Below are 48,848 nucleotides of genomic sequence, written 5' to 3' on the forward strand. Positions count from 1 at the left end.
CCCGCCGCGACGCCGAGGATCATGGCGCTGAAGCCGGAGATCCACCCCGCGCCCGGGGTGATCGCCACCAGGCCGGCGATCATGCCGTTGATCATGCCGGTGGTCGACGGCTTGCCGGTGCGGACGATGTCGAGGATCATCCAGGTCAGCAGCGCCATGGCGGTGCAGACGTGGGTGTTGAGGATCGCCGCGGCGGCGTCGGCGTTGGCGAAGTAGGGATCGCCACCGTTGAAGCCCGACCAGCCCAGCCAGAGAAGGCCACCGCCGGCGACGGCCATCATCAGGTTGTTCGGCGTGCAGTTCTGCCGGTCCTTCATCAGCCGAGGCCCGACCACCGCGGCCGCGGTGAAGCCCGAGACCGCCGCGGCGACGTGGATGACGTAGCCGCCCGAATAGTCGAGGGCGCCGAGCTGGGCGAGCCAGCCACCGCCCCAGATCATGAAGGCGCCGACGCTGTAGACGCAGGTGATCCAGAGGGGGACGAAGATCATCCACGCCTTGAAGCTCATCCGGCCGAGCACCGCGCCGGCGAGGATGATCACGGTGATCGCCGCGAAGACGAACTGGAAGTAGACCAGCGTCGAGCCGGGGAAGTGCAGGTCGGGGATCAGCCCCGACAGCAGCGGGATCGCCGCCTGGTGCAGCTGGTCACCCGCGCCCAGCACGGGATGGGGCACGCCGACCAGGTTGCGGAAGAAGTTCGGGCCGCCTCCGCCCACGGGGGCGCCGAAGCTCATGTTGTAGGCGAAGAGGGTCCAGACCACGAGCGTCATCGCGAACGCGTAGACGACCATCAGCGCAGAGTTGACCGCCCACTTCCGCTTGACGATGCCTCCATAGAGGATCGCCAGGCCTGGGATGCTCATGATCCCGACGAGCGTCGCCGAGATCAGCTGCCAGGCGTTGTCGCCGGGCACCAGCCAGTTTGGACTCGGTGTCATGCCTTCCCCCTCTTACTGTGCCGGCCCACCCGGCCTGTACACAGATACGGCCGAAGCCCGGGTCAAATCACTGTGCGGGTCACCTCAAATTGGGACAGGGGGGCTCATGCGGATCGCACAAGCCATACGGTGCGCGCTGCCCAAACGCCCGGATGAAGGCGGCATCCAGGGAGGGCGCGGCGCCCCATCAGCCGGTGTTCTGAACCCCGGCGGCGATCCCGTTGATGGTCCCGTGCACCAGCCGGAGCAGGGCGTCGCTGCCCTCGCGGCGCCATCCCTCGAGGAGCAGGACCTGCAGCTCGTGGAGCGGACGCAGCGCCCGGCCGCGGGCGGCGAGGCGGCCGCGCAGGTCGGGCTGGTGGTCGAGCAGGCCCTGGCCGCCGCGCACCGCGAGCAGCGCCTCGGCGCAGCGGTCGTACTCCTCCCGCAGCCGCGGCAGCCAGCGGTCGGCGCCGGCGCCGCGGGCCAGGCCGGCGTACAGGGCGCCGACCTCCCAGTCGGTCTTGAACACGACCATCTCGAGGTTGTCGACGGTGGAGCGGAACCAGGTCGACTCGCGGTAGAGCGCCCGTGCCGCCTCCAGCCGGCGGGGGTCGTCGGTGAGCATGCCCAGGCCGCTTCCCGCCCCGAACCACACCGACGCGACCACCCTCGCCTGCGCCCACGAGAAGTGCCAGGGGATCGCCCGCAGCGCTCGGGGCAGGGGGTCGGTGGTGCGCCGGGCGGGGCGCGAGCCGATCGCCAGCCGCTCGATGGCGTCGATGGGGGTGAAGGCGCGGTGGAAGATCGCCATCCCGGGGTCGCCGTACCACTCCTCGTAGACGGCGCGGCTGCGTGCGTTGACCTCCTTGAGCCAGTCGGGCATCCACGCCGGGTCACCGCCGCCGGTGGCGCTGCTGGCGAGGGCGAGCAGGGTCTCGGCGAGGTGGCCGGCGCCCACCACCGGGTCGTCGAAGCGCAGGGAGATCGACTCGCCCTGCTCGGTCCAGCGCAGCCGCCCGTCGAGGGTCCGCGACGGCTGGGCGAGCACCGCCTCGCCGGTGGGCCCGCCGCCGCGGGCGACGGTGCTGCCGCGGCCGTGGAAGATGAAGGGGCGAGCGCCGTGCGCCTCGCACGCCGCCGCCACCTCGCGATGGGCGCGCCGCAGTGCCAGGGCGCCGCTGAGGTAGCCGCTGGCCTTGGTGGTGTCCGAGTAGCCGAGGAGGACCTCCTGCTGCCCGTCGTGGCAGCCGAGACTCGCCACGTACTCGGGGAGCGCGAACATCGTCCGCAGGGTCTGGCCGCAGGCGTGGAGCGCCTCCTCGTCCTCGAAGAGCGGCGAGATGCGGATCCGTTCGTCGAGCGGCGCGTGGCTGCGCAGCAGCCAGAGCGCGACCACCATCTCGGACGGGCCGCTGCAGCCGCTCAGCACCAGCGAGCCGCCGAGATCGGGGTTGCGGCGGAGGAAGTCGGCCCAGACCACGAGGCTGTCGAGCAGCTGGTCCTCGGAACCGCTGTCGGCGGTGGGCGGTCCGGAGGCGCTCAGCTCGGCGAGGAGCGCGGCGGGGTCGCCCCACAGCCGTTTCGCCCGTGGGGTCGCCGAGCCGGCGAGGGCGCGGAGCACCGAGCAGTGGGTGCGCACGTCGAGGTCGAGGAGGTGGAGGCCGGCCAGCCGGCACCAGGCCCGCCAGCGGCCGAGCACCGGCTCGACCAGGTGACCGGCGCCGTTCCGTTCCATCTCCCCGGCGATCCGCTCGATGTCGGTGGCGAGGTCGGCCCGGCTGCGATAGGTGGTGGGCGACCCGGTGCCGACCCGCTCGGCCACCACCTCGGCGAGCAGCCGGAGCGCCTCGCCGACGAACCGCCGCCCGGCGCGGTCGCCGGCGTGGATGCGCAGCCAGCGCCGGGTGCGGGGCTCGAGGTCGTCGAGGCTCAGCGGCAGGGTGAGCTCGTCCACCGCCCGCAGGGCGAAGTCGCGATGGCGGGCACGGGCCATCTCGCCGGCGCCGCGCAGCGCCGCCTGGAGGTCGGCGGCGGTGCAGAAGGGATTGCCGTCCTGGTCTCCCCCGATCCAGCTGCCCAGGCGCAGCCGGGCGGGCATGGCGGCGGTCGCCCGCGGCTGGGCCAGGTGCTCCACGGTGATCGCCGCCTCGGCGAGCGGCCCGCGCAGGAAGGTCTCGACGAACCTGACCTCGTCGGCGACGGTGACCGTGGAGTGGCGCACGCTGTCGGTGCGCCAGAGCATCTCGACGGCGACCTCGAGGTCGGCCTCGGCCGCGGCCGGAGGGCTGTCCCCGAGCAGCCGCTCGAGGGCGGCGCGCACCTGCTCGAGCCGCCGGCGCAGCGCCAGCCGCCTCGCCTCGGTGGGGTGGGCGGTGAGCACCGGCTGGGCCACCACGCCGGCGAAGATGGCCGGGTCGCTGGCGCGGAGCGCCTCGAGCGCGCCGCCCGAGCGGACGAGCTCGCGGCTCTGCTCCACCAGCTCGCCGAGGTTGGTGAGGTGGAGGGCGGTGCTGGCGGTGCGCACATCCAGGGCCACCGGCTCGGTCGAGCCGTCGACGCTGACGCGGTCGACGACCCGCCTGAGGGTCTGCAGCAGGATGCCGACGGGACTCGACACGCCGCCACTCTACCCGGTGCCGTTTCTCGACAATGAGCGGCCAGGAGGTCTCGAGGTGCAACGCAGCTTCCGTCTCACCGCCGAGGGCGCCTGGGAGACCACCGACCGCGGCGCGGAGGTGCTCCAGACCCCCGCCCTCAACAAGGGGGTCGCCTTCACCGAGGAGGAGCGGCACGCGCTCGGCCTGGTGGGGCTGCTGCCCCCCGGGGTGCTCACCCTCGAGGAGCAGGCGAGGCGGGCCTACCGCCAGTACCGCGCCCAGCCGACCGCGCTGGGCGGCTACGTCTATCTCAAGCTCCTCCACGACCGCAACGAGACCCTCTACTACCGGCTGCTCACCGACCACCTCCACGAGATGCTGCCGGTGATCTACACGCCCACGGTCGGCGAGGCCATCCGGCACTACAGCGACGAGTTCCGCCGGCCGCGCGGCGTCTACCTCTCCATCGACAATCCCGACGAGATCCAGACCGCGTTCGCCAACTTCCGGGTGGCCGGCGGTGACGTCGACCTGGTGGTCGCCACCGACGGCGAGGCCATCCTCGGCATCGGCGACTGGGGCGTCGGCGGCATCGACATCGCCGTCGGCAAGCTCGCCGTCTACACCGCGGCGGCGGGCATCGACCCCTCCCGCGTGATCCCGGTGATGCTCGACGCGGGCACCGACAACCAGGCGCTGCTCGACGACCCCTTCTACGTGGGCAATCGCCATCCGCGGGTGCGCGGCCGGCGCTACGACGACTTCATCGACGCCTACGTTGCTGCCGTCACCGGCCGTTTCCCGGGGGTGCTGCTGCACTGGGAGGACCTCGGCCCGGGCAATGCGCGCCGCATCCTCGAACGCCACCGGGAGCGCATCTGCACCTTCAACGACGACATGCAGGGCACCGGCGCGACGGTGCTCGCGGCGGTGCTCTCCGGCACCCGCGCGGGCGGCCTGCCCCTGGCCGGCAACCGCATCGTGGTGTTCGGCGCGGGCACCGCGGGGTGCGGCATCGCCGACCAGCTCCGCGACGCGATGGTGGCCGGGGGGATGTCGCGCGAGCAGGCGACCCGGCGCTTCTGGTGCATCGACCGTCCCGGCCTGCTCACCGACGACCTCGGCGGCCTGCGCGACTTCCAGCAGCCCTACGCGCGGCCGGCCGGCGAGGTCGATGGCTGGGCGCGCGACGGCGCCCTCGGCGGCATCGCCCTCGAGGAGGTGGTCCGCCGGGTGCGGCCCACCGTGCTCATCGGCACCTCGGCGGTGGCCGGGGCCTTCACCGAGGAGGCGGTGCGCGAGATGGCCCGCCACACCCCGCGGCCGATCATCCTGCCTCTCTCGAACCCGACCGAGCTCGCCGAGGCGGCGCCCGGCGACCTGCTCGCCTGGAGTGACGGTCGCGCCCTGGTGGCCACCGGCGGCCCCGCCGAGCCGGTCACCCACGACCGGGTCACCCACATCGTCGCCCAGGCGAACAACGCGCTGCTCTTCCCCGGCCTCGGCCTCGGCGCGATCGTGTCCCGAGCCGGGCGGGTCACCGACGGGATGCTCGCCGCCGCCGCCGCCGCGGTCGCCGCCGAGGTCGACGCCTCCGGGCCGGGGGCGGCGCTGCTCCCCCTGCTCGACGCGGTGCGCGAGGTCTCGGTGGCGGTGGCCTGCGCGGTGGCGCGGGCGGCGGAGGCGGAGGGGGTCGCCGGCGCCCCGCGCGGCGACGCCGTCGAGGCGGGGGTGCGCGCGGCGATGTGGCGCCCCGCCTACCGCCCGGTGCGGCCCTGGCCGGCGGCCCGCTGAGCGGGCGTCAGGCGGCCGCGGCGGGCAGGCTGAAGGCGAAGCTGGCCCCGCTCCCCGGCGCGCCGTCCTCGAGCCAGACCCGGCCGGCGTGGGCCTCGACCAGGCCGCGGACGATGGCGAGGCCGAGCCCCGCCCCTCCCCCGCCCGCCGCGGCCTCCCCGGCGCCGCGGGCGAAGCGGGTGAAGAGCCGCTCGCGCAGCTCCTCGGGCACCCCGGGGCCGCGGTCGACCACCCGGACCACGATCATCGAGCGCACGCCGCGCACCGCGCGGACCGTGATCGGGCTGCCCGGCGGCGCGGCCCGGTCGGCGTTGCGGAGGAGGTTGTCGAGAACCTGCCCCAGCCGGTCCCAGTCCGCGACCACCTGGAGCCCGGCCGCGGCCTCCCACTCCACCGGGCGCGACGGCGAGCCGACGTGGAGGCGGTCGACCGCGGCCTCCACGGCGTCGGCGAGCTCGAGCGGCTCGAGGCGCAGCTCCACCGCGCTGCCCTCGATCCGCGCCATGTCGAGCATGTCCCCGACCAGACGGTTCAGCCGCCGGGCCTCGGTGGAGATGCTCTCCACCTCGTCGCGCAGCCCGGCGTCGAGGCCGGGATGGGCGAGCAGGCCGGTGCTGTTGGTGAGGATGCTGCCGAGCGGGGTGCGCAGCTCGTGGGAGACGTTGGCGAGGAAGTCGCGGCGCACCCGGTCGCTCTCCTCGAGGACGCGCACCTGCTGCTCGGTCCGCGCCAGCCGGACCGCCACCGCCGCCGCCTCGGCCTGCTCGCGGTTCAGCCGGGCCAGCTCCTCATTGGCGCGACGGACCTGCTGGGTCAGTGCCTCCGCCGCCAGCTGGGAGCGCCGCCGCCGCGAGCCCACGCCCCCCACCAGCCCGGCGGCGCCGAAGAAGACCGCGAGGTAGACCAGGTCCTGCTCGCCGCCGATGGTCAGGGTGTGGAGCGGCGGGATGAAGAACCAGTCGACGAGCAGGAAGCTGGTGGCGGCGGCGAGGAGCGCCGGTCCCAGGCCGCGGCCGACCCCCAGGAGCGCGACCAGCCCCAGGTACAGGAAGACGTAGTCCCGGTGCGGCGCCGCCCCCACCGGCACCAGCACGGCGGTGAGCGCCAGCGGTCCGACCACGGCCGCGGCCGCCCCGGCGGCGCCGCCGAGGTGGCTGGAGGTGGCGGCCGAGCCCATGCCCGCATTGTCCCGAGAAGGGCGCGGCCCCCGCCCGGGAGGCCTCGAGGGGCGTTGCTAGCATGTCGGCACATGAAGGGCTCCCGGCTCGTCCGCGACCTCGGACTGCAGGTGGGCGCCCGCCAGGTCCTCGACCGGCCCGCCGACCTCGCCGCCTACGGATACGACGCCTTCGGCGCGTCCGGCGAGCGCCACCTCCCCGACGCCGTGGTCTTCCCCGGCTCGACGGCCGAGGTCTCCGCGGCCGTCCAGGTGTGCGCCGACCACGGGGTCGCGGTGGTCCCCCGCGGCGCCGGCACCGGCTACTCGGGCGGCGCCGTGCCCCGGTCCGGCGGGGTGGTGATCAGCCTCACCCGGATGAGCGCGGTGCTCGGCCTCGAGCCCGAGGCGATGCGGATGCACGCCGAGGCGGGGATGGTCACCGGCGCGATCCACCGCCGCGCCCTGGGCTGCGGCCTCTACTACCCGCCCGACCCCGGCTCATCCTCCACCTGCACCGTCGGCGGCAACGTCGCCTGCAACGCCGCCGGCCCCCACACCCTGCGCTACGGCACCACCGCCGACTACCTGGTCGGCGCCACCGTGGTCCTCGCCGACGGCCGGGTCGCCCACCTCGGCGAGGGCGGCGACGGCGGCGTCGACCTGCTCCGCATGGTCTGCGGCTCGGAGGGCACGCTGGGCATCGTCACCGAGGTGCTGCTCCGCCTCCTGCGCGCACCGGCGGCGCGGTCGACGGTGGCCGCCGGCTTCGCCGGCATGGAGGACGCCGCCACCGCGGTGGCCGCGCTCAGCGCCGCCGGCCTGGTCCCCGCCGCCGTCGAGTTCCTCGACTCGGCGGCCCTGCAGGCGGTGGCACGCACCGGCGTCGACGCCTACGCCCCCGACGCCGGCGCCCTCCTGCTGGTCGAGCTCGAGGGCGACCCCGGCAGCGTCGACGCCGAGCTGGACGCCGCCATGACCGCGATCGCCGCGGGCTCGCCGGCAGCGGTCGAGATGGCCGCCGACCCCGCCGGCCAGCGGCGGCTCTGGGCGGCGCGCAGGGCGATCAGCGCGGCGGTGGCCACGGTGATGATCGGCAAGGTGAACGAGGACGTGGTGGTGCCCCGCGACCGCATCGCCGAGCTGGTCGCCCGGGTGCGCCGCCTCGGCGCCGAGCACTCGGTGCCGGTGGTGAACTTCGGTCACCTCGGCGACGGCAACCTCCACGCCACCTTCCTCATCGACCCCCGCCTCCCCGGCGACCGCGCCCGTGGCGACGCCGCCGCCGCCGGCCTCTTCGACACCGTGCTCGACATGGGAGGAGCGATCACCGGCGAGCACGGCGTCGGCGCCTCGAAGCTCCCGTACGTGGAGCGACAGCTCGGGCCCGGAAGCGTGGCGCTGATGCGCCGGATCAAGGCCAGCCTCGACCCGGCCGGATTGATGAACCCCGGGATCAAGGTGCCGCCTCGCAATGGCGGCTCCGCGACTCAGGGCTCGAGGACCGCCGCGAGCGACGCCCCGTAGTCGGTGTGCGTGATCACGTTCGCCAGGTCGCGGCCGTCGGGCTCGGCGTCCATGGCGGCCTCGTAGACGAAGGAGTAGACGTTGGCGAGGGTCCAGTCGCCGAAGCCGACCTCGGCGAGGGCCCGAGGGAGGTCGGGGTCGACGTTGCCCCGCTCCAGGGTCTCGGTGGCGGCCTGGTAGAGGGCGACGAGGATGCGCAGCTCGACCTCGTACTCCTCGATCAGCGCCTCGCGGGCCTTCTCGGCCCTGAGCTTCGCCAGGGTGCGGCGGAGCTGGCGGATCTCGATCTGGTACTCGTCCACGGGATCAGCGCCGCACCCTGCTGAGCAGCTCGACGAGGCCGCCGTCGGGGTCGAGGACGTAGGCGGTGCGCTCGCCCCAGTAGCGGTCGGCGGGGGCCTGGAAGCTGGGGGCGCCGGCGGCGACCGCAGCGGCGTGGGCGCTGTCGACGTCCTCCACCTCGAAGGCGAGCTCGATGGCGCCCGGCGGGCGGCCCAGCGACTCGTCCTCGACGCCGAGCACCGCGGCCATGGCGCCGCGCTCATAGAGGCCGAGGCGCACCGAGCCGCAGTCGAACTGCGCCCAGTGCTCGGTGCGCTTGGTGAGCGTCAGTCCGAGGACGCCGCCGTAGAAGTCGACGGCGGGCCCGAGCGAGCCGACGAAGCGGACCACGTAACCGAGCCGGGCAGCCATGCCACCGGTGTCCCGGGTCCCGCGGCTAGAAGAAGACGTGGTGGAGCGCCACCGTCGGTGCCATCAGGATGGCGATGATGTTCATGACCTTGATCATGGGGTTGATGGCCGGTCCGGCGGTGTCCTTGCAGGGGTCTCCGACGGTGTCACCGGTGACCGCCGCGGCGTGGGCGTCGGTGCCCTTGCCCCCGTAGTGGCCGTCCTCGATGTACTTCTTGGCGTTGTCCCAGGCGCCTCCGCCGGTGGTCATCTGCAGGGCCACGAAGATGCCCACGACGATGGTGCCGAGCAGCATCGCCCCCAGCGCCTCCGGCCCCAGCAGGAAGCCGACGACGAGCGGCGCGACCACCGGCAGCAGGCCGGGGATGATCATCTCCCTCTGCGCCGCCGCGGTGACCAGGGCCACGCACTTCGCGTACTCCGGCCGGGCGGTGCCCTCCATGATCCCCGGGATCTCCTTGAACTGGCGGCGCACCTCGACCACCACGCCGCCGGCGGCGCGGCCCACGGCGAGCATGCACAGCGCCCCGAAGATGAACGGCATGATGCCGCCGAGGAAGAGGCCGACGATGACCGTCGGAGCGGTGAGGCTGAAGCTGAACACCCGGCCGTTGCCGTGGTTCGCGAGCACATCGGTGTAGCTGGCGAAGAGCACCAGGGCGGCGAGCCCGGCGGAGCCGATCGCGTAGCCCTTGGTGACCGCCTTGGTGGTGTTGCCGACGGCATCGAGCGGGTCGGTGACGTTGCGCACCGACTCCGGCATGTTCGCCATCTCGGCGATGCCGCCGGCGTTGTCGGTGATCGGCCCGTAGGAGTCGATGGCGACGATGATGCCGGTCATGCTCAGCATCGCCATCGCCGCGATGCCGATGCCGTAGAGGCCGGCCAGCGACGCCGAGGCGAGGATCGAGATGCCGATGATCAGCACCGGGATCGCGGTGCCCTCCATCCCGATCGCGAGGCCGGCGATGATGTTGGTGGCGTGGCCGGTCTGCGAGGCCGCGGCAATCGTCTTCACCGGCCAGAACTGCGACCCGGTGAAGAACTCGGTGACCGCCACCAGCAGCACCGTGGCCACCACCCCGATCACCGCGCACCAGAACAGGTTCATGGGGTCGTGGCCGAGGACGCTGCTGGCGAGGTCGCCGTTGTTCTTGAGCGTGTACGTGACCACGGCGAAGAGCGCCACCGCCACCAGCACCGAGACCGCGAGGCCCTTGTAGAGCGCCCCCATGATCCAGCCGTTGCGCGGCAGCTTGACGAACTGGGAGCCGACGATCGACGCGACGATGCTGATCCCGCCGAGGATCAGCGGGTAGAGGATGTAGGCGAGGATGGGCCCGCTCTGCGTCTTGAAGAGGAGGCCGCCGAGCAGCATGGTGGCGACCGCAGTCACCGCATAGGTCTCGAAGAGGTCGGCGGCCATGCCCGCGCAGTCGCCGACGTTGTCGCCGACGTTGTCGGCGATGACCGCGGGATTGCGGGGGTCGTCCTCGGGGATGCCCGCCTCCACCTTGCCCACCAGGTCGGCGCCGACGTCGGCGGCCTTGGTGTAGATGCCGCCGCCGAGGCGGGCGAAGACGGAGATCAGCGAGGCGCCGAAGGCGAAGCCGGTGAGGGCGTCGAAGTCCTTGAAGAGGCCATAGGCGACGACCACGCCGATGAGTCCGAAGCCGACCACGAAGAAGCCGGTGACCGCGCCGCCGCGATAGGCCATCCGCAGCGCCGGCTGGATGCCGCCACGGGCGGCCTCGGCGGTGCGCAGGTTGGAGCGCACCGAGATGTTCATGCCCACGTAGCCGGCGGCGCCGCTGAGCACCGCGCCGAGCACGAAGAGCACCGCCGTCTTGATCCCCAGGGTGATCCCCAGGAAGACGGCGATGACCGCGCCGATGCCCGCGATGATCGTGTACTGCCGGTTGAGGTATGCCTGCGCCCCCTCCTGGATGGCCAGGGCGATCTCGCGCATCCGCTCGTTGCCCTCGGGCTGCTTCAGCACCCAGAAGATGAGATAGATGGCATAGAGGAGGGCGAGCCCACCGGCCAGTGCGATGGGCACGAGAACGTTCAGGGTCATGGGCACCTCATCGGCATTGGCGACCACAGAGAGGCATGGCGGCCGCGAACCGGGGGATTGTAGCCGCTGGGCAACGCCGATCGCGCCGAGGCGTCCGGGCCCGCTGCTACCGTTCGGGGCGATGGCAGACAGCGCTGCGGGAACGGTCATCGTCGCCGTGGGCGACGAGATCCTCGGCGGCTTCACCCTCGACACCAACTCCCACTGGCTGACCGGACAGCTGCGCGAGGCGGGCTATCCCTGCAGCCGCATCGTGGTGGTGCCGGACCGCCTGCCGGCGATCGTCGAGGCGGTGCGCGCCGCCGTCGACGACCCCGCGGTGGCCCGGGTGCTGGTCTGCGGCGGGCTCGGCCCCACCCCCGACGACCGCACCCTCGAGGCCCTCGCCGCCGCCCTCGACCAGCCCCTGGAGGTGCATCCCGACGCCGAGGCGCACGTCCAGCGCGTGGTCGACCGGATCCACGCCGCCGGCTGGATCGAGAGCAACCGGATGACCGAGCCCAACCGGAGGATGACGGTGGTGCCCCGGGGCGCCACCGTGCTCGCCAATCGCAGCGGCATGGCGCCGGGGCTCGCCTACCCGCTCCCCGCCGGAGACGGCACGGAGCGCTGGCTGCTGGCGCTGCCGGGGGTGCCCCGGGAGCTGAAGCGGATCTTCTCCGAGGAGATGCTGCCGGTGTTCTTCGTGGGCGGCTCGGCGCCGATCGTCGTGGAGCTCCGCTACCGGCACGCCATCGAGGCGGAGTTCTTCGAGCCCATGCGCCGGCTGGAGAGCGAGTTCCCCGACGTCCTGGTGGGCTCGTATCCGCAGACCGAGACCCGGGAGCTGGTGATCCGGGTGCGCGGCGCCGACGCCGGGCGGGTGGAGGCGGCGCTGGGCCGGATGCGGGAGCTGCGGCCGCCCTCGCCGGATCCCTAGCGAGACGGCGCGGCGGGAGCCGGAGCCGGAGCCGGGGGTGTCCCGGCCCGGCTCCGCGCTGGCGCTCAGGCCGTCTCGGTCTGCTTCATGTTGCGGGCGCGCGGACCCTTGGGGCTGTTGACCACGTCGAACGTCACCGCCTGTCCCTCCTCGAGGGCGTCGAAGTCGACGGTGCTGAGCTCGGTCCGATGGAAGAAGACCTCGTTGCCGTCATCGGCGCGGACGAAGCCGAACCCGCGGTCGTGGATGATCTTCTTGATGCGGCCTTCGGGCACTGAGGCTGTCCTCCGGGACGTGCTGACCTCGGTCCGGTCCCCAGACGTGTTCCCGACCACGACGGGACGGCCTCGGTCAGCGGGAGACGCTGCGAGAACACACTGAGAGGTGGGCCGCTCGGCGCTCCCGGACCCTCCGGTCCGGGCCTGCGCAGTGCGGCGCCTCGACCGAGGATACCAGGGGAGGACCGATCCGGGGCTCGCTCACCTCGTCCCCCCGCCCTCCTCCAGCGCCCTCGCCGAGGCCCCCTCGCGCTCCCGCCGCCACTCCGAGAAGAGGTCGCGGGCGCTGTCCGGGAGGGCCCCGTAGTAGTCCTCCGGATCGAGCCGGCCGGGCCACGGATCGGCCGCCGCCACCGCCGGCTCGCGGCGCGCGGTGGCCGCCCAGACCTCGCCGACCTGCTTGGCCTCGCCGCCGGCGCGGCGCAGCCCGTGACGCGCCAGCCAGGGGCGGCGGTCGTAGGGCGGCGCCTCGACGACCCGGCCGGTGAGGTCACACCAGGAGGTGGCCACCAGGCCGGCCACCCCCACCTCGCCGAGCCGCGCGAGCAGGTCCGCGGCGTGGCGCGCGGCGACGTCCTCGGGCACGGTGACGGTGTCCTCGACCGCCGGCTTCGGCGGCGGCCCGGGCTCGGGCTCCTCCTCCGCGGGCGGTGGCTCCCGGGGCTCGCCGGAGGCCACCCCGGTGGTGACCACCAGCGGCGGCGGGGTGCCCGCGGGCGCCGCCAGCCGCAGCGCCAGCTGGGCGAGGAACACGGTGGGGGCGGGGTCGAGGGGGTCGTCGGCGAGGCGCAGGTGCTGGGGGAGCACCAGCAGGCCGAGCTGGTCGAGGTGGGGGGCGAGCAGGTGCGGGCGCACCCCCCGGGCGATCAGCAGGTCGCCGGCGCCGAGGGTGAGCATGGAGCGGTCGCCGCGGGCGCGCACCCGCTCGGCCATCAGCTCGGCCCAGGCGGCGAGGTGGGTGACGCGCCGGGGGCGGACGGTGGTGGCGGGGTCGTGGCCGAGGTCCCAGGCGAGCACCGCGGGGTGGTTGGAGAAGGCGTCGAGCAGGGCCTCGAGCCAGGCCACCCCCGCCTCCTGCATCAGCGGGTCGGCATAGGGGTCGCGGGGACCGCCGGGCTCGACGCTGCCCTCGCAGACCACCCGCACGCCGGTGCGCGGCCGCTTGCGGTCGACCATGTAGCGGGGCAGCATCACGCAGTCGCCGAACGTCTGGATGAAGAGCACCGGCACCACCCCGAGGGAGAGGCCGCGGGCGGTCTCCAGCAGGTCGCCGAGCTCGCCGATGCGGCGCCGGCTCACCCCGCGATGCGAGGGCATGAAGGCGTCCCAGGGGAGGTGGACGCGCACCGCGGGGAGGCCCTGCGCCCGGGCCGCGGCGAGGTCCGCGGCCACCCGCACCGCCGGGAACGCCTGCCAGAGGTAGGGACCGGTGGAGGCCGGCCAGTAGGTGACGCCGCAGAGCAGGGGGTCGCCGGCGGCCGTGCTACTCCCCCCGGAACTCGGCCGGCCGCTTGCCGAGGAACGCCTGGAGGCCCTCGGCGGCGTCGGCGGTCTGGAGGACCTCGAGGAAGCCGCGCATCTCGGCGCGCAGCCCCTCGTCGACGGGGCGGTCGAGGCCCTCGAGCACCGCGCGCTTGGCCAGCCCGAGCGCACGCGTCGCCATCCCGGCGAGGGAGCGCGCCTTCTCCATCACCGCCGCCTCGAAGCCCTCCGGGGGCAGGGCGGCATCGACCAGGCCGATCGCCAGCGCCTCGGGGGCGCGCAGCCGGCTGGCCTCCATGATCATGTGCAGCCCGCGGGCGCGTCCCACCAGGCGGGGCAGCCGCTGGGTCCCCCCGGCCCCGGGGATGATCCCCAGCGAGGTCTCGGTCAGCCCGATGGTGCTGCGTCCGTCATCGACCATGAGGCGGTAGTCGCAGCAGAGCGCCAGCTCGCAGCCGCCGCCGAGGGCGTGGCCGCCGATCGCCGCGATCACCGGCTTGGCGACCCGCTCGGGGATGCTGAAGCGCTCGAGGAAGGAGGGGCCGTCGCCGTCGATCCCCATGCCGCCGCCGGCCATCATCCCGATGTCCGCTCCCGCCATGAAGAAGCGCTCGATGGCGCTGGCGATCACGATGCATCGGACCGACGGGTCCTCGCCCAGCGCCTCGATCGCGCCGGCGATGGCGTCGATCAGTCCGGGCGAGATCGCGTTCGCCTTGGGCCGGTTCATGCGGACCACGGCGACGGCGCCGTCGCGCTCGACCGCGACCATCGGCGGGGCGTCCGGGGAGCCGCTCATCAGAAGGTGAAGAGGTCGATGCCGCCGGCGACGTGGAGCACCTGGCCGGTGACGTAGCGGGCCTCGGGCGAGCAGAGGAACACGATCGCGTGGGCGACGTCCTCGGGCTCGCCGGGCGCCCGCATCGCGGTGCGCAGCACCATCCGGTCGTTCATCTTGGGATTGCCCATCTTGAAGGCCTCGGTGGCGATGATCCCCGGCGCCACCACGTTGGCGGTGATGCCGTAGCGGGCGCCCTCGAGAGCGGTGGTGCGGGCCAGGCCGACCATCGCCGACTTGGTGGCGGCGTACGACGCCTGGCCGAAGCCACCGAGGCTGCCCGCCACCGAGGACATGTAGACGATCCGGCCGCCGCCCGCCTGGCGCATGTGGGTGAAGGCCGCCTTGGTGCAGTTGTAGGCGCCGGTGAGGTTGACGCTGACGTCGCGGTCCCAGAGCTCGTCGGACTGGGCCTCGATCTGGGCGACGTGGTCGAGGGTGGCGGCGTTGTTGACCAGGATGTCCAGCGAGCCGAACTCGGCGACCACCTGCTCGAAGACGGTGCGCACCTGCTCGCGGTCGGTGACGTCCATCTTGATCGCCGCCGAGCGCCGCCCCATGGCGCGGATCTCCTCGCTGGTGCGCTCCGCGTAGACGACGTTCTGCGAGGTGAACAGCTGGGCGAGCGCCGACTGCGCCCGCTCCGCCGACCGCTGGATGTCGGGGTCGCTCTCGATGAGGATGTCGGTGACGACGACGTCCGCGCCCGCCCTCGCCAGCGCCAGGCAGTCGGCACGGCCAAGCCCGCGCGAGCCGCCGGTGACCAACGCGACCTTGCCCGTGAGCTCGAACATGAGGCCCTCCCTCCGCCGGTGATGAACCGCCGCAATTATGGTCAGCTGGCCGCTGCCAGCCTCGACCTCCCCGCGGCACGGCGCTCGCCGAGGACGTAGCGGCTGATCACCAGGCGCTGGATCTCGGCGGTGCCCTCCCAGATCTGGTAGATCTTGGCGTCGCGCATGAACCGCTCGACCGGGTACTCCTTGATGTACCCGTAGCCGCCGAGGATCTGGACGGCGTCGACGGTGACCCGCATCGCCATGTCGCCGGCGAAGAGCTTGGCCATCGAGCCCTCGCCGCGGCCCATGGGGATCCCGTTCTCAGCCATCCAGCCGGCGCGCCAGGCGAGCAGCCGGGCGGCGTCGATCTCGGTGGCCATGTCGGCGAGCTTGAAGGCGATCGCCTCGTGCCTGGCGATCGGCTTGCCGAACTGCTCGCGCTCCAGCGAGTAGTCGCGGGCGAACTCGAAGGCGGCGCGGGCGATGCCGATGGCGCCGATGGCGACCGCCGGCCGGGTGGCCTCGAGCATCAGCATCGCGCCGATCGCCCCCGGCCCGGTGGCCTTGCCGTCCCTGTCGAAGCCCAGCCGGGCATCGTCGGGGACGAAGCAGTCCTCGAAGATGACCTGGGCGGTGTGGGAGGCGCGGACCCCGAGCTTGCGCTCCTTGCGGCCCTGGCGCATCCCGGGGTTGTCCTTCTCGATGACGAAGCCGGTGATACCCGCCGGGCCGGCGCTGCGGTCGGTGGTGGCGAATGCGACCTGGAGGTCGGCGATGCCGCCGTTGGTGCAGAACTGCTTGGTGCCGTTGAGCAGGTAGCCGCCGTCGACCCGGGTGGCGGTGGTGCGCAGCGCCAGCGAGTCCGAGCCCGAGTCCGGCTCGGTCAGGCCCATCGCCGCGATCCTCAGGGTCTTGGGGTCGCAGAGCTGGGAGATGTAGCGCTCCTTCTGCTCCTCGGTCCCCATGGCGATGATCCCGGCGCCGGCGAGGCCGCTGGCGAGGATCGAGATCGCCATCCCGGCGTCGCCGAAGGTGAGCTCCTCGGCGAGGATCAGCTCGGTGATCCGGTCGAGGCCTCCGCCGCCGTACTGGGTGGGGAACATCGCCGCCGGGCCGATGCCGATCTCGTGGGCCTTGCGCATGACCTCCCAGGGGGTCTCCTCGTGCTCGTCGTAGTGATCGGCGACGGGCCGCATCTCCTTGACGGCGAACTCGCGCACCAGGGCGCGGACCTCCTCCTGCTCGGAGGTGAGGCTGAAGTCGAGTGCCATGGTGTCTCAGGACCTCGGTGGACCGAGCCGGATCTCGGCCCGCCCGTTGGTGAGCACGCGCTCGCCGCGGTCGGAGACGGCCTCGAGCGAGAGCACGGCGGTGCCGGCCTCCTCGTCCACCTCGACCACGGCGCCGGTGCAGGTGATGGTGTCGCCGGGAAGAAGGGGCTTGCTGAACCGGCAGCCGATCGCGGCGACGCGATCGCTGCCACCCGCCCAGCGGGCGACGGCGTCGGTGAGGATGCCGAGGTCGAGCATGCCGTGGGCGATGGTGCCGGGCAGGCCCACCATCCGCGCGAACTCCTCGTTCACGTGGATGGGGTTGTGGTCGCCCGACGCCTCCGCGTACGCGTTGATCTGGTCCTGGGTCACCCGGCGGCTGAGCGGGGTCATCAGGTCGCCGACCTCCACGGTGAGCACGGGGCCTTCGCTCTCTGCGCTCACGACGGCGCCCCCCGCATGATCAGCAGGGCGCGGCCGCTGCAGACGGTGTGCCCGTCGCGGGCGGCCTCGAGCTCGACGTCGATGAAGGTCATGCCCCGCTTCTCCTGCACCGAGGCGATCCGCGCCTGGCTGTCGACCACGTCGCCCGGCCGCACCGGCTCGTGGAAGCTGAACCGCTGCTCGCCGTGGATCAGCCCGGCGAGGTCGAGGCCCAGCTCGGGGTCGCCGAAGACCTGTCCGAGGGTGGGGAACAGGCAGTAGACGGCGGCGAAGGTGGGCGGTACCGCGTCGGGCTCGACGACGGCGCCGTCGCCGGCGATGGCCTCGGCGAAGGCGCGGGCGCGCTCCGCCTCCACCACCTGGCCGGGTGCCCGGTACACGCGGCCGGCATGGCTGGGATCAGGCATCACACACCTCGCTGCCGGGAACTCTGGCGCCGGCACCCGCGAGGATGCCACGTCCGGTCGTCTCCCCCACCTCGTCTGCCACCTCGAAGATTGACACGGGTGTCAATCCTATCACCGGCCGATGTAACGCGGCGCGGCATTCGTGTCAACGGATGGCGCCGCCGCCCACCTCCTCGGGGCGGTTCCAGTTGGCGAAGCAGCGGCCCTCGGGGTCGACCGCGCGCCAGGCCGCCTCCTCGACGATCCCCAGACCGGGGCCGGCCAGCGCGGTCCGCAGCGCCCGCTCGCCCCGGGCCAGCGCCACCCCGAGCGGCAGCCCCGCCGCCTGCCTGAGCGCAAGCGGCAGCGGCTCCACCCCGTGACGCCCCGCACAGCAGGCGGCGAGCAACCGGGGGTCTCCGGCGAGCCGGTCGAGGAGCAGCTCGACCACGGCGGGGACCAGCGTGGGCATGTCGCAGGCCACCACCACCGCCAGCGGGGTGCGGACCGCCGCCAGCCCGGCGACCACCCCGCCGAGGGGCCCGGCACCGGAGACGGTGTCCGTCACCACCCGGCCGGTCAGCCCGGGCACCGGGTGGCCGGCCACCACCACCTCCTCGACGAGGTCGCGCAGCGCCTCCACCGGACGCATCCCCAGCGGCCGGCCGTCCACCACCATGCTCGCCTTGTCCCGGCCCATCCGCCGGCTGCCGCCGCCGGTGAGCAGCAGCAGCGTCACCGCCGGCGGCGCCGCGGCGCCGGGCGCGCTCACCCCAGGATGATGTGGTGGAAGGCCTCGGCCGCGGCCAGGCCATGGGGCGCGCCCACGTCGGCGGCGCGGCGCGGGACCAGCTCGCGGAGGCGGTCCTCGGTGATCTGGCTGCGGTGCTGGCGGAGCGCGTCGAGCTTCCGCTCGAGGGTGCCGGAGATGTCCACCAGGCAGGTGGGCTCGATCGGGCCGGAGAGGAAGACCTGGGTGACCTTGTGCGGCGCCAGCCCCTCCTCCACCAGCTCGGGGAACACCAGCGGGTCGCGCGCCGAGGGGTAGACGGCGTCGAGGGTGACCTCCCCGGCGGCGCGGTGGTCGGGGTGGTTGATGTACCCCGGGCCGAAGCGGCGGGTGGGGTCGGAGGTGAGCACCGCCTCCGGCCGCACCCTCCGGATCACCCGCACGATGTCGCGGCGCAACTCCAGGCTGACCTGGAGGACGCCGTCGGGATGGCCGAGGAAGACGACCTCCTCGACCCCCAGGACCGCCGCGGCGGCGCGCTGCTCGGCGATCCGCTCCTCGGCCACCGCGCGGGGGTCACGGCCGGGGTCGGAGGTGCCCTTGTCGCCGTCGGTGCAGACGCAGTAGGCCACCCGGGTGCCGGCGCTCGTCCAGCGTGCCACGGTGCCGCCGGCGGAGAACTCGGCGTCGTCGGGGTGCGCCATCACCACCAGCAGGGACGCGGGCGCCGGGGGATCGATGACCACGACCGAGGAGTGTAGATGCGCCCGGCTCCGCGACGGCCTCGCCGGCCGACGGCGCCCCGGTCAGATCGCCCGGGACAGCGTCTGGGTGCGGTGGAAGCGCACCCGGCACTGGTCGCAGCGGAAGACGAGCCGCAGCCCCAGACGCCCAATCACGAAGGGCTCGCGACTCTGACAGTTTGGACAGACGGCGTGCATCTGGGCGTATTCCCCGGGGACGTTGCGAAGGGGGAGCTCAACCGGCTTGTACTTCCTCATCTCTCTTCCCTGAGAAGCGCTGCGCCCGCCGTGTCGGGGGGCTTTTCCTGGTTGGCATTGTAGCAAGGCCATGATAGCGCCGGTGTCATGAATTGCCCTCGTCCGCGTTTCGCGGCGGAGCCGGCCACCCGGGCCCGGAGCCGGGCCACCGGAGGGTGGGAGACGAGGGCGAGCAGGGCGATGAGCGGGTGCAGCTGGACGAAGCGCGCCTGGATGGCACCTCGCCGGCCAGGGACCGCGCCTCGGTGACCACCGGCCCCGCCACCAGGTGGACGAGCAGGCAGGTTGCGCCGAGCGGGCGCGGTGCGGCGAGCCGAACTCAGGCGCGTGGACTCTAGCAACTTACATGAGTGTACGTATGTCATACAAGCCACGTTAACACCTGGCAAAGAACCGGGTCGGGACAGCGCACATCGCTTTGACACCCGATTCGGCGCTCTGCTAGCCTCCCGCCAACTTCTCCGGAGGCCCTCCTCTCGGGCCCCTTCCGGAAGCGGCCATCAACCTGAGCGTTGAAGGGAACCCTATTGCCGGTGCGTGATCGACTCCTGCGCCACGCCTGCGCAGCGGTGGCAGCGCTGGCGATTCCCCTCCTGGTTCCGAGGGCCGCAGCCCACCTCCCCTCCCTGTCGGTGAGGGCGGAGGTCGATGGCAGCGCCGCCCGGGTCGGAGCCACGGTGGTCCGTCCTCCGCTCCCCGTGATCGACAACGAGCGGCCGGCGCAGACCGTGAGGGTGTCCTCGGGCGACAACCTGCAGAGCCTGGCCGCATCCTTTCACGCCGACGCCGGCGCGATGCGGTGGGCCAACGGCCTGGTCGACCAGGCCCAGCCCCGGCCCGACACCCCGCTGCTGCTCCCTCCCGGGCCCGGCGCGCTGGTGCAGGCGCAGCCCGGCGAGCTGCCCAGCCACCTCGCCAGCCGGCTCCGCCTCGACCCGCGGGTGATCCTCGACTACAACAGCCTCCACAGCGACAGCCCGCTGCCGACCAACACCTGGATCCAGGTGCCGGCGGCCGCGGCGCCGGCGGGCGCGGTGCCCTCCAGCGCGGTGGTGCCGCTGCCCACCGGGGTGCCTGGGGTGCCGAGCTCGCAGGCGTCGCACGGCGTCAACCCGAAGTTCCCGTGGGGGCAGTGCACCTACTACGTGTCGACCAGGCGCAGCGTGCCCTGGAACGGCGACGCCTGGACCTGGTTCAGCAACGCCCGTGCCTATGGCAGGCCCGAGGGCAAGGTGCCGGTGCAGGGCGCGATCGCGGTGATGTGGGGCAGCTGGTACGGCCACGTCGCCTACGTCGAGCGGGTCAACCCGGACGGCAGCTTCGTCGTCTCGGAGATGAACGTGAAGGGCGTGGGGGTGCGCGACGAACGCACCATGACGGTGAACAGCATCCCCCTCATCGGCTTCATCTACTGAGCATCGACCCCTCCGTCTTCACCGGCTCGGGGCACAACCGAGCGCTCGGGCTGGTGCTGGACGAGATCAGCCCCACCCGGGTGACCGCGCGCCTCACCGTCGACGAGCACCACCTTCAGCCCTTCGGCATCGTGCACGGCGGCGTCTATGCGGCCATCGCCGAGGCGATCGCCAGCATCGGGGCCTCGGTCAACGCCTCCAGCCGCGTCCCCGGCACCGCGGTGGTCGGCCTCGACAACCACACCTCCTTCCTGCGGGCCACCCGGATGGGCACCGTGATCCACGCCGAGGCCCTCCCCCGCCAGGCCGGCCGCCGCACCCAGAGCTGGGACGTGACCATGCGCGACCCCGACGGTCGTGAGCTCGCCGTCTCCCGGGTCCGGCTCCTGGTGCAGCCGATGTCGGATCTGCCCCATGGACCGACGAAGCCGGCGTAGGCTCAGCCCGCGAAGCGGTAGCCGATGCCGGGGACGCTGTGGATGTAGGTGGGCTTGTCCGGCTCGGGCTCGATCTTGCGGCGTAGCCGGTAGACGTGGGCGTCGACGGTGCGGGTCTCGATCTCGACCTCGTAGCCCCAGACCCGGCGGAGCAGCTCACCACGGCTCATGACCTGGCCGGGGCGGGAGGCGAGCAGGGCGAGGAGGTTGAACTCCGTGAGGGTGAGGAGCACCTCCTCGCCGTCGCGGAACACCTGGCGGCGGCCGAGGTCGATGATCAGGCCGGTGAACTCGAACCGGTCGCGGGGCTGCTCCTGGGGGGTGATCTCCGCCCGGCGCAGGTGGGCGCCGATGCGGGCCATGAGCTCGCGGACCTCGAAGGGCTTGGTGACGTAGTCGTCGGCGCCCAGCTCCAGCCCGACCACGACGTCGATGGTGTCGGCCTTGGCGGTGAGCATGATGATCGGCACCCGGGAGCCGTCGGCGCGGAGCCGCCGGCAGACGTCGAGGCCGCTCATCCCGGGCAGGTTCACGTCGAGGATCACCAGGTCGGGGCTGCTCTCCCGCGCCATCTCCAGCCCCTCGGTGCCGTTGCCGGCCTCGATCAGGGTGTGGTTCTGGGCGGAGCAAGCGAGCCTGACCACCTCACGGCTGGGCTGATCGTCCTCGACGATGAGGATGGTCTTCCCCGCATTGCTGCTCATACGCGCCCCGCCTCCAGGAAGCTCGAGATCCGACGGACGAATTGTGCGACTTCGATGGGCTTGGTGATGTAGGCGGCGCAGCCCGCGGCCAGAGCCTCCTGCTCGTCGCCCTTCATGGCATGCGCGGACAGGGCGACCACGGGGATCCTGGCCGTCTTGGGGTCGGACTTGAGCATTCGGGTCAGGGTGATGCCATCCAGTCCCGGAAGCTTGACATCCATGAGCACCAGATCGTAGAGCTCCGTGCGGGCCTTCTCCAGGCCCTCGTTGCCGTCGATGGCCACATCGACGCGGAAACCATTGCCGTTGAGGACCATCCTGGTCAATTCTCGGTTGCTGGCATTGTCCTCGATCAGCAGGATGCGGTTGCGGGCGTGCCCGTTGTCACCGTCGACCCCGAGCAGTGGGATGCGGAAGGTGAAGACCGAGCCGTGGCCGCGCCCGCTCTCCAGGCTGATGGTGCCGCCGTGGAGCTGCACCAGGCGGCGGGTCAGGGAGAGCCCCAGGCCGGTGCCCTGGACCTGGTGGGTGGGCTCGCCGTCGACCTGGAAGAACTCGGTGAAGATCAGCTCCTGGTGCTCGGCGGCGATCCCCACCCCGGTGTCGCCCACCTCCACGATCAGCTCGGCACCGTTGGCGCGAGCGTGCACCCAGACCTTGCCCCCCGCCGGAGTGAACTTGATGGCGTTGCTCAGCAGGTTGTACATCACCTGCTTGAATTTGCTCTTGTCGGCACGAACTTCCAGGTCGGCGGGCTGGATGTCGTCGCTGAGGGTGAGGTCGCGGCGCTCGCTCAGCGAGCGGATGACGTTGCGCACCTCGCGGAACGCGGCGGACACCGCGAAGGTCTCATAGGCGAGCTCCATCCGCCCCGCCTCGACCTTGCTGAGGTCGAGCACGTCGTTCACCAGCTCGAGCAGGTGCCGGCCCGAGGTGTGGATGTTCTCGAGGCAGTCCTGCCGCTGCTGGGGGGTGAGGTTCCCGACCAGGTTGTCCTTGAGGATCTCGCTGAACCCCAGGATCGCGTTCAGCGGGGTGCGGAGCTCGTGGCTCATGTTGGCCAGGAACTCGCTCTTGTGGCGGCTGATCTCGCGGATCTGGGTGTTCGCCACCTCGACCTCGCGCTTCTGCAGCTCGATCTCGGCCAGCTGCTCCTTCTGCTGGGCGTAGAGGCGGGCGTTGTCGATGCTGATCGCCGCCTGGTTGGCGATGATCCCGACCATCGCCTGCTCCAGGCTGGTGAAGGGCTGGACCGTGCGCCGGGCCAGGCAGAGGGCGCCCACCAGGTGCCGGGGCGACTCCAGCGGCATCACCAGGGTGGAGCGGGGGGCGTAGGCGAGGTCGAGGGTCTTGAAGCGCTGGTCCCTGGTGGCGTCGTCGACGGCCACGGTGGTGCGATGCTTGACCGCCCAGCCCACGATGCCCTCGCCGACGTCGAAGCGGGCCACCCGGCCCACGCTCTCCACATAGGGAAAGGTGGCCATGGCCGCGAGCGTGCGCCCCTCGGGATCGGCGAGGAACACCGTGGCGGCGTCGCAGGCGACCAGTTGGGAGGTCGCCTTGAGCATGAAGTCGATCGTCTCCTTCAGCTCCAGCGACGAGGTGAAGAGCTTCCCCACCTGACCCAGCAGGTCGACTATTACCTTGTCATCCATCCGACCGGCGAGTATAAGCGACACTCTGCCGAATTCAGACATGGGGGGACAGACCGCCGGTCGGGTTCGTTTCCGGCGGCGCGAATCAGCCCGGGCGGGCCTTGAGCTCCTCGATGACCTGGCCGATGACCTTGAGGGCGTCGCCGACGATCCCCAGATCGGCGAGCTTGAAGATCGGGGCCTCGGCGTCCTTGTTGATCGCGACGATGTTCTTGGCCCCCTTCATCCCCACGGTGTGCTGCATCGCCCCGCTGATGCCGCAGGCGATGTAGACGGTGGGCTTCACGGTCTTGCCGGTCTGGCCGACCTGCATCGCGTAGGGCACCCAGCCCGCGTCGACCACGGCGCGGCTGGCGCCGACCGCCCCGCCCACCAGGGAGGCGAACTCCTCGAGCAGAGCGAAGTTCTTGGGGTCGCCGAGCCCGCGGCCGCCGCTGATGACGATCGGCGCCTCCTCGAGCTTGGGGCCGGTGGCCTTGTCGACCACCCGCTCGACCACCCTCGCCGACCGGTGCCGGTCGGCGATGGGCACCTCGACGGGGACGATCGTGGGGGCGCCGCCACCGGAGGGCTCGGCTGCGAACGACTTGGGCCGGATCAGCACGAGCGCGGGCCCCTTCCCCTCGAACCGGGTGCTGACGTTCTGGCTGGCACCGAAGATCGAGCTCTCGACGCTGATGCCGCCGTCGACGCTGACGTCCAGGCCGTTGGAGATCACCGGCACGTCGAGCTTGGCGGCGAGCCGGCCGGCCACGTCGCGGCTGGTGTACGTGGTCGGGAAGAGGATGAGGTCGGGCGAGTGCTCGCCCGCCAGCGCGGCCAGGGCGTCGGCGCCGGGCCCGCCGAGGAGCAGGTCGGTGTAGCCGGGATCGGTGCCCGCGTACACGGTGGTGGCGCCGTGGTCGCCCAGCGCGGCCGCGGCCGACCCGGCCTCGGGGCTGAGGCACACCGCCTCGACGGTGCCACCCAGGGCGCGGGCCCGGGTGAGCAGCTCGAGGGCGGGCGTGATCGGCTGTCCGTCGAGGACCTCGGCGAAGACCCAGACCCGGTTCAGTGCCATGGCTCAGATCACCTTCTTGGCGGCGAGGAACTCGACGACGCGGTGGGCGGCGGTGCCGTCGTCCTCCACGACCTCCCCCGCCTTGCGCTGCTCGGCGGCCTGGACGGAGACGATCGCCTGTCCCGGCGCCAGCCCGTCGAGGCCCAGGTCGGCGACGGTGAGGCGGTCGACCGGCTTCGACTTGGCGGCCATGATCCCCTTGAGCGAGGGGTAGCGGGGCTCGTTGACTCCGGCGGTGACGCTGACCACCGCGGGCAGGCTCGCCTCGACGTTGTCGTATCCGGCCTCGGTCTGGCGGCGCACCTTCAGGGAGGTGCCATCGCACTCCACCGTCTTGGCGAAGGTCACCGCGGGGACGCCGAGGTACTCGGCCAGCGCCTGCGGGACCACCCCGGTGTAGCCGTCGGTCGACTCCGTGGCCGTGATCACCAGGTCGAAGCCCTCGCGCGCGATCGCCGCGGCGAGCACCCTGGCGGTGGTCAGCGCGTCGGCCCCGGCGAGCGACGGGTCGCTGACCAGCACCCCCTTCGCGGCACCCATGGCGAGCGCCTTGCGGATCGCGTCGAGCCCCTTCTCGGGCGCCATCGACACCACCGTGACCTGGCCGCCATTGGCCTCGGCAAGCTGGAGCCCCGCCTCGATCCCGAACTCGTCGCCCGGATCGAGGACCACCTCGACACCGTCGCGCCTGAGGTTGTGGGTGGTGGGGTCGAGCTGGCCCACCGAGTTGGGATCGGGGACCTGCTTGACACAGACGACGACGTTCATGAGCGCTCCCGTGCTTTCCTCGCCCTGGCCCGGGACGCGGCCTGCTGCGCTCCCAAACCGGCGGCGCTACTCTACCGAATCGGTTCTGCGCAACGGCCTCGGGACTATTGAGCCGGCGGGCCCTTGGCCCCCTGGGGCAGCGGCGGAAGGTAGGGCGCGGGGTCGGTGGGGGTGCGGTCGACGCGCACCTCGAAGTGGGTGTGCGGCCCGGTGGAGTTGCCGGAGGAGCCGACCAGCCCGATCAGCTGCCCCTGCTTCACCTGGTCACCGGGGTGGACGCCGAAGGTCTGCAGGTGCCCGTACAGGGTGAAGGTGTGGGCGTCGTGGGCGATGATCACGTGGTCGCCGTAGCCCTCCGAGCTCCGCGACGCGGCCACCACCACGCCGTCCGCGGCGGCGTAGACCGGACGCCCGAAGGGGGTGGCCAGGTCGATGCCGGTGTGGAAGTGGGGGTATCCGAAGTACGGCGGCTCGAAGGGATAGCCGCACGGTCCCCAGTACTGGCTGATCTCCGAGCCCGGCACCGGCCAGATGAAGCGCGCCTGTCCGGGCGGCGGCGGGGGCGCCGTGCCCACGAAGAGGTGGTGCTTGTAGTAGTACTCGCCCTCGTCCCAGGCGGCCTGCTCGGCGGCGAGGATGGCACGGTCGATCTCCTGGATACGGAGCTCGGCGATCGACTGGGCGAGGGCGGCGTCCTGGGCGTCGGCGGCGGCGATCTCGGCGTTGGCGGCGTTGATGCCGCTCCCCAGGCTGGCGATCAGCGCCTGCTCCTTGGCCACCTGCGCGGTGAGCTGGCGCTGCTGGTCGGCCAGCCGGGCGGCGGCCTGCCGGGCGGCGTCGGCGTCGGCGGCCGCGGCCGCCGCCGCGGCCACGGCGGCGCCGAGGTCCTCGCGCACCTTGCGCACCAGCTCGGTGCCACGGTCGGTGAGGTGGCTGAGGATGGCGGCCCGGGAGAGCAGCTCGCCGAACGACCCGCTGTTCACCAGGTACTCGAGGAAGCTCTCGGAGTGCACGTACCGGCTGCGCACGAAGGCGGAGAGCAGCGCCCGGTCGGCAACGGCCTGCCGCTCGAACTCCGCCTGACGCACCCGTTCCCGGCCCTCGCGGACGGTGGCGTCGTGGTAGGCCTGCTCGGAGGCGCCGATCTGGGTGATCGTCTCGGCGATCGTCTTGCGGTTCGCCGTCACCAGCGAGGCCAGGCTCTGCTGCTGGTCCTGGGCGGCCTGCACCCCGGCGTTGAGCTTCTTCTTGGTGGCATCGATCGACGACCGGCGCCGCATCGCGTCCTGGAGCTGCTGCGCCAGCGGGTCGGACGGCGTCGGCGCCGCGGTGGGCGTGGCCCGGGGCCGGGGCGGCGCGGTGCGCGCCGACACCTCCGGCACCCCCAGCGCCATGAGCATCAGCGCGATCGGGATCGCCATCCGCCGCCGTCTCCCCCCCGGCGCGTGGACGTTCATTCGGAGCCCGCCTTCCCAATCCTTCCTGCGGGGCCGTCCCGGTACACTCGGCCGATGCAGAAGAAGCAGTACTCCGCGCCGGCCCAGGTGATCGACCCGTCGGTCAAGTATGAGGCAACGATAGCAACCGACAGGGGCGACATCGTGCTCTCCCTGGACGCTGCGCGCGCACCCAAATCCGTCAACAACTTCGTCTTCCTCGCCCGCGACGGCTTCTACGACGGGCTCAGCTTCCACCGGGTGGTCGATGATTTCGTCATCCAGGGCGGATGCCCCGAGGGAACCGGACGCGGCGGTCCCGGCTATCGCTTCGAGGATGAGCCGGTGCAGGGCGAGTACATCCCCGGTGCGCTGGCAATGGCCAACGCCGGCCCCAACACCAACGGCTCGCAGTTCTTCATCTGCACCGTGGACGACCGGCACAAGCTGGGCAAGTCCTACAACCTCTTCGGCCAGGTGGTGAAGGGGATGGAGGTGGTCGGCAGCATCCGCCAGGGCGACGTGATGCGCTCGGTGACGATCCGAGAGGCGTAGCGGGCGCGCTGATGGCTCCCGGCCTGCTCGCCGTCCACGCCCACGCCGATGACGAGACCATCACCATGGGCGGCACCCTCGCCCATTACGCCTCCCGCGGGGTGCGGACCGCCAACGTCTGCTGCACCGACGGACGGCTGGCGACGATCGTCGATCCCACGATGGTCGAGGAGGAGGTGCGGCCGCGCCTGGGCGAGGTGCGCCACGCCGAGCTGCAGGCGGCCCTCGACATCCTCGGCGTCGGCGAGCTGCACTGGCTCGGCTACCACGACTCCGGGATGGAGGGGGCGGACAGCAACCGGGACCCCGACACCTTCTGGATGACCCCGCTCGACACCGTCGTGCGGCGGCTGGTGGGGGTCATTCGCGAGTTCCGCCCCGACGTGGTGGTGACCTATGACGCGTTCGGCGCCTACGGCCATCCCGACCATGTCCAGGCCCACCGGGCCACCGTGCTGGCGGTCGAGGCCGCCGGGCACCCACGGGTCTATCCCGAGGTGGGCACGCCCTGGCAGGTCTCCAAGCTGTACTACACCGCCTTCGCCCGCTCCACGGTGGTGAGGATCATCGAGCTGGCCAGGCGGGCGGGCATGGAGAGCCCCTTCGGCGAGAATCCGGAGAACGTCGAGTTCGGCACCCCCGACGAGCTGATCACCGCCCGGATCGAGTGCGGCGAGTTCCAGGGGGTCAAGCGCCGGGCGCTGGTCGCCCACCGCAGCCAGATCAGCGCCGAGTTCCCACTGATGCGGATGCCCGAGGAGGTGCTGCGCGAGCACTTCCCCACCGAGCACTTCACCCTGGCGCTCTCCCGGGTGCCGGTGCACCCCCCCGAGGACGACCTCTTCGCCGGCATCGCCGGGTAGCCGGGTAGCCGGGAGCCCGGCCGCCCAGGGCAGGGGGACCTACGGGATGACCGGGCTGGCGAGGTCGGCGGAGACCGCGATCACCGGCACGGTGCCGCCGCCGCCGAGCTCGAAGACGTACACGGGGACGAGCCACGCCTCGGTCCCGCCGGCGCGGTAGCCCCAGCCGAGGCCGAGGTGCACGCCGGTCACGGTGACCACCACGGGCGGCGGCGCCGGGGAGGAGGTGGGGCCGGGCACCGGGGGGAGCGGGCCCGAGGAGGGTGCGGGCACCGGCGCCCCCGGCAGCGGCGTCGCCGGCTCCACCTGACCCTTCGTGGGCTGCGCGACCGCCACCGGCGGCAGCGCCTGCGAGACCCCGGTCGCGCCGTTGCCGACGCCCATCATCGGCACCGGGCCGGGGCCGCCGCGAAGCGTCCAGGCGCCCCCCTGGCGAAGCCGGTCGAGCCCGGCGGTCACCCCGACCAGCGGGTAGTCACCGGCGCCTGCCGGGCCCGCGAGCCATCCCGAGGCACCCAGCAGCGCGGCGTGGGGGCCGACCGTCACCGACCAGGGGGAGGAGATCACCGAGACCCCGCCGACCGCCGGGGAGACGCTCACGAACCACTCGGAGACGCCCCCGGAGCTGGCGACGGTGGCGCCGCCGAGGTCGAGGCCGGCGCCGGTGAGGGCGGTGCGCGCCCGCTGCTCGGCGTCCGCCCGCGAGGGCAGGCCGGGCACCGCGGTGGGGACCGGACAGGGGACGGGAGGGATGGCCGGCGGGGGGATGCTCAGCGGAGGGCGCGGAGCCGCCGGAGCGCTGCCGGGGGCGCTCCCCGGAGCGCTGACGCCGCCGGGCACGGCCACCGCGCATCCCGAGGAGCTGATGCCCGAGGAGCCGCTCTGGGCCAGCGTCCAGGGGAGGCCGGCGCTGCGCCGCACCGTGAGGACCGACCCGGAGCCGGTCACGCTCCATCCCGAGCTGTCGCCCGTGACCGCGCCGTCCAGCCCCAGCGCCCGGGCGAGGCGGCCCACCCGGTCGTCGGTGGTCGTCGCCGCCAGCCGGTAGGCGGTGGCGTGGGCGGCGAGCGCGGGCAGCGCGCCCTCGACCCGGTACTCGACCCGGCCGGGCAGGATGGCCGGCTGGGGCAGCCCCATCGCTCCCGAGGTGCCGGCCGCCGAGCCCGAGAGCGCGGGGATCCGGGAGGGCGGCGCGGTGGAGCTGCGCCCCCCGCATCCGGCGATCACGACGGCGGCGGCCAGGAGGCCGGCCAGCGGGGGGAGGCGGTGAGTGGTCATGGTCGTGAAGACGGCGGCGGGGCCGGTTCGGTTCCCGCGCGGCGCTAGCTCGCCGCCGCCTCCGGCGCCACCAGCCGGTGGAGGGCGAGCTGGGCCTCGCGGAGATGGTGCTCCATCGTGGCCGCCGCCCGGGCGCCGTCGCCGTCGGTGATGGCCTCGAGGACGGCGCGGTGCTCGGAGACCGAGTCCTGCTGCAGCTCCTGCTTCTCCACCGCCGCCATCGGGGTGAAGAGCCGGCTGCGGGCCCGCTCCACCGCCTCGTAGAGATAGGGGTTGCGCGACGCCGCGGCGATGGTCAGGTGGAAGATCGAGTCGGCGCGGTGGAACTCGCCGACCCCCTCCCGCCCCCGCAGCGCGGCGCGTTCGAGCCCGTCGATCGACAGCTGGAGGCGGCGCAGGTCGTCGTCGGTGCGGCGCTCGGCGGCGAGCCGCGCGGCGCCGGGCTCGATCACCATCCGCAGCTCGAGGATGCGGTCGAAGGCGCCGGTCTGCCGCTGCAGCTCGGCCCTCATCTCGACCGCGGATCGCCGCTGCCCGAGGATCACCGCGCCGCCACCGGCGCCCCGCCTGCGCTCGATCAGCCCCTCGCCCTGGAGGATGCCGAGGGCGTCGCGGAGGGTGACCCGCGAGACCCCGAGCTGCTCGGCGAGGACCCGCTCCGGGGGCAGCCGCTCGCCGGCGGGGAGCAGGCCCAGGCGGATCCGCTGGCGCAGCCGCAAAGCCACCTGCTCGTACGCGGAGGTGGTGGCGATGGGGGTGTCGCTCGCCGCCTCGGCCGCCCCCACCCCGCCGTCGGGGTCGTCACCGGGCGCGACCTTCAGCCAGTCCGGGATGGGCGGTTCGGACAGTCCCCGGGGCACGAGACACAGGTATAACCGAACCCACCAGCTGTGGTCAATTGGCTTGACCTCAATACCTTTCTAAAGTATGTTTTCAATACCTTAGAGGCCCTCACTCGGACGGTCGACACGGCAGAACGCGCCACTTCCACCCGGAGGGAATGGACGTGAACCTGGGAGCTCTCGTGATCCTGGTGCTGATCCTGCTGTTCGTGGCCAGCGTCGGCTCGCTGCACATCGGCGGCTGTCCCGGCAACCAGCCGGGGATCTGCATCAGCTGGCAGAACTGACCGGGGCCGCGGCCCCGGCAGGCTCCGAGGTCAGGCGCGCTCCACGATCATCGCGATTCCCTGGCCGCCGCCGATGCACATCGCCGCGAGGCCCAGCACAACGTCCCGCTTCTGCATCTCGTGGAGCAGGGTGGTGAGGATCCGGGTGCCGCTGGCACCGATCGGATGGCCGAGGGCGATCGCGCCGCCGTTCACGTTCAGCCGGTCCTCGGGCACCGCGAGCTCGCGGCCGACCGCGACCGACTGGGCGGCGAAGGCCTCGTTGAGCTCGAAGAGGTCGATGTCGCGCGCCTCGACCCCGGCCTTCGCCATCGCGCGGCGGGCCGAGGGCACCGGGCCCATGCCCATGATCCGCGGCTCCACGCCGGCCGAGGCGTAGCTGCGGATCCGCGCCAGTGGGGTGCGGCCCTCGGCCTTCGCCCGCGACGCGCTCATCACCACCACCGCGGCGGCGCCGTCGTTGATCCCGCTGGCGTTGCCCGCGGTCACGCTGCCCGCCTTGTCGAAGGCCGCCCGCAGCGCCGCCAGCGACTCCGCGGTGGTCTGGGGCCGGGGGTGCTCGTCGACCTCGACGGTGACCGTCTCCTTCCGCTTCTTCACCGGGACCGGGACGATCTCGTCCCTGAAGCGGCCGCTGGCCATCGCCTCGCCGGCCTTGCGCTGGGACTCCGCGGAGAAGGCGTCCTGGTCGGCGCGGCTGACCTCGAACTCCCTGGCCACGTTCTCGGCGGTGATGCCCATGTGGCAGTCGTCGAAGGCGCACCAGAGCCCGTCACGGATCATCACGTCGACCAGCTGGCCGTGGCCGAGCCGGTAGCCGTAGCGGCCGCTGTCCATCAGGTAGGGCGCGCGGGTCATGTTCTCCATGCCACCCGCGACCACCACCTCGGCGTCGCCGAGGCGCACCGCCTGGGCGGCGAGGGCGACGGTCTTGAGGCCCGAGCCGCAGACCTTGTTGACGGTCATCGAGGGGATGCCGGTGGACAGGCTGGCCCCGATCGCCGCCTGGCGCGCCGGGTTCTGGCCGAGGCCGGCCTGGAGGACATTGCCCATCAGCACCTCCTCCACCGTCTCCGGGTCGATGCCGGCACGGCGGATCGCCTCCTCGACGGCGATGCCCCCGAGCTGGACCGCGGGCACGTCCATGAAGACACCGCCCATGGTGCCGATGGGGGTGCGACAGGCGCTGACGATGACCGCGTCTTCCATGGTGATCTCCGGAGCTGGGTGACGGTCTCCACTCTAGCGCGGGGTCCCCGACCCACGGCGTGGGCCGCGTCTCAGGCGGGCAGGAGCTCGGCGAAGGCGGAGCGGTAGCGGTCCGCGAACGCCTCGGCGGAGAAGTGGTGCGCCTGGGGCCCGCGCACCTCGACGACATAGGCGGCGGCGAGCGCGCCCATCCGCCCGGCGCGGCCGAGGTCGTGCCCGCGGCGGAGACCGGCGAGCAGCCCGGCGAGATAGGCGTCGCCGGCGCCGGTGGGGTCGACCACCTCGTCCACCGCCGCCACCGGGACCTCGACCACCCCGTCGCCCGAGTGCAGCCGGCTGCCCCGCCCGCCCAGGGTCACCGCCACCACGGCGCCGCGCTCGCGCAGCTCGTCGACGCCGAGGCCGGTCCGGCTGCGGAGCATCTCGAGCTCGTAGTCGTTGCCGACCACCATCCAGGCGGCCTCCAGCCCGGTGCGCAGCGCCTCCTCGCTCAGCGACGGGATCTGCTGGGCGGGCGCGAAGACCAGGCGGTGGCCGAGCTCGGTCGCCTGGGCGATGTGCGCCGCCATCGCATCGGGGGCGTCGGGAGCGACCACCACGGTGTCCACCTCCGCGCCCGGGCGGCGCAGGTCGATGGCCCCGGCCCGCGCCATCGCCCCCGGGAAGAACGCGGTGATCTGGTTGTCGTCGAGGTCGGTGGTGATGAAGCAGGAGGCGGTGGCGACGTCGTCGCAGCGCAGCGCCGTCGAGGTGTCGACGCCGGCCTCCTCGAGGGCCGCGCCATAGGCGTCGAAGTCGTCGCCGACGGCCGCGCAGAGCAGCGGGCGCTCGCCGAGCAGGGCCAGCGTGTAGGCGATGTTCGCCGCGGTCCCGCCGCGACGCCGCTCCAGCCGGTCGACCAGGAAGGAGACGTTGAGGATGTGGGTCTTGTCGGGGAGGATGTGCTCGCCGAAGCGCCCCGGGAAGACCATGATGGTGTCGAAGGCGACCGAGCCGGTGACGGCGATCTGCATCTCGATCCTCTGAGCGCTGACGCGCTCACTGGTGGGGGCCTCCCCCCGGCCATCAGCTCCTTGTCGCTGACCGCCTGCCCCCTGTGGTCGGGCATGGTAGCGGCACAATGGGACGGTGGCGCTCCACCGAGTTCTCCGCCCCGCCGTCACCGCGGTGAGCCACCCGACGATCACCGGCGAGCCCGCCGAGGGGGTCGCGCCGGCCGCGCTCGCCGAGGCGGTCGAGCTCTACCACCGCACCTACACGACCCTGCTCCGCAGCAGCGGCGAGACCCGGCTGCGGGTGCTGGAGTCGTCCCACCGGGCGATGGGCTCCAGCCTCCACCCGCTCGCCGCCTCCTCCGAGCTCGATCTCGGCGCCTTCCTCTACGCCTGCCGGCGGCTGCCGCTGCAGATCCTCCAGACCTCGCTGGTGGTGCTCGGCCAGTCGAGCGAGGTCTTCGCCCGCCACGGCTACAGCTTCGACGCCTGGGCGGCGACCGGCGCACCCGGCCGGCGGCGCCGCTGGTATCACGACGGCGCCTCGACCCTGGCGGTGCTGGTGGCCAGCGCCTCCGACGTCGACGACCTCGTGCCCACCCTGGTGGCCTTCCAGATCGAGTGGAACAAGCTCCACCAGCGGCTGCGGGCGGGCGGAGTGCCCGGCGCCGCCGGGGCGTCCCCGTCGGCGGCCGAGTGCGCTGCCGCCCTCGGGGGCCGGGAGGAGGACTGGGCGCAGCTGATGGAGGTCTGGGCCGACGGCTTCCGCGACCACCTCGCCCAGGTGGCCGGGCGGCGGCTGTCGCTGCGGGTGCGAACGCTCGGCGGCACCCAGGTGGGGTCGGCGCGGGTGACCCGGCGCTGGTGGGCGCCGGTGCTGGCGCTGCTCCGCGAGCAGGGGGTCGCCGACCGCCCCGTCTACTTCGTGAGCAGCAACTCCCACTCGGTGGTCAACCTGGTCAGCGGCGCCGCCGCCCAGCGCCAGCAGCAGCTGGTGGACTTCATCGACCAGCAGGGCCCTGCGGAGATGCGCGACGAGCTGCGCCGCTTCCGCGCCGGCACCGCCGAGGGCGACTGGTCGAACTTCCTCTACTACGCGGCGCGGCTCTACTTCCGCTCCCTCCCCCAGGACCACCCCGAACAGGTGCAGCGGCGCGAGGAGGAGCGGCGGCTCGGCATCTTCCACGTGGTCGGCGACACCGCCCTCGACGTCGCCGCCCAGGTCATCGTGCTCGACCGCCTCGACACCGCCCGGCTCGACCCCCGGCTGCTCCCGGTCGACGCCGCGGCGCTGGGGCGCAGCCCGGCGGTGGTGGTCAACATCGACTACCCGCTGGGACAGGCCGCGTACAACATCCTGCGCGAGATCGCCGAGACCGTCGGCGAGCTGCGCGGCGTCTACACCCTGGGCAAGGCGGCGACGCTCAACGCCGACGTCGGCGACGTGATGCTCTCCAGCGTCGTCCACGACGAGCACAGCGGCAACACCTTCTGGCTCGACAACGCGTTCGGCGTCAACGACATCGCCCCCTTCCTGCGCTTCGGCAGCGGCCTCGACAACCAGCGCGCGGTGACCGTCAAGGGCACCTTCCTGCAGAACCGCGGCCACCTCGACTTCTACTACCGCGAGGCCTTCACCGTCGTCGAGATGGAGGCCGGGCCCTACTGCGCGGCGATGTACGAGCTCAGCGAGTCGGGCCGATATCCGACCAACGAGCCGGTGAACTTCTCCAAGCTGCCGATCGACTTCGGGGTCATCCACTACGCCTCGGACACCCCCTTCACCCAGGCGCGCACCCTCGGCGCCCGGGGGCTCTCGTACCACGGGATGGACTCGACGTACGCGTCCTCGGTGGCGATCATCCGCCGGGTGCTGCGCCTCGAGGGCGCCCTCGGCGACGGCGAGCCGGCGGTGACCCGGTCGACCCACCGGCCCCAGCAGGGCTGATGTCGCTCATCACCCTCGGCGGCGTCAGCGTCGCCTTCGGGGCCACCACCGTCTTCAGCGGCCTCGACCTGCGCATCGAGCCCCGCGACCGGCTCGCCATCGTCGGCGCCAACGGGGCGGGGAAGACGTCGCTGCTCGAGGTGATCGCCGGCACCGCCCCGCCCTCCGCCGGCCGGGTCGAGCGCGACCGGCGGATGCGCATGGCCCACCTCACCCAGCAGTCGCCGCCGCCCTCGGCGCCGACCGTGCTCGCCGAGGTGATGGCCTCGCGCCAGGACGTCGCCGCCCTGCAGTCGGAGATGGCGGAGCTCGAGCAGCGGCTCTCCGCGGCGGACCCGGGCGACCTCGAGGCGCTGATGGCCCGCTACGGCGAGGCGCAGCACACCTACGAGGCGCTCGGGGGCTACGACCTCGAGGCCCGTGCCCGGGCCGCGCTGGGCGGGCTCGGCCTCGACGCCGAGGCCCAGCGCCGCCATCCGCGAGCGCTGAGCGGCGGCCAGGTCCGGCGGCTGGAGATGGCCAAGCTGCTCCTCCAGGACGCCGACCTCATCCTCCTCGACGAGCCCACCAACCACCTCGACCTCGCCGCCATCGAGTGGGTCGAGGAGTTCCTGCGCGGGGTGCCCGCGGCGATCGTCGTCGTCTCCCACGACCGGCGCTTCCTGGACGGGGTCTGCACCGGGGTTCTGGAGATCGCCCACGGCGTCACCGAGGAGTACCCGGGCAACTACTCCGCCTACGTCCGGCTGCGGGTGGAGCGCCGGGCCCGCCGGCGCAAGGAGTGGGAGGAGCAGCAGGACCACGTCAACCACCAGGAGGAGTTCATCCGCCGCTACAAGGCGGGGCAGCGCGCCCGCGAGGCGCGGGGGCGGCAGCTCAAGCTCGACCGCCTCGAGCGGGTCGCCCGCCCGGTCGAGGACGCGCGCCCGCGGCTGCGCTTCACGTCCTCGCCGGGGTCGAACGTGCTGCTGCGGGCCACCGACCTGGTGGCCGGGCGGCAGGGCCGGGGCATCGCCCGGCTCGACCGCGCCGTGCTCGGCCCCGGCGACCGGGTCGCCATCGTGGGCGCCAACGGCAGCGGCAAGAGCACCCTGCTCCACACCCTCGCGGGCGAGCTCGAGCCGGTGGCGGGCACGGTGACCCGCGGGGCACGGCTGCGGATGCGCCTGCACCGGCAGGAGGAGGCCCAGCCCGACGTCGAGGACACCGGCCGCACCGTGCTCGACGAGCTGCTCGCCGACCACCCCATCGGCGAGGAGCGGGGACGCACCGTGCTCGGCAGCCTGCTCTTCAACGGCGACGAGGTCTTCTCCCCGGTCTCCACCCTGAGCGGCGGCGAGCGCGCCCGCCTCGCGCTCGGCCGGCTCGCCCTCGACCCCACCAACCTGCTGCTCCTCGACGAGCCCACCAACCACCTCGACATCCCCGCCCAGGAGGTGCTCGAGGAGGCGCTCCAGGGCTATCCCGGGGCGGTGGTGCTGGTCAGCCACGACCGCGCCCTGATCGACGCCATCGCCACCCGGGTGTGGTCGGTCGAGGCCGCCGGCGGCGGCCCCGCGACGGTCCGCGAGGTGCTCGGCGGCTACTCCGACCTGCTCCGCGCCCGCCGCGCCGCCGCCACCGCCGCCGCGGCGGCGCCGGCCCCGCCCCGGCGCGCCCCCGCCCCGGTCGCGGGCGGCGGCGGCGAGGGTGGAGGCGGCACCGGCGAGGGCCCCGGTGAACGGGCGCGTGAGCGCCCCGATGGTGAGCGGCGCGAGCGGGCGCGCGGCCGGGCCCGGGCCGCCGAGGTGCGGCGGCTCGAGGACGACATCGCCGGGGTCGAGGCCGACCTCGCCGAGGTGCGGCGGCGGCTGGCCGACCCCGCCACCTTCGCCGACCCCGCCACCGGCGCCGAGGCCGGCCGCGAGCACGACCGGCTCGAGGGCGCCCTCGCCGAGCTCTACGAGCGCTGGTCGGAGCTGGCCGGCTCGACCTGAACCGGCACCACCGGCGAGGCACCGCCACCGCGTCGCCCCCGGTTGGTGAGCGCCGTCCCGGCGAGGATGAGCACCAGTGCCAGCACCGCCGCCGGGCGAACCGGCTCGCCGAGGAACACGGCGCCGTAGACGAGGGCGAAGCCGGGGAGCAGGTAGGTGACGGTGAGCGCCCCGGTGGCCCCGAGGCTGCTGAGCAGCCGGTAGTAGAGGACGTAGGCGATCCCGGTGCCGCCCACCCCGAGCGCGATCAGTGAGAGCACCGCCTGGGTGCTCACGGCATGGGCGGGGCGGCCGGCGGCGAGGGCGAAGGGGAGGACGAGCAGGGCCGCGAGGCCGTTGGCGCTGATCGCCGGCACCAGCGCGGGCTCGCCGGCGAAGACCCGGCGGCCGAGCAGGGCGCCGATGCCGTAGAGGACGGGCGCGCAGAGCAGCACGGCGAGGCCGAGCAGGTCGACCTGGCCGCCGAGGCCCTCGATGAGCACCAGGGCGACGACCCCGCCGATCCCCACCGCCAGGCCCGCGGCCCGCGCCGGGGTCAGCCGCTCGGTCTCGGAGCGATGCGGGAGGCAGAGCGCGAGCAGCGCCGAGCACAACGGGGCTGCGGCATTGCAGATGGCGGCGACGCCGCTGGCGACCCGGGTCTCACCCCAGGCGAGGCAGAGGTAGGGCAGGGCGGCGCTGACCAGCCCGACCAGGGCGGCCGCGGGACGGCGGAGCCCGGCGAGCGCCCGGCGCTGCCCGGTCACCACCGCGTAGAGGGCGACGGCGAGGGCGCCGAGGGCGAGCCGGACCTCGACCACGCCCACCGGCGGTACCTCGAGCACCGCCACCCGGATGAAGAGGAAGCTGGCGCCCCAGAGGGCGGCGAGGCTGAGCAGGCGAACCGCGTCGCCGGCCGACATCAGCTGAGGCGGAAGGGGCGCACCCCGCTCAGGAAGACCAGCCCGCCGACGAAGACGGTGACCGCCGCCGCCACCACGGTGGCGATGAGGGCGGCGAGGAGCACGCCGAGCACCCCCGTCGGCCCCTGCGACGGGGCCGGCTTCGCCGCCACCGGGGGCGGATGCGTCCCCGCGGGCGCGGGGGTGCCGACCACCACCACCAGGCCGGTGAAGACGCCGTCGTCCCAGACGAACTGGTTCTCCCCGGGGGTGGGGCTGAGCTCGATGGCGAAGTAGGCGAGCCCGTCGCTCCCGGACTTGGTCGAGGCCTGGGTGCCCTGGGGCCCGACCGGGTGCCGGCTGGCGTCCGCGGCGGCCACCGTGGCGCCGGTGCCGGGGGCCGACTGCACCCGCATGGTCACGGTGCGACCCGGCTGGGGCGCATCCTGCGAGTTGGCCTCGCGGATGTAGTAGGCGAGCGCCGTCCCGGCGGTCTGCGGCTGCTGGCGATCCACCTTGTCGTAGCCGAGCACCCGCACCGGGACGAGGGCGAGGAGGGTGGAGAGCGCCAGGAGGCCGAGGAGGAGGAGGCGGCGGCGCGCTGCTGGTTGCATCCGGGGACCCATCCTACGGGTGCCGCACGGTCGAGGTGGCACGGGCCGGGCACGATTTGCGGCCGGCGCGGTGGCTGAGCGACAGTGGCCCCGTGGATCCCCTGGAGGCGGGCGGCGGGCGGCCGGGGCGGCAGCTGGTGTCGCCGGAGCAGATCGCCGCCCGCATCGCCGAGCTCGCCGCCGAGATCGACGCCGCCTACGCGGACGCGGACAGCCCGGTGGTGCTGCTCTGCGTGCTCAAGGGCTCGCTCTTCTTCACCGCCGACCTGGCCCGGGCGCTCTCCGTCGCCCTCGAGATCGACGCGATCGCGGTGCGCTCCTACGGCGCGGGCACGGAGAGCTCCGGCACCGTCCAGCTGGTCAAGGACGTGACCACCCCGCTCGGCGGCCGCCACGTCCTCATGGTCGAGGACGTGATCGACACCGGCCTCACCACCTCCTTCCTCTACGAGCACGTCGAGCGCCACCGGCCGGCGTCGCTGCGCCTGGTGGCGCTCCTCGACAAGCCCGGCCGGCGCCGGCGGCCGGTGCGGATCGACTTCCGCGGCTTCGTCCTCGCCGACGAGTTCGTCGTCGGCTACGGGCTCGACCTCGACGAGCGCTTCCGCAACCTGCCCGGCGTGCATGCCCTCGACCATCCCTGACCCCGGCGTGGCCGGGCGGCTGGCCCCCGCCGCGCTGGTCATGGCCACCGTCGCGGTCTCCTTCTCGGCGATCTTCAACCGGCTCGCCCCCGACGGCCCTGCCACCATCGTCTGGGTGCGGATGGCGATCACCGTCCTCCTGCTCCTCCCCCTCGCGCTCCGCGACCTCCGGTCCGGCGCCCTCCCCCGCTCCGCCGGCGACTGGATGGTGGTCACCCTGAGCGGCGTCCTCCTCGCCGCCCACTTCCTCTGCTGGACGGCGTCGCTGCGCCACACCTCGGTTGCCTCGAGCGTGCTCCTGGTCTCGCTCCACCCGGTGCTGGTGGCGGTGCTGGGACGGCGGCTGCTCGGCGAGGCGGTCTCGCCGCGGCTCGTCGCCGGGCTCGGCCTCGCCCTGGTCGGGACGGTGATCACCGCCACCGGCGACCTCCGGGTCAGCGGCGAGGCGCTGGGCGGCGACCTCCTCGCCATCGCCGGTGCGGCGACCTTCGCCGGCTACCTGCTGGTCGGCCGGCGGGTTCGGTCCCGCTACGGCGCAGCCGGCTACTCGGTGCCGGTGTACCTGGTGGTGGCGGCGGTGGCGCTGCTGGTGGCGCCGCTGAGCGGGAGCGCGGTGGTCCCCCGGCCGCGGACGGTGCTCGCCTGCGCCGGGCTGGCGGTGGTCTGCACCGTGCTCGGACACACCGTCTTCAACTGGACGCTGCGCCACCTCCGCGCCGTGGTGGTGAGCCTCGCCTTCCTCGGCGAGGCGCCGATCACGGCGCTGCTGGCGATCCCCTTCCTCGGCGAGCGGCCGCCCGGGAACGCGATCGCCGGCGGGGTGGCGGTGCTCCTCGGGCTCGGCTTCGCCCTGACCGAGCCCTCCCCGGTGTCGATCGCCGACGAGGCGGCGGCGCAGTAGCGCCGCCGCCTCGGCACCGGCGGCTCAGCCGGCGGCGGGCGGGATCGGCGCCGCCGGCGGCGGCGAGAACGAGGGCTGCGCCGCCACGGGCTGGGCGTTGCGCATCGTGAGGTAGCCGCCGGCCACCGTCGCCACGCCCCCGACCAGCGCCACGAACCAGCCGAGGCCGAGCCCGACGGAGTAGCTCGCCACCCCGGTGCCCAGGCTCCCGAAGTTGCCGTGGTACTCGACCCAGAAGAGGAGGACCCCGAGGACCTGGAGCCCGCCTCCCGCCATCAGCAGCACCGCGTCGGGCGCGGGCAGAGCGGGCAGCGTGACCTGCTCGGCGAGGAAGCGCCGCGCCACCAGCAGGCCGGCGACGCCGATCAGGGCGATGAAGGTCAGCCAGCCCCAACCGTGGAATCCGCTCTCCCCCGCGGAGCCCAGCCCGCCGCAGGCGAGGCCGCTGCAGGAGGCGGACTGCCAGTCGAGGAGGAGGCCGACCAGGACGGCCAGGGAGGCGGCCCCGATCACCATCTCCCCGGGCGAGAGCCGGTCGATCAACTTCCGCAGGTCCACACGCTCGGTACCGCTCATGGTCTGACCCCAGTGGGCGTGCCGCGGTCGATGTGCCGCGTTGCACGACTCCCGGGCCTATTCTCCGCTCGCATCGATCAGATCACAAGCACCAAAAGAGACAAAAGTAACGGGGGCGGATCCGGCCGCTCCGGGCGGCCGAGGTCCCGCCAGCAGGATGTGACCGCTCGCAACGCTCCTGTCACCGGTGCTTGATCGATTTGGTTGACGCGAATGACGAGGATCAGTCCATCGCCGGGCCCCAGACGGCGGATCGGTCCCACCCGGGTGGATGAGCGGATGAGAGGTTCGGGAGGCAACGTGTCGTCGTCGCGCAGCGGTCGCACGTCCCATCGCCGTGCCCGGGGGCAGGGCCTGGTCGAGTTCGCCCTGGTCGCGCCCCTGCTGATCGGGCTCGCCTTCGGAATCTTCGACTTCGGCCGTGGCATGTCGGCCAACATCACGGTCACCAACTCGTCGCGCGAGGGCGCCCGCTACCTGGCGACCCAGGCGTCGACGCTCTCCTCGCCCTACGGCACCACCTGCCCGACCGGAACCACCGCGCCCACCGGCACCTCGGCGCAGTCGAAGGCGTGGAACCAGATGCTCGGCGCCAGCCTCGACATGACCAGGGTCACCCTGCTCACCGTCTACTTCTACAAGAGCAGCAACGACCCCTCGGCCGACACCGCCCGCACCGCCTACGACAAGACGGTCTCCTGCAACCTCAGCGGCGGAGCCTTCACGGGCAGCTCGACGGTCACCGCGGGCAGCAACACCGGCGACTCCTCCTACGTGCCGCAGACCGGCGACTGGGTGCAGTTCCGAGTCCAGTACCAGTACACGACGGCGACGCCGATCATCCACCAGCTGGTCGCGACCGTCACCGTCGACCAGACCACCACGATGGTGCTGGAGTGAGCGCGCGCCGCGCCCCCCGGGCCCTCCGCCCCGGCCGGCGGGGAGCCCGCGGCCAGTCGCTGGTGATGGTCGCCCTCGGCGGTGTCGCACTCATCGGCATGACCGGCCTGGCGCTCGACGGCGGCTACGAGGCCGGCGTCTACCGCAGCGCCCAGAACGGCGCCGACGCCGGCGCCCTCGCCGCCGCCCGCTTCATCTACGAGAACCAGGCCAACCCGACCTACGTCACCAACAACGCGATCTGCCAGACCACCGCGCCCAACGGGGTCGGCCCCAAGCAGGTCTATCTCAACAGGAGCAACGCCACCGCCACCTGCACCGGCAAGACGCTGACCACCTACGCGCCCGCCGGTCCCGACGGCTTCCACTCCTACGGGGCGCTGGCCACCGTCGACACCTCCACCGGCGTGAGCGGCGTGGCCACCCTCGCCTCCCACATCGGGGTCAACGAGGCCACCGCCGACGTCACCGCCAATCCCACCCCCACCGCCAGCGGCTCGGTGGACATCACCAGCCTCACCGCGAGCCTCAGCCTTCTCTCCAACCTGCTGACGTCGGTGAACGGCAGCACCACCCTCTTCGCCTGCTCGAGCAGCGCGTCGGGAGCGGGCACCAGCCAGACGGTGCCCACCGCGGGCGGCAGCTGCCCGGGCAGCGGCCTCTCGCTCAGCCTGCTGCTGTCGGTCCTCCTGGTCGTCAACCTGAACATCAACGTGTCCACCCAGCTGGGGCTCACCGGCAACATCGCCGCCGGCCCGGCGAGCATCAGCCTGGTCAAGCAGGCGCTCTCCTCGGTGGTGCCCACCAGCGGCATGCCCCAGCAGCGGGACTTCACCCGGGTGGTCGGCGCCGGCCTCGGCGTCCTCGGCGCCGTCGCCCTCAACGCCAACGTCGGCACCACCAGCTCGATCACCGGCAACCTCGGTGGCGACAGCACCGGGGTGCAGACCAGCGTCAACATCGCCGACCTCGGCGCCACCGTCGCCGGCACCGCGATCTCGCTGAGCGCCCTCGACGCCACCGCCAGGGTCAGCTACGACCCGGTGAACGGCTTCCAGGCGACCACGAAGTGCACGCTGCTCTCCGGCGAGGGCGCCGCGTCGATCAAGATCGCGGGCGCCACCCTCGGCATCAACGCCGACTGCAGCTACACCCCGGTGGGCATCCCCGGAGTGCTCAGCATCGGCTCCACCCGCACGGTGAACTGCCAGACCGGCCCCAACGGCCAGCTCTGCACCGCCAGCGTCTGCGTGCTCGACATCAACGTCCTCTCGGTCCTCGCCGGCGTCAACAGCATCGACGTGTGCATCGGCAGGGCCCAGGCGAGCGCCGACTTCAAGCCGGTCACCAACACGGCCGGGGTCATCGTGACCTCGCAGATCCCCTCCCCCACCTTCTTCCTCGGGGTGGTGGGGGCGCACACCGTCAACCCCAAGGCGCAGGCCGCCGCCACCCCCCGCCAGGTCACCGACGTCTCCTCCGACACCTTCGCGGCGGCGCCGTATGCGGTGCCCTACGCAGCCACCGAGAAATCCGGGGGGGCGGCCTACTGCAACCTCAGCTTCGGCCCGCTGGTACCGGGCTGCAACTACACCGTCTGGGGCGCGGGGATGGACGGCAACAGCGCCATCGAGAAACAGCTCGGCTGCACCCCCACCGGCACCCAGTGCTGGCAGGGACGGCTCGACCCCGCCAGCAGCCACGCGATCGGACAGACGGTGACCGCGAGGAGCGGCTCGGGGACGGGACCGACCGCGCTGATCAGCGGGTCCAAGTACATCCTCCTGCCGGTGATCAGCGACGAGGGCGTCGTGCAGCAGTACGGCCTCTTCGCGGCCACCGCCGACAGCCACATCTTCACCCTGGCCCGCACCCCCGACCCCGTGAACAGCGTGGTGGCGCCGATCGCCCAGGCGACGACCACCGGCGCGTGGATGCCCAACGACGAGGGCGCGGTCTCCACCAAGCTCGTCGACCCCACCTACTTCAACGCCACCGGATGGAGCTGACCCCGATGCCCCGGCGCCTCACCCGTCTCGCCGCCGCGGTGGCCGCCTGCCTCGGCGCCGCACTCGCCTCCGCCCCCACGGCGCTCGCCGACAGCACCGCGCCGCCGGTGGTGACCAGCGTCTCGCCGCTCTTGCTGGTGCCCAACGGCCAGCCCTTCCACCTCACCCTCACCGGCTTCAACCTCGCCACCGTGAACCAGGTCTTCCTCAACCCGGTGGTGGTCGGCCGCAGCTTCAGCGCCGCCGGCGACACCGTTCTCCAGCTCACCCTTCCCGCGGACACCCCGGCCGGCGACTACACCGTGCGGGTGGTCTCGACCGCCGGCTCCAGCGACCCGGGGAGCGCCCAGCTCACCGTCGGCAGCGCGATCGCGGCGGCGCCACCCGCCGCCAACCTGCCCTCGGTGCCGAGGTACAGCTTCGCCCCGGCACCGCGGCCGATCTACCAGCCCGAGAGCGGGGTGGTGGGCCCGGCGAGCCCCTCCTCGGTGGCCCCGGCGCCCTCGCGGGGGCCGGTGAGCCCGGTGCTCCTGCTCCCCCTCGGCATCGTCCTCGGCGGGCTCGGCTACCTGCTCTGGGGCCGGCCCGGCCGGCTCTCCGCGGCCGAGCGCCAGGGGCTCGCCGCCCACCTGATCGGCCGCCCCGCCCAGGCGCTGCACGTCGGCCGCATCTGCCTCCAGTGCGGCCGCCTCCACTTCGTGCTCGCCACTCGCCGCGATCTCTGGCAGGCCGGCCAGTTCTGCAGCGCCACCTGCTTCGTCGCCGCCCAGGACGACGACTCCGCGGCCCGCGCCGGCGAGAGCACCGCGGTCACCCGGATGCGCGAGATGTTCGTGTACAGCGAGCTCGAGCAGAGCCTTCAGGCCGCCCTCGCCAGCGAGATGCTGGAGCTCCGCACCGGCGAGGCACCCGTCGAGGAGCCCGCCGAGGAGGCGCTGGTCGAGGCCGCCGGTTAGACCGGCACCCGGGTCAGGAAGTACAGCAGATGGCCCGGGACCACGCCCATCATCACCGTGACCACCAGGATGTAGAGCATCGCGGTGGCCGGCTGGTTGGCACGGATCCGGGCGTAGTAGAGGGTGAGCCCGTTGACGGCTGCGGTCACCACCAGCCCTGCGGCCACCACCAGCAGCCAGAACGAGGCGCCGTAGCGCTCGCCGACCAGGCTGGCGCGCACCGCGCCGTCGGCGGTGAGCAGGGCGACGCCGACCGCCAGCGCCTGCACCGCGACCGCGGCGAAGATCAGGTAGACGGCGCGGCGCAGCGGCCGGAAGGAGAGGTCGGGGGCGATCAGGTACCAGTGGCCGAGCAGCATCCCCGCCAGGGTGCTGCCGGCGAGCAGGGCGGCGGGGACGAAGGCGACCGCACCGGCGAGGCCGCCCACCCCGGAGAAGGCGAAGGTGGCCGCGGCCCGGCCGATCGCCACCGCGCCGCACCCCACCGCCACCGCCCCGGCCACCCGCCGGGCCGGGTCGGTGCCCACCGCGCAGAGCAGCGTGTACACCCCCAGGGCGACGGTGAAGCCGACCATCCAGTGGACGAAGCCGGCGTAGCCCGCCGCGTCGAGCGGGTGGTGGAGCAGCTGCGCGGGGTCGGGGAGCAGCGCCGCCATCGCCAGGCAGATCCCCATGATCGCCAGGCAGATGGCGGCGGTGGTGCCCAGGAAGCCGCGCCCCACCTCGCCGAGCAGGTCGCCCGCGTAGGTGGCGGCGACGGTCCCGACGGACAGCTCGGCGAGGACCAGGACGCCCACGATCGGCGCCAGGGCGGGGATCGACATGAGCCCCATCCTAGGCAGACCGCGGCCGGGCGTGACAGCAGTCGTGGTGCTGTACCGTTGTCATCCCGTATGGACGAGAGACAGCCGAAGCCGTCCGGCCGCCCCCAGGATTTCACCGACCTGGTCAGCGAGCTCGGTGACCTGGTCGAGACCCTGGGTCTCGAGGAGGCTCCTCCCCCGGCGCGTGCCCGCCGCAGCCGTCCGCCCGCGGCCCGGCGCGGCGCCCCCCGCCCGGCGGCGTCCGCGGATCCGGCCGCGCCCGCGGCGGCGGTGGCCGTCCCCGAGGTCGAGGCCGCCCCCGAGCCGGAGACGCCGGCGACCGACGCGATCCTCGACGACACCACCTACTGGGTGCCTCCGGCGGAGATGGTCGAGCCCGGCGGACGTCCCTGGTCGCCCGCCGCCGCCATGGAGCTGCTCCCCGGCAGCCGGGAGGCGGCCGCGGCGGCGATCGCGACGCGGCCGGGCTCGGGATGGCTGATGACCGTGGCCGCGTGCACCGCGGTGGCGCTGGCGCTCTTCGCGCTGGTGGTCAGCCACATCGACCTGGCCAGCACCGGCGGCCCCGACCAGGCGGTCAGCGCCGCCCCCTTCGCGGTCAGCCAGCTGCGCACCGTCGCCGCCGACAGCACCGCCGCGGTGGTGACCGCGCCCACCACCACCCGCTTCCCCGCCTCGACGAACCACCTGTTCATCGAGATCCAGTACGCCGGCGCCACCCCCCATGACAGCCTCCAGCTGCGGGTGATCCGCGACTCCGACGGGCTGCCGCCCCCCTCGGTGGTGCAGGACCACACCTACCGGCTCGACAACCCCGAGGGCAAGGGGGCGGTCACCGTCGAGCTCACCGCCCCCGCGGGCACCCCCTTCGCGCGCGGCCGCTACACGGTGAGCGTGGTCCACGGGCAGAGCGCGGCCCAGACCGTCGACTTCACCGTCGGCGACAGCGGGGCCTGACCCCGGCGGCGCCGCCGCCTTGCTAGGCTCCCGCCGATGAGCGTCGCCGCCAGCGCCCTCCACGAGTCCGAGAACCCGTGGCGCAACGCCCAGAGCCAGTTCGACACCGCCGCCGGGCTGCTCGGGCTCGAACCCCGGCTCCGCGCCGTGCTGCGCGAGGTCCGGCGCGAGTTCACGGTGCGCTTCCCGGTCCAGATGGACGACGGCAGGGTGCGGATGTTCACCGGCTACCGGGTGCAGCACAACACCACCCGGGGCCCGGCCAAGGGAGGCATCCGCTTCCATCACGAGTGCAGCCTCGACGAGGTCAAGGCGCTGGCGATGTGGATGACCTGGAAGTGCGCCCTCGCCAACCTGCCCTTCGGCGGCGCCAAGGGCGGGGTGATCGTCGACCCCGGCGCGCTCAGCCACCGCGAGCTCGAGCGGCTGACCCGGCGCTTCGCCACCGAGATCACGGTGCTGATCGGGCCGGAGTCGGACATCCCCGCGCCCGACGTCAACACCTCGGCGGAGATCATGGCCTGGATCATGGACACCCTCTCGATGGAGGCCGGCCACTCGGTGCCGGCGGTGGTCACCGGCAAGCCGATCGACATCGGCGGCAGCGAGGGCCGTCACCGGGCCACCGGCCGGGGGGTGACCGTGGTGACCCTCGAGGCCTGCCGGTACCTGGGCATGGAGCCGGCGCAGACCACCGTGGCGGTGCAGGGGTTCGGCAACGTCGGCAGCGTCAGCGCCCAGCTGATGCACGAGGCGGGCTTCCGGGTCTGCGCCGTCTCCGACGTCAGCGGCGGCGTGTACGACCCGGCCGGGCTGGACATCCCCGCCATCCTCGAGCACCGCCGCGCCGGCGGCACCCTCGCCACCCTCACCGGGCGGCGGCGGGTGAGCAACCAGTCGCTGCTCGAGCTGCCCGTCGACGTGCTCGTCCCCGCCGCGCTGGAGAGCCAGATCACCGCGGGCAACGCGGCCCGCATCCAGGCCCGGCTGATCGTCGAGGGCGCCAACGGGCCCACCACCACCGAGGCGGATCACATCCTGGAGCGGCGCGGGGTGGTGGTCGTCCCCGACATCCTCGCCAACGCCGGCGGGGTCACCGTCTCCTACTTCGAGTGGGTGCAGGACCTCCAGTCGTTCTTCTGGTCCGAGCCGGAGATCAACCGACGCCTCGAGGCGGTGATGCGGCGCGGCTTCGCCCAGATGGTCGAGGCGGCCCAGGCCCACTCGGTGTCGTGGCGGATGGGGGCATACCTGGTGGCGGTGCAGCGGGTCGCCGACGCCACCGCGGTGCGGGGCATCTACCCGTGAACGGCGCCGGGCCCCCCCCGCCGCCCGACCAGCCCGGGGCGACGCCGCCGCGGGCGCAGCCGCCGCGGACGCCACCGCCCAGCTACCTGCCTCCGCCACCGCCGCGCACCCGCCCGCCGATGGCGCCGATCGAGCCGCTCCGCCCGGAGCGCTCCGGCCCACCACCGTGGGTCTGGGTGCTCGGCGGGGTGGTGATCGCCGCGGTCGTCGCCGTCGTGCTGGTGCTGGTGCTGCGCTCGGGCAGCAGCGGCCCGCTGGTGGTGGGCACCGACGTGAGCCTCGCCTCCACCTCGGAGCGCAGCGGCGACTGCGTCACCACCGTCCATCTCACCGCCACCGGCAGCGTCAGCGGCGGCGGCACCCTGGTGTACCGCTTCGAGCGCAGCGACGGCCAGCAGACCGCGGACACCCGGCTCGCGGTCGACGGCAACACCGGCTTCGAGATCACCGAGGACTGGCGGTTCGTCGGGGTGCACAAGGGCGGCGGCACGATGGTCTTCCGGATCGTCTCGCCGACCACCCGCGAGGTGCGGCGTGACCTCACGGTCACCTGCCCCTGATCCCCCCGGGGATCTCGACGTCCGTGGCGGCTGCCTGCGGGTCGCCGCCCGGGCGCGCCACGTCCGCCTCGACGAGGCCGGGCTCGGCCGCCTCGCCACCGAGCTCGCCGCCGCCGACCCGGCCCTCCCCGCCTGGGAGGACGACCACCTCGCCGGCGGCGACCCCGAGGTGCGCGCCGGCTGGACGCTGCTGCTCAGCGCGCTGAACTTCTGCTTCTGGGAGGACGAGCCGCGCTGGCGGGTCGAGGGCGCCGACGGCTACATGGCGCTGGCGGCGGCGCTGCGCCGCGCCCACCGTGCCGGGACGCCGGTGGCCCGGCCCGCTCACCTCGCGGGCTGGAGTGTGGCGGACCTGGCCGGCGTCCTCCGGGGCGACCCCGGCGGCCCGGCGGCGCCGCCGCTGCTCGCCGAGCGCCACGCGGTGACCGCCGAGCTCGGCGAGTGGCTGGTGGAGGAGCACGGCGGCGCCGCGCTGGCCCCGCTGCTCGCCGCCCCCTCGGCGGCGGCGCTGGCGGCGACGCTGGCCACCCGGCTGGGCGGCTTCCGCGACGTCGCCGTCCACCGCGGCGAGCCGGTGGCGCTGCTGAAGCGCGCCCAGATCGCCGCCCACGACTGCGGCCTCGCCCTCGGCGACGACGCCCCCGCGGGCCTGCGCGACCGCCGCGGTCTCACCGCGTTCGCCGACTACAAGGTGCCCCAGGTGCTCCGCGCCGCCGGGGCCATCGCCTACACCCCCGAGCTCGCCGCCGCGGTCGACGCCCGCACCGAGCTGGCCGCCGGATCCGAGCCCGAGGTGGAGATCCGCGCCCTCACCGTGGTCGCCGTCGACCGCCTCGTCGCCCTGCTGGCCGGCCACGGCCGCGGGCTCGACGCCCCCGCCGTCGACACCCTGCTCTGGTGGCGCGGCCAGGGGCTCAGGGAGCCTCCGTATCACCGGACGCGGACCGTCTGGTACTGAGGCGCGCGCCGACCTCACCCGTGGGCGACGTAGTTCCAGCGCGCGCCGGTGGCATAGCTCTCCTCGAGGCGGTCGAGGCTGTACGGACCGTCGCCATCGAGGTCGAAGATGCGCAGCCCCGCCTCGTCGCAGAGCAGGCGGTGGAGCTCGCGCGGGGTGCTGCCGTAGTGGTCGCTGGCCCCGGGACCGTGCTCGACGACCACGGTGGGGCGGTGGTCGGCGATGGTGCGCAGGGCGCCCGCCAGCACCAGGCACTCGGCCCCCTCGACGTCGATCTTGATGAACGCGGGGGCGCAGCCCGCGGGCAGGTGGTCGTCGAGACGCTCGGTGGCGACGGTGATGCGCTCGCACTCGACCGGGCGCGGATAGGTGCGCTCGCGCAGGCCGCTGTACTGCGGCATGTCGCGCACGTGCACGTAGGCCGACTCGCCGTCGCGGTC

Annotated in this window: 49 protein-coding genes; 19 read left to right on the forward strand and 30 right to left on the reverse strand. The window is 73.4% G+C overall.

Annotated features, from left to right (window positions below):
• Both VGL20_09195 and VGL20_09200 read right to left on the reverse strand, forming a co-directional pair.
• A partial coding sequence (locus VGL20_09195; protein ID HEY2703851.1) for an ammonium transporter occupies positions 1-941 on the reverse strand: 941 nt, incomplete at its 3' end.
• 187 nt (positions 942-1,128) lie between these two features.
• The gene (locus tag VGL20_09200; GenBank protein ID HEY2703852.1) at positions 1,129-3,540 is read right to left on the reverse strand and encodes a phosphoenolpyruvate carboxylase; all 2,412 of its coding nucleotides are present in this window, start codon (positions 3,538-3,540) and stop codon (positions 1,129-1,131) included.
• Positions 3,541-3,595: 55 nt separating this feature from the next.
• On the opposite strand from VGL20_09200, the gene VGL20_09205 reads away from it, so the two are divergent.
• A complete protein-coding gene (locus tag VGL20_09205; protein HEY2703853.1) occupies positions 3,596-5,314 on the forward strand; it encodes an NAD-dependent malic enzyme in 1,719 nt (572 codons plus the stop codon).
• 7 nt (positions 5,315-5,321) lie between these two features.
• Here the strand turns inward: VGL20_09205 and VGL20_09210 are convergent, their stop codons facing one another.
• The gene (locus VGL20_09210; GenBank protein ID HEY2703854.1) at positions 5,322-6,491 is read right to left on the reverse strand and encodes an ATP-binding protein; all 1,170 of its coding nucleotides are present in this window, start codon (positions 6,489-6,491) and stop codon (positions 5,322-5,324) included.
• A 72-nt stretch (positions 6,492-6,563) separates the two neighbouring features.
• On the opposite strand from VGL20_09210, the gene VGL20_09215 reads away from it, so the two are divergent.
• Positions 6,564-7,997: an FAD-linked oxidase C-terminal domain-containing protein gene (locus VGL20_09215; protein HEY2703855.1), complete on the forward strand. Its 1,434-nt coding sequence runs from the start codon at positions 6,564-6,566 to the stop codon at positions 7,995-7,997.
• On the opposite strand, the gene VGL20_09220 is transcribed toward VGL20_09215, so the two are convergent.
• From VGL20_09220 to VGL20_09230, 3 genes are read right to left on the reverse strand one after another with little or no spacing between them, the layout of a single operon-like run.
• Positions 7,961-8,299 carry a hypothetical protein gene (locus VGL20_09220; GenBank protein HEY2703856.1) on the reverse strand — a complete coding sequence of 113 codons (339 nt, stop codon included), beginning with the start codon at positions 8,297-8,299 and terminating at the stop codon, positions 7,961-7,963. The two genes, VGL20_09215 and VGL20_09220, sit on opposite strands and share 37 nt — an antisense overlap.
• A gap of 4 nt (positions 8,300-8,303) precedes the next feature.
• Positions 8,304-8,690, reverse strand: coding sequence for a VOC family protein (locus VGL20_09225; protein ID HEY2703857.1), 387 nt, complete (start codon positions 8,688-8,690; stop codon positions 8,304-8,306).
• A gap of 25 nt (positions 8,691-8,715) precedes the next feature.
• Positions 8,716-10,767 carry a sodium-translocating pyrophosphatase gene (locus VGL20_09230; GenBank protein ID HEY2703858.1) on the reverse strand — a complete coding sequence of 684 codons (2,052 nt, stop codon included), beginning with the start codon at positions 10,765-10,767 and terminating at the stop codon, positions 8,716-8,718.
• A gap of 121 nt (positions 10,768-10,888) precedes the next feature.
• Between VGL20_09230 and VGL20_09235 the strand changes: the two genes are divergently transcribed.
• Complete coding sequence (locus VGL20_09235) at positions 10,889-11,686, forward strand: molybdopterin-binding protein (GenBank protein HEY2703859.1); 798 nt, start codon at positions 10,889-10,891, stop codon at positions 11,684-11,686.
• Positions 11,687-11,751: 65 nt separating this feature from the next.
• Here VGL20_09235 and VGL20_09240 read toward each other — a convergent pair whose 3' ends face one another.
• The 10 genes from VGL20_09240 to VGL20_09285 all read right to left on the reverse strand — a co-directional run bounded on the left by VGL20_09240 (position 11,752) and on the right by VGL20_09285 (position 18,895).
• Entirely contained in the window at positions 11,752-11,961 is a 210-nt protein-coding gene (locus tag VGL20_09240) for a cold shock domain-containing protein (protein HEY2703860.1), read from the reverse strand.
• 204 nt (positions 11,962-12,165) lie between these two features.
• Positions 12,166-13,362 carry a hypothetical protein gene (locus VGL20_09245; GenBank protein HEY2703861.1) on the reverse strand — a complete coding sequence of 399 codons (1,197 nt, stop codon included), beginning with the start codon at positions 13,360-13,362 and terminating at the stop codon, positions 12,166-12,168.
• Positions 13,363-13,447: 85 nt separating this feature from the next.
• Positions 13,448-14,245: an enoyl-CoA hydratase-related protein gene (locus tag VGL20_09250; protein ID HEY2703862.1), complete on the reverse strand. Its 798-nt coding sequence runs from the start codon at positions 14,243-14,245 to the stop codon at positions 13,448-13,450.
• Positions 14,245-15,078: an SDR family NAD(P)-dependent oxidoreductase gene (locus VGL20_09255; protein ID HEY2703863.1), complete on the reverse strand. Its 834-nt coding sequence runs from the start codon at positions 15,076-15,078 to the stop codon at positions 14,245-14,247. Before VGL20_09255 ends, VGL20_09250 begins: the two co-directional genes overlap by 1 nt.
• A gap of 41 nt (positions 15,079-15,119) precedes the next feature.
• Positions 15,120-16,334, reverse strand: coding sequence for an acyl-CoA dehydrogenase family protein (locus VGL20_09260; GenBank protein ID HEY2703864.1), 1,215 nt, complete (start codon positions 16,332-16,334; stop codon positions 15,120-15,122).
• A gap of 6 nt (positions 16,335-16,340) precedes the next feature.
• Positions 16,341-16,778, reverse strand: coding sequence for a MaoC/PaaZ C-terminal domain-containing protein (locus tag VGL20_09265; GenBank protein ID HEY2703865.1), 438 nt, complete (start codon positions 16,776-16,778; stop codon positions 16,341-16,343).
• Entirely contained in the window at positions 16,775-17,185 is a 411-nt protein-coding gene (locus VGL20_09270; GenBank protein HEY2703866.1) for a MaoC family dehydratase N-terminal domain-containing protein, read from the reverse strand. The genes VGL20_09265 and VGL20_09270 overlap by 4 nt, the downstream gene beginning before the upstream one ends.
• Before the next feature lie 145 nt (positions 17,186-17,330).
• Positions 17,331-17,936 (reverse strand): molybdenum cofactor guanylyltransferase, encoded by a 606-nt coding sequence (locus VGL20_09275; protein ID HEY2703867.1) that lies wholly within the window; start codon positions 17,934-17,936, stop codon positions 17,331-17,333.
• Positions 17,933-18,640: a PIG-L deacetylase family protein gene (locus VGL20_09280; GenBank protein ID HEY2703868.1), complete on the reverse strand. Its 708-nt coding sequence runs from the start codon at positions 18,638-18,640 to the stop codon at positions 17,933-17,935. Before VGL20_09280 ends, VGL20_09275 begins: the two co-directional genes overlap by 4 nt.
• Before the next feature lie 60 nt (positions 18,641-18,700).
• The gene (locus VGL20_09285; protein HEY2703869.1) at positions 18,701-18,895 is read right to left on the reverse strand and encodes a hypothetical protein; all 195 of its coding nucleotides are present in this window, start codon (positions 18,893-18,895) and stop codon (positions 18,701-18,703) included.
• Positions 18,896-19,527: 632 nt separating this feature from the next.
• Between VGL20_09285 and VGL20_09290 the strand changes: the two genes are divergently transcribed.
• Both VGL20_09290 and VGL20_09295 read left to right on the forward strand, forming a co-directional pair.
• Positions 19,528-20,310 (forward strand): CHAP domain-containing protein, encoded by a 783-nt coding sequence (locus VGL20_09290; protein ID HEY2703870.1) that lies wholly within the window; start codon positions 19,528-19,530, stop codon positions 20,308-20,310.
• 53 nt (positions 20,311-20,363) lie between these two features.
• Entirely contained in the window at positions 20,364-20,747 is a 384-nt protein-coding gene (locus VGL20_09295) for a PaaI family thioesterase (protein HEY2703871.1), read from the forward strand.
• A 2-nt stretch (positions 20,748-20,749) separates the two neighbouring features.
• Here VGL20_09295 and VGL20_09300 read toward each other — a convergent pair whose 3' ends face one another.
• The 5 genes from VGL20_09300 to VGL20_09320 all read right to left on the reverse strand — a co-directional run bounded on the left by VGL20_09300 (position 20,750) and on the right by VGL20_09320 (position 26,355).
• Positions 20,750-21,451, reverse strand: coding sequence for a response regulator transcription factor (locus tag VGL20_09300; protein ID HEY2703872.1), 702 nt, complete (start codon positions 21,449-21,451; stop codon positions 20,750-20,752).
• The gene (locus tag VGL20_09305) at positions 21,448-23,106 is read right to left on the reverse strand and encodes an ATP-binding protein (GenBank protein HEY2703873.1); all 1,659 of its coding nucleotides are present in this window, start codon (positions 23,104-23,106) and stop codon (positions 21,448-21,450) included. The genes VGL20_09300 and VGL20_09305 overlap by 4 nt, the downstream gene beginning before the upstream one ends.
• A gap of 85 nt (positions 23,107-23,191) precedes the next feature.
• Positions 23,192-24,166, reverse strand: a complete 975-nt coding sequence (locus tag VGL20_09310; protein HEY2703874.1) for an electron transfer flavoprotein subunit alpha/FixB family protein — start codon at positions 24,164-24,166, stop codon at positions 23,192-23,194.
• A 3-nt stretch (positions 24,167-24,169) separates the two neighbouring features.
• Positions 24,170-24,934 carry an electron transfer flavoprotein subunit beta/FixA family protein gene (locus VGL20_09315; protein ID HEY2703875.1) on the reverse strand — a complete coding sequence of 255 codons (765 nt, stop codon included), beginning with the start codon at positions 24,932-24,934 and terminating at the stop codon, positions 24,170-24,172.
• Positions 24,935-25,038: 104 nt separating this feature from the next.
• Positions 25,039-26,355, reverse strand: a complete 1,317-nt coding sequence (locus tag VGL20_09320) for a peptidoglycan DD-metalloendopeptidase family protein (GenBank protein HEY2703876.1) — start codon at positions 26,353-26,355, stop codon at positions 25,039-25,041.
• A 90-nt stretch (positions 26,356-26,445) separates the two neighbouring features.
• On the opposite strand from VGL20_09320, the gene VGL20_09325 reads away from it, so the two are divergent.
• Together VGL20_09325 and VGL20_09330 are read left to right on the forward strand one after the other, a co-directional pair.
• A complete protein-coding gene (locus tag VGL20_09325; protein HEY2703877.1) occupies positions 26,446-26,925 on the forward strand; it encodes a peptidylprolyl isomerase in 480 nt (159 codons plus the stop codon).
• 11 nt (positions 26,926-26,936) lie between these two features.
• On the forward strand, positions 26,937-27,788 hold the full coding sequence (locus tag VGL20_09330; GenBank protein HEY2703878.1) for a PIG-L family deacetylase: 852 nt from the start codon (positions 26,937-26,939) through the stop codon (positions 27,786-27,788).
• A gap of 39 nt (positions 27,789-27,827) precedes the next feature.
• Here VGL20_09330 and VGL20_09335 read toward each other — a convergent pair whose 3' ends face one another.
• Entirely contained in the window at positions 27,828-29,066 is a 1,239-nt protein-coding gene (locus VGL20_09335; protein ID HEY2703879.1) for a hypothetical protein, read from the reverse strand.
• A 44-nt stretch (positions 29,067-29,110) separates the two neighbouring features.
• A complete protein-coding gene (locus VGL20_09340; GenBank protein ID HEY2703880.1) occupies positions 29,111-29,926 on the reverse strand; it encodes a FadR/GntR family transcriptional regulator in 816 nt (271 codons plus the stop codon).
• Between the two features lie 146 nt (positions 29,927-30,072).
• On the opposite strand from VGL20_09340, the gene VGL20_09345 reads away from it, so the two are divergent.
• A complete protein-coding gene (locus tag VGL20_09345) occupies positions 30,073-30,195 on the forward strand; it encodes a hypothetical protein (GenBank protein ID HEY2703881.1) in 123 nt (40 codons plus the stop codon).
• 30 nt (positions 30,196-30,225) lie between these two features.
• Here the strand turns inward: VGL20_09345 and VGL20_09350 are convergent, their stop codons facing one another.
• Positions 30,226-31,404, reverse strand: a complete 1,179-nt coding sequence (locus tag VGL20_09350) for an acetyl-CoA C-acetyltransferase (protein HEY2703882.1) — start codon at positions 31,402-31,404, stop codon at positions 30,226-30,228.
• Between the two features lie 71 nt (positions 31,405-31,475).
• Complete coding sequence (locus tag VGL20_09355; GenBank protein ID HEY2703883.1) at positions 31,476-32,417, reverse strand: carbohydrate kinase family protein; 942 nt, start codon at positions 32,415-32,417, stop codon at positions 31,476-31,478.
• A gap of 115 nt (positions 32,418-32,532) precedes the next feature.
• Between VGL20_09355 and VGL20_09360 the strand changes: the two genes are divergently transcribed.
• Together VGL20_09360 and VGL20_09365 are read left to right on the forward strand one after the other, a co-directional pair.
• Complete coding sequence (locus tag VGL20_09360; protein HEY2703884.1) at positions 32,533-34,344, forward strand: hypothetical protein; 1,812 nt, start codon at positions 32,533-32,535, stop codon at positions 34,342-34,344.
• On the forward strand, positions 34,344-36,320 hold the full coding sequence (locus VGL20_09365; protein ID HEY2703885.1) for an ABC-F family ATP-binding cassette domain-containing protein: 1,977 nt from the start codon (positions 34,344-34,346) through the stop codon (positions 36,318-36,320). The genes VGL20_09360 and VGL20_09365 overlap by 1 nt, the downstream gene beginning before the upstream one ends.
• Here VGL20_09365 and VGL20_09370 read toward each other — a convergent pair.
• Positions 36,284-37,222, reverse strand: a complete 939-nt coding sequence (locus tag VGL20_09370; GenBank protein HEY2703886.1) for a DMT family transporter — start codon at positions 37,220-37,222, stop codon at positions 36,284-36,286. The two genes, VGL20_09365 and VGL20_09370, sit on opposite strands and share 37 nt — an antisense overlap.
• Positions 37,222-37,815 carry a hypothetical protein gene (locus VGL20_09375; protein ID HEY2703887.1) on the reverse strand — a complete coding sequence of 198 codons (594 nt, stop codon included), beginning with the start codon at positions 37,813-37,815 and terminating at the stop codon, positions 37,222-37,224. Before VGL20_09375 ends, VGL20_09370 begins: the two co-directional genes overlap by 1 nt.
• Positions 37,816-37,907: 92 nt before the next feature.
• Between VGL20_09375 and hpt the strand changes: the two genes are divergently transcribed.
• Positions 37,908-38,459: a hypoxanthine phosphoribosyltransferase gene (gene hpt / locus VGL20_09380; GenBank protein ID HEY2703888.1), complete on the forward strand. Its 552-nt coding sequence runs from the start codon at positions 37,908-37,910 to the stop codon at positions 38,457-38,459.
• Between the two features lie 7 nt (positions 38,460-38,466).
• Positions 38,467-39,360, forward strand: a complete 894-nt coding sequence (locus VGL20_09385; GenBank protein ID HEY2703889.1) for a DMT family transporter — start codon at positions 38,467-38,469, stop codon at positions 39,358-39,360.
• Positions 39,361-39,384: 24 nt separating this feature from the next.
• On the opposite strand, the gene VGL20_09390 is transcribed toward VGL20_09385, so the two are convergent.
• On the reverse strand, positions 39,385-39,936 hold the full coding sequence (locus VGL20_09390; protein ID HEY2703890.1) for a hypothetical protein: 552 nt from the start codon (positions 39,934-39,936) through the stop codon (positions 39,385-39,387).
• A 279-nt stretch (positions 39,937-40,215) separates the two neighbouring features.
• Here VGL20_09390 and VGL20_09395 point away from each other — a divergent pair, with 279 nt between their 5' ends.
• The 3 genes from VGL20_09395 to VGL20_09405 are packed head-to-tail and all read left to right on the forward strand — an operon-like array spanning position 40,216 to position 43,801.
• Positions 40,216-40,836, forward strand: coding sequence for a TadE family protein (locus VGL20_09395; GenBank protein HEY2703891.1), 621 nt, complete (start codon positions 40,216-40,218; stop codon positions 40,834-40,836).
• Positions 40,833-42,845, forward strand: a complete 2,013-nt coding sequence (locus VGL20_09400) for a hypothetical protein (GenBank protein HEY2703892.1) — start codon at positions 40,833-40,835, stop codon at positions 42,843-42,845. The genes VGL20_09395 and VGL20_09400 overlap by 4 nt, the downstream gene beginning before the upstream one ends.
• Positions 42,836-43,801: a hypothetical protein gene (locus VGL20_09405; GenBank protein ID HEY2703893.1), complete on the forward strand. Its 966-nt coding sequence runs from the start codon at positions 42,836-42,838 to the stop codon at positions 43,799-43,801. Before VGL20_09400 ends, VGL20_09405 begins: the two co-directional genes overlap by 10 nt.
• Here the strand turns inward: VGL20_09405 and VGL20_09410 are convergent.
• Entirely contained in the window at positions 43,798-44,625 is an 828-nt protein-coding gene (locus VGL20_09410; protein HEY2703894.1) for a hypothetical protein, read from the reverse strand. The genes VGL20_09405 and VGL20_09410 overlap by 4 nt on opposite strands.
• A 69-nt stretch (positions 44,626-44,694) precedes the next feature.
• Here VGL20_09410 and VGL20_09415 point away from each other — a divergent pair, with 69 nt between their 5' ends.
• Genes VGL20_09415 through VGL20_09430 form a run of 4 tightly spaced genes read left to right on the forward strand, consistent with a single transcriptional unit; the run spans position 44,695 to position 48,408 of the window.
• Positions 44,695-45,582, forward strand: a complete 888-nt coding sequence (locus VGL20_09415; GenBank protein HEY2703895.1) for a hypothetical protein — start codon at positions 44,695-44,697, stop codon at positions 45,580-45,582.
• A gap of 36 nt (positions 45,583-45,618) precedes the next feature.
• On the forward strand, positions 45,619-46,890 hold the full coding sequence (locus VGL20_09420) for a Glu/Leu/Phe/Val dehydrogenase (protein HEY2703896.1): 1,272 nt from the start codon (positions 45,619-45,621) through the stop codon (positions 46,888-46,890).
• On the forward strand, positions 46,887-47,450 hold the full coding sequence (locus tag VGL20_09425; protein ID HEY2703897.1) for a hypothetical protein: 564 nt from the start codon (positions 46,887-46,889) through the stop codon (positions 47,448-47,450). Before VGL20_09420 ends, VGL20_09425 begins: the two co-directional genes overlap by 4 nt.
• A complete protein-coding gene (locus tag VGL20_09430; GenBank protein ID HEY2703898.1) occupies positions 47,425-48,408 on the forward strand; it encodes a queuosine salvage family protein in 984 nt (327 codons plus the stop codon). Before VGL20_09425 ends, VGL20_09430 begins: the two co-directional genes overlap by 26 nt.
• A gap of 14 nt (positions 48,409-48,422) precedes the next feature.
• Here VGL20_09430 and VGL20_09435 read toward each other — a convergent pair.
• Positions 48,423-48,848: FkbM family methyltransferase (locus VGL20_09435; protein ID HEY2703899.1), on the reverse strand; the 426-nt coding region annotated here is incomplete at its 5' end.

The sequence above is a fragment of the Candidatus Dormiibacterota bacterium genome (assembly GCA_036495095.1).
Lineage (GTDB): Bacteria > Chloroflexota > Dormibacteria > Aeolococcales > Aeolococcaceae > CF-96.

Excerpts from the sequence above, each read along its gene's own strand:
- VGL20_09225 (HEY2703857.1), bottom strand. The coding sequence starts at position 8,690 with ATGGCTGCCCGGCTCGGTTACGTGGTCCGCTTCGTCGGCTCGCTCGGG.
- VGL20_09410 (HEY2703894.1), bottom strand. The coding sequence starts at position 44,625 with ATGTCGATCCCCGCCCTGGCGCCGATCGTGGGCGTCCTGGTCCTCGCC.
- VGL20_09215 (HEY2703855.1), top strand. The coding sequence starts at position 6,564 with ATGAAGGGCTCCCGGCTCGTCCGCGACCTCGGACTGCAGGTGGGCGCC.
- VGL20_09415 (HEY2703895.1), top strand. The coding sequence starts at position 44,695 with ATGGACGAGAGACAGCCGAAGCCGTCCGGCCGCCCCCAGGATTTCACC.
- VGL20_09230 (HEY2703858.1), bottom strand. The coding sequence starts at position 10,767 with ATGACCCTGAACGTTCTCGTGCCCATCGCACTGGCCGGTGGGCTCGCC.
- VGL20_09270 (HEY2703866.1), bottom strand. The coding sequence starts at position 17,185 with ATGCCTGATCCCAGCCATGCCGGCCGCGTGTACCGGGCACCCGGCCAG.
- VGL20_09305 (HEY2703873.1), bottom strand. The coding sequence starts at position 23,106 with ATGGATGACAAGGTAATAGTCGACCTGCTGGGTCAGGTGGGGAAGCTC.
- VGL20_09235 (HEY2703859.1), top strand. The coding sequence starts at position 10,889 with ATGGCAGACAGCGCTGCGGGAACGGTCATCGTCGCCGTGGGCGACGAG.
- VGL20_09250 (HEY2703862.1), bottom strand. The coding sequence starts at position 14,245 with ATGAGCGGCTCCCCGGACGCCCCGCCGATGGTCGCGGTCGAGCGCGAC.
- VGL20_09300 (HEY2703872.1), bottom strand. The coding sequence starts at position 21,451 with ATGAGCAGCAATGCGGGGAAGACCATCCTCATCGTCGAGGACGATCAG.
- VGL20_09320 (HEY2703876.1), bottom strand. The coding sequence starts at position 26,355 with ATGGCGATCCCGATCGCGCTGATGCTCATGGCGCTGGGGGTGCCGGAG.
- VGL20_09315 (HEY2703875.1), bottom strand. The coding sequence starts at position 24,934 with ATGAACGTCGTCGTCTGTGTCAAGCAGGTCCCCGATCCCAACTCGGTG.
- VGL20_09375 (HEY2703887.1), bottom strand. The coding sequence starts at position 37,815 with ATGCAACCAGCAGCGCGCCGCCGCCTCCTCCTCCTCGGCCTCCTGGCG.
- VGL20_09255 (HEY2703863.1), bottom strand. The coding sequence starts at position 15,078 with ATGTTCGAGCTCACGGGCAAGGTCGCGTTGGTCACCGGCGGCTCGCGC.
- VGL20_09405 (HEY2703893.1), top strand. The coding sequence starts at position 42,836 with ATGGAGCTGACCCCGATGCCCCGGCGCCTCACCCGTCTCGCCGCCGCG.
- VGL20_09370 (HEY2703886.1), bottom strand. The coding sequence starts at position 37,222 with ATGTCGGCCGGCGACGCGGTTCGCCTGCTCAGCCTCGCCGCCCTCTGG.
- VGL20_09330 (HEY2703878.1), top strand. The coding sequence starts at position 26,937 with ATGGCTCCCGGCCTGCTCGCCGTCCACGCCCACGCCGATGACGAGACC.
- VGL20_09285 (HEY2703869.1), bottom strand. The coding sequence starts at position 18,895 with ATGAGGAAGTACAAGCCGGTTGAGCTCCCCCTTCGCAACGTCCCCGGG.
- VGL20_09350 (HEY2703882.1), bottom strand. The coding sequence starts at position 31,404 with ATGGAAGACGCGGTCATCGTCAGCGCCTGTCGCACCCCCATCGGCACC.
- VGL20_09335 (HEY2703879.1), bottom strand. The coding sequence starts at position 29,066 with ATGACCACTCACCGCCTCCCCCCGCTGGCCGGCCTCCTGGCCGCCGCC.
- VGL20_09260 (HEY2703864.1), bottom strand. The coding sequence starts at position 16,334 with ATGGCACTCGACTTCAGCCTCACCTCCGAGCAGGAGGAGGTCCGCGCC.
- VGL20_09390 (HEY2703890.1), bottom strand. The coding sequence starts at position 39,936 with ATGAGCGGTACCGAGCGTGTGGACCTGCGGAAGTTGATCGACCGGCTC.
- VGL20_09395 (HEY2703891.1), top strand. The coding sequence starts at position 40,216 with ATGAGAGGTTCGGGAGGCAACGTGTCGTCGTCGCGCAGCGGTCGCACG.
- VGL20_09310 (HEY2703874.1), bottom strand. The coding sequence starts at position 24,166 with ATGGCACTGAACCGGGTCTGGGTCTTCGCCGAGGTCCTCGACGGACAG.
- VGL20_09325 (HEY2703877.1), top strand. The coding sequence starts at position 26,446 with ATGCAGAAGAAGCAGTACTCCGCGCCGGCCCAGGTGATCGACCCGTCG.
- VGL20_09355 (HEY2703883.1), bottom strand. The coding sequence starts at position 32,417 with ATGCAGATCGCCGTCACCGGCTCGGTCGCCTTCGACACCATCATGGTC.
- VGL20_09365 (HEY2703885.1), top strand. The coding sequence starts at position 34,344 with ATGTCGCTCATCACCCTCGGCGGCGTCAGCGTCGCCTTCGGGGCCACC.
- VGL20_09420 (HEY2703896.1), top strand. The coding sequence starts at position 45,619 with ATGAGCGTCGCCGCCAGCGCCCTCCACGAGTCCGAGAACCCGTGGCGC.
- VGL20_09210 (HEY2703854.1), bottom strand. The coding sequence starts at position 6,491 with ATGGGCTCGGCCGCCACCTCCAGCCACCTCGGCGGCGCCGCCGGGGCG.